Genomic DNA, 57,671 nt, shown 5'->3' on the forward strand with positions numbered 1-57,671 from the left:
GCCTTCAAAATACAAAAGCGAAGCTTGTCAGGGGAACGGATATTTCCATCGGTGAAAACTGCGAAATCGGCACGGTTGAGTATACAGGAAGCCTTGATGTTCACCCGAAGGCTGCCGTGCAGGAGTCTGTGAAGGTATAACTTGCTCATCAGCCCGCTTTACTGCATCTGACTGACAGGAAATCATTGCTTGCACGAGCGTTTTGGCTGTTTTATAAAATACAAAAAATCCGGCACACCGATGTGCCGGATTTTTTGGTGTTAAAGAAATTATAAAAGTAATAGGCTGTGGATAACCTCGTCCAGCTCCAGCGCCTAGATCCTCTGTCAGAACAAATCCGTCAAAAAAGTCAAACCCGGACTTTTCCGCCGGATTCTTATCTGCCTATCGGAGCGGGCCTTGGCGCTTCCGCTTTTGTTCTTATGATTGAGCCTGCTCCGCCCATTCTTCTACGTTCCAGACCTTTGTGACCCAGTCTTCATAAAAGTCAGGTTCATGGCAGACAAGGACAACGGTTCCTTTGTATGCTTTAATGGCCCGCTTCAGCTCTTCTTTGGCTGTTACGTCCAAGTGGTTCGTAGGCTCGTCAAACAGCAGCCAGTTAGATTCGTTCTGAAGCAGTTTGCACAGGCGCACCTTTGCCTGTTCGCCTCCGCTCAGCTGATTAAGCGGACGGGAAATGTGTTCATTTTTCAGGCCGACACGTGCTAGCATCGCGCGTACCTGATGCTGGTCAAGGCCCGGGAATGCACTCCATACATCGTCAATCGGCGTAATGTTTTCCGCTTTTACTTCCTGCTCGAAGTAAGAAGGATAGAGGAAGTCTCCAAGCTGGATCGATCCGCCGAGAGGCTTGATTTTACCTAAAATCGTTTTCAGCAGGGTGGATTTTCCGACCCCGTTGCAGCCGACGATTGCGATTTTTTCCCCTCGTTCGATCGTCATCGTCAGTTTTGGCAGCAGAGGCTGCGTATAGCCGATTTCGACGTCTTTTCCTTCAAAAACATACCGGCTGCTTCCGCGAGACTCTTTAAATTCAAATGTCGGTTTCATCGCTGTCTCAGGACGGTCAATCCGCTCCATGCGGTCAAGCTGCTTCTGGCGGCTTTTTGCACGTCCGGTCGTGGAATAGCGCGCTTTGTTTTTAGCGATGAAATCTTCCTGTTTTTTAATGAATTCCTTCTGTTTCTCATACGCGTTAATGTGCTGGTTCTTGTTGATTTCCGCAAGCTCCAGGAATTTTTCATAAGTTGCTGTGTAGCGCGTCAGTTTGGAGAATTCAAGATGGAAAATAACATCAACAATCCCGTTCATAAATTCCGTATCATGCGAAATCAAAAGGAATGCATGCGGATATTCTCTCAAGTAATTGCTGAGCCAGTTAATATGCTCAACATCAAGGTAGTTCGTCGGCTCATCCAGAAGAAGCACTTCAGGCTGTTCAAGCAATAGCTTTGCAAGGAGCACCTTCGTCCGCTGCCCGCCGCTCAGCGCTGATACGTCGCGGTCGAGTCCGATGGCATCAAGGCCAAGCCCGCGTGCTGCTTCCTCCACCTTCATATCAAGCGAGTAAAAGCCTCCGGCGTCCAGGTGATCCTGAATTTCCCCCATCTGTTCAAGAAGATCTTCAAGCTCTTCAGGAGAGGCATCTCCCATCTTCGCGATAACTTCGTTTAGCTCTTCTTCTTTTTTATACAGAGGCAGGAATGCGTCTCTTAATACGTCTCTGATTGTTTTCCCTTTTGACAGGACCGTATGCTGGTCAAGGTATCCGTAGTGAACACCGGGTGTCCACTCCACTTTTCCTGTGTCATGGATCAATTCTTTTGTCAGGATGTTCATCAGCGTCGATTTCCCGACGCCGTTCGCTCCGACAAGGCCTACATGCTCCCCCGGAAGAAGCCTGAAGGATACATCTTTAAATAAAGTACGGTCGCCAAACGTATGGCTTAATTTATCAATTGTAAGTAAACTCATGTTCTTTTTAACCCTCCGCTGCTTTCTAAACGTTTCATTCTACCATCATACTAAATCCCGATTATTTAAGCTATACCGCAGAAGCGGAACATTATGGCACAATGTTGTCTGAAAACGGGAAAAAAACTGCGGTGCCGCAGCTAGGAAAGGTGTTTGCTTCTTACGTCGGCGAGCATGCGGTCAATGCAGTCGAGGATGATGCTCTTAGGCGTATCAGAGTTTTCTTTCAGGATGATGCAGGTTTTTCCCGTGATTCTCGTTGCAAGATCTTCATGATAAGGGGCAACGATTCCGGGGTCCATTAAATAAAACATCAGTCCTTTTTCCCGGCTTGCAAAGCCTGCAGCCGGTTCGCCCGAGAGCGAATAGACAGGGAATCCGTATTGAAAGCCCTCCTCCGCAGACGGAAGGGCGGCAAGGATTTTCTTGCGCAGCAGAACCATATCTGCCAGGTGGTTAATATTTGCTCTTGAAAAGTAATTCTGTACTTCAGCGTGCATGACTGATCCTCACTTTCAGTGTTCGTGCTAAACAGCCTCCTGTCTTTGAATATGGTAACATATGAGAGAAATCTTGTTTTTTTCAGGACAGGGGGATGGGTATGGAACTGGAATTAGAACGCTGTTTTGACAGCTTCAAGGCCATTCATAAAATAGAAAAAGGATTCTCATACGATAAAAAGTATCTAGCGGTGGACGAAGACGGAAAAAAATATGTCATTCGCACGGCAGATCTGAATCAGCAGGCTTCTAAGCTAAAAGAATATGACATGCTGAAAGAAGCTGAAAAACGGGGTATTCAGTCGTCAGTCCCTGTTGATTTCGGAATCATTGAACCTTTGAATATCTGCTATATGATCGTCCGGTATATTGAGGGTGAGGAAGCTTTGGGCGTTCTTCCTATTCTTACAGTCAGGGAGCAGTACGAGATAGGCTTTGAGGCCGGCCTTGAGCTGCGTGCGCTGCATACGATTCCCGCGCCGCCTGCGCCTCACACATGGTATGAGGCCGCCTGCGCCTCACACATGGTATGAGGCCGCCTGCGCCTCACACATGGTATGAGGCCGCCTTTGCCAAGCATCAGCGATATTCGGACGCATATAAAAGGCTTAACATCCAGCTTGAGTATGGCGGCTGTGCCGGTCAATTTATTGATGAACATCTTCACTTGCTCAAAGGCCGTCCGCGCACTTTTCAGCACGATGATTTCCATCCCGCAAATCTTATTGTGAAAAACAGGAAATATGCGGGCTGTATTGACTTTAACCGCCATGATTTTGGTGATCCTTATCATGATTTTTATAAAGTGGCCCTGTTCAGCCGGGAAGTAAGTGTTCCCTTTTCAGCAGGACAGATTGACGGGTACTTTAAAGACGGCATTCCGAATGATTTTTGGACGCTTTACAGCCTCTATGCGGCAATGAGCATCTTTTCCGCCGTTGTCTGGACGAAAAGAGAAACACCGCATCTGATGGATCAGATGATCTCAAGGCTCAATATGATTGCAGCAGACCATTCAGATTTTGACCAGTGCGAGCCCGAGTGGTACAAAACCTTCAGTGTGAAGATGTGATACGATATACTATCGAATGAAAGTGAGGAATGTGACTATGGGAAAAATTGCAGTACTTGCAGAAAAGCCTTCTGTCGGAAGGGACCTTGCAAGAGTGTTACAGTGCGGAAAAAAAGGCAACGGGTATTTTGAAGGCAGCAATTACATTGTGACATGGGCTCTTGGCCATCTTGTTACACACGCGGATCCTGAAGCTTACAGTGATTCCTACAAGACGTGGAAGATGGAAGATTTGCCGATGCTTCCAAACGAGCTGAAACTCGTTGTGATAAAAAAGACAAGCAAGCAGTTTCACGCGGTAAAAGCCGTTTTAAACCGCAAGGACGTGACAGAAATCGTCATCGCGACAGACGCCGGACGGGAAGGCGAGCTTGTTGCGCGGTGGATTATTGAAAAAGCGCATGTCCATAAACCGATTAAGCGGCTGTGGATTTCATCTGTTACGGATAAAGCCATTAAAGAAGGGTTCAAAAAGCTGAAAAACGGAAAAGACTATGAGCCTCTTTTTCATTCAGCTGAAGCGAGGGCGGAGGCGGACTGGATCGTCGGGATGAATGCAACGCGCGCGCTCACGACGAAGCACAATGCCCAGCTGTCATCAGGCCGTGTTCAGACACCGACGCTTGCCATTATTGCAGCGCGCGAAGAAGAAATCAGGCAGTTTCAGCCGAAAACGTACTACGGCCTGAAAGCCCAGACAAAAGAGGGGCTGCATCTCGTCTGGCAGGATGCAAAAACGAAGGATATCAAATCCTTTCAACAGGAGAAAGTGGCCGCTTTAGCAAAAGGGCTTTCCGGGAAGGATGCTGTCATTGTGTCGGCGGACAAAGCCCGCAAAAAGACGTTTTCTCCTGGTCTTTATGATCTGACGGAGCTTCAAAGAGATGCGAATAAACGGTTCGGATACTCGGCGAAAGAAACACTGTCCATCATGCAAAAGCTTTACGAACAGCATAAAGTGCTGACCTATCCAAGAACAGATTCGCGCTTTTTAAGTACAGATCTTGTCGAAACACTTGCAGAACGCGTAAAAGCCTGCGGAGTAAAGCCTTATGCAAAGGCAGCGATGAAGATTCTGCAAAAACCGATAAAGGCCAACTCATCATTTGTGGATGACAGCAAAGTGTCAGATCACCATGCCATCATTCCAACGGAAGAAACGGTAATTCCTTCTGCATTCAGCGACAAAGAGAGAAAAATTTACGATTTAGTCGTCAAGCGATTCCTGGCGGTTCTCTCTCCGGCATTTGAATACGAGCAAACATCCCTCACTTGCAGGATTGGAGATGAGACCTTCCTTGCAAAAGGAAAAGCGGTCCTCTCTCAAGGGTGGAAAGAAGTGTATGAGTATGAGGAGGAAGACGAGAAGGACGGCCTTTCAGAGCAGCAGCTTCCGATTCTGAACAAAGGTGACGTGCTGAGCGTTAAGTCACTTGTACAGACGAAAGGAGAAACAAAGCCTCCGTCCCGCTTCAATGAAGCTTCCCTGCTTTCAGCGATGGAAAATCCGGCAAAATATATGTCAGGAAATGCAGATTTAAAGAAAGTCATCGGCGAAACCGGCGGCCTTGGCACCGTGGCAACCCGGGCGGATATTATTGAAAAACTGTTCAACAGCTTCTTAGTTGAGAAAAAAGGAAAAGAACTTTTCGTCACATCCAAGGGGAAACAGCTTCTCGACCTTGTGCCTGAAGACTTAAAATCACCTGCCCTCACAGCGGAGTGGGAACAAAAGCTTACACAAATCGCCAAAGGCAAGCTTGCAAAGCAGGCATTCGTCCAGGAGATGAGGGGCTATGCAAAAGCGGTTGTCCACGAAGTGAAAAACAGCAGCAAAACCTTTAAGCACGATAACCTCGTCGGCAAAAAATGCCCTGAGTGCGGCAAGCTTCTTCTTGAAGTGAACGGCAAAAAAGGAAAAATGCACGTATGTCAGGACAGGGAGTGCGGCTACAGAAAAGGAATTGCGCGCACAACCAATGCCAGATGCCCTGTATGCCATAAAAAGCTCGAGCTTCGGGGCGAGGGAGACGGACAGTTCTTCCTGTGCAAATGCGGTCACCGCGAAAAGCTCTCCGCCTTTACCGAACGCAAAAAGAAAACCCAGAACACAAAAGTGTCCAAAAAAGAAGTCGCAAACTACATGAAAAAACAGAATGATGATTTATCAAACCCGGCTTTGGCAGATGCCCTGTCCAAGCTGAAGTTTGACTGACATGCAGCAGTCCCGGATTCGGGGCTGTTTTTTTTGCGGGGAGGGTTTGTAAGCGGTGATTTCCGTACCCTCTAAAACTGAAAAACGATATGGTAGGGTAAGCAACGGTTTGAATCGTACCCTGCCAAACTGAAAAACGATGTGCGAGGGTAAGCAAACGCCGGAATCGAACCCTGCCAAACCGAAAAACGGTATGGGAGGGTAAGGAAACGCCGGAATCGTACCCCGCCAAACCGTAAAACGGTATGCAAGGGTAAGGAAACGTCAGAATCGTACCCTCTAATCGACCAATGCTCTCGCTTAAAAAGACCTCTCCCAAACTAGATACAAAGACTGAGAGTTTGAACATATTACAGAGTTTACCCCTTCTGCAGCAAGGGTAAAAGGAGGTTTGATGCTCTCTTTACTTATTTATCCTTAAAAAGCAAAATTTTAATAAAAACACTTTCAATTCCATTAAAAGAAAGGACTGGAATAAATATGACTAAAGTATGATGAAAATGTGACATTTGTTTGAACGACTGATGAAATGTTCGTGACATTTAATGAAGGGTACTCACATGATGAAGCCTGCTCTGCTAGCATATAGAGGAAAAGAAAACGAAAACATCGTTTTTCTGCCATAATTTAAACGTGCTTTTTTTGCAAAAAGCATGCATAATAGTCATGCCATTAATTAGGAAGGAAGGTGAACCTGGTGTTCAAGCTGTTTAAACCGTTTTATGCGTTAGGTCTATTACTCTCTGTCTTTTTTCTGGGCGGATGCAGCAACTATGTGATCCTGGATCCGAAAGGGCCAGTTGCAGCTGCACAAAGTGACCTTATTCTTTTGTCGATAGGTTTTATGCTTTTCATTATAGCTGTTGTGTTTGTTCTGTTTACCCTCATTGTTATTAAATACCGTGAGCGCAAAGACAACCTTGAATATGAGCCGCCTGAAATGGAAGGCAGCAAATTTCTTGAGATTGTCTGGACAGTTATTCCGATTCTGATCGTAATTGCGCTGTCTGTTCCGACCGTTCAAACTATTTATGCACTTGAAAAGCCGCCTGAATCATCTAAACATAAGGAGCCTCTGGTTATACATGCAACATCGGTTGACTGGAAATGGATTTTCTCTTATGAAGAAGAGGGAATTGAGACTGTTAACTACTTAAACATTCCTGAAGACCGTGCTGTACTGTTCAAGCTTACTTCGGCCGACACAATGACAGCTTTCTGGATTCCGCAGCTTGGAGGACAGAAATATGCGATGTCCGGCATGCAGACTAAGCTTTATCTGCAGGCAGATGAGCCTGGAACGTATGCAGGCCGCAACGCGAACTTCACGGGTAAAGGCTTTGAAAGACATACATTCGATGTAGAAGCCATGCCTGAAGAAGAGTTTGAGAAGTGGGCAGAAGAAACAAAAGGTTCTGCACCTGAGCTAACGCAGGATCAGTACGATCAGCTTATGATTCCTGGCACAACTGGAGAAATGACATTCTCCAATACTCACCTTGAGTGGGTGGATCATTCTAAAGACTCTGAATATGCAGTGAGAGTCCGCGAACAGACTGATTATGAGCTTCACAAGCACGATGAAGTTGAACACTTGGAAAAAATCGATCCAAATAAAGAAATGAACATTGATCATACACAAAAATCAGAAGGTCATTCAGGACATGGTTCAGAACATTCTGAAGACGGGTCAGACCACTCTGAGCATGAATCAGACGAAAAGACTGAAGAAGAACATTCTCACTGAGAAGGGAGGAAACATCAACTATGAAATGGGATGAATTTATTGTTATGGGCGATCCGCTGATACTCGGCGCCCAAATCTCAATACTGCTTACATCCATCGCCGTTGTGGCAGGCCTTACCTATTTTAAAAAGTGGAAATGGCTCTGGACAGACTGGATTACGACTGTCGACCATAAGAAGCTTGGAATCATGTATATCATTGCTGCCATTCTTATGCTGTTCCGCGGGGGAGTAGATGCGCTCTTAATGCGCGCCCAGCTGACATTGCCAGATTCAGAGTTTCTGAATTCGCAGCATTACAATGAAATTTTCACGACTCACGGAACGATCATGATTATCTTCATGGCGATGCCGTTTTTGATTGGTCTAATGAACGTTGTTGTTCCTCTGCAAATTGGAGCGCGCGACGTTGCATATCCGTACCTTAACTCATTAAGTTTCTGGACATTCTTTGTCGGTGCGATGCTGTTTAACATTTCGTTTGTTATCGGCGGATCACCTGATGCAGGCTGGACGAGCTACACGCCTCTCGCAGGCAACGAGGCAAGTCCCGGACCTGGACAGAACTACTACCTTCTTGGCCTGCAGGTTGCCGGTATCGGTACCCTCCTGACAGGTATTAACTTCATGGTCACGATCTTAAAGATGCGTGCGCCTGGTATGACGCTAATGCGCATGCCAATGTTTACTTGGACATCTCTAATCACTTGTTTGATTATCGTGTTCGCTTTCCCTGTACTGACAGTTGCGCTTGCGCTCATGTCATTTGACAGGCTGTTCGGAACAGCTTTCTTCACCCTTGAGAACGGCGGTATGCCGATGTTATGGGCGAACTTGTTCTGGATTTGGGGTCATCCTGAGGTTTACATCGTTATCTTGCCTGCGTTCGGGATTTTCTCAGAAATCATCTCAACGTTTGCACGAAAAACATTGTTCGGCTATAAAGCGATGGTTGTTTCCATCGTTGCAATTTCTGGCCTAAGTTTCGTCGTTTGGGTTCACCATTTCTTCACGATGGGTTCAGGAGCACTTGTTAACTCGTTCTTCTCCATCACAACAATGGCGATCGCCATACCGACGGGTGTTAAAATATTCAACTGGCTCTTCACGCTTTACAAAGGAAGAATCAGATTTACTGTACCAATGCTCTGGTCACTTGCGTTTATTCCAAACTTCGTCATCGGCGGTGTAACAGGAGTTATGCTTGCGATGGCAGCAGCAGACTATCAGTACCACAATACGTACTTCCTGATTGCTCACTTCCATTACGTATTGATTGCCGGAACCGTCTTCGCATGTTTCGCAGGTCTGATTTTCTGGTATCCGAAGATGTTCGGACACAAACTGAACGAAAAAATCGGGAAAGTCAGCTTCTGGCTGTTCACGATTGGTTTTAACATCTGTTTCTTCCCAATGTACTTCCTTGGGCTTGCAGGTATGCCACGCCGTATTTCGACGTATGGCGCTGCAGACGGATGGACGGGGCTTAACGTGGTAGCATCCATCGGTGCAATCGGAATGGCACTTGGATTCGTTGTTCTCGTATACAACATCTACTACAGCTTCCGCTACTCTCCTCGCGAGCAAACTGGAGATGCATGGGACGGCCGTACGCTTGAATGGTCTACAACAACAATGATTCCGCCTCACTACAACTTCGCGGTTACACCTGAGGTAAAGGGTCTTGATGCATTCTGGCAAATGAAAATGGAAGAAAAAGAAACAGGCAAGAAAAAAGAAGTGGAATACAAGCCGATTCACATGCCTAACTACTCAGGCAGACCGTTCATCATGTCCGTGTTCTTCGGAATCAGCGGTTTCGCTCTTGTATTTGAATGGTGGATTCCTGCCATTGCCGGTTTAATCGGAATCTTTGCCTGCATGATCCTCCGTTCGTTCGAAGAAGATCATGGCTACTATGTAAGTGTTGAAGAAATTAAAGAAACAGAACAAAAAATATCTGTGTAAAGGAGGCGTGAATGATGGAACATGCACATCATCATGAAGAACATGATCCGAGTGTGCCTCTTGAATATCAATCTGAAATAGGCCGATTGAATATTCTTGGCTTCTGGATCTTCCTTGGTGCTGAAATTGCCCTGTTTGCAACGCTATTTGCGACTTACTTCGTTCTTGCGCCGATGACAGCAGACGGCCCGCTGCCGACTGATCTGTTTAAGATTGAAGGCGTCTTGATCATGACGTTTCTGTTGCTTACGAGCAGTTTCACATGTGGCCTTGCAATTCACGAATTGCGCCGCCACAACCAAAAAGGCGTCATCATGTGGACAATCATCACATTGGCCCTTGGACTGGGATTTGTCGGTTACGAAATATATGAGTTTGTAGAGTATGTTCACCATGGTGCTACATTGCAGTCAAGTGCAATGTGGTCAGCATTCTTTGTTCTTGCAGGAACCCATGGACTTCACGTCACCATCGGGATATTCTGGATCAGTTTCATCTTAATGCAAGTAAAGAAAAGAGGATTAACTCCTCAAACATCAGCTAAGCTGTTCATCTCAAGTCTTTACTGGCATTTCCTTGATGTTGTCTGGATTTTCATCTTTTCGGGAGTATACCTGCTCCTTATGATGGGAGGATTAAGTCCGCATGGCTAATAATCAGCAAAACACAGCAGGAGATCACAACCACTTTCCGTGGAGTCACGTGATAGGGTTTATCTCCTCGATTGTACTGACAATCGTCGCACTTTGGATTGGTTTATATACTGATTTTTCATTATCAATTAAAATAGCCGTTGTTTTCACTCTGGCATTCCTTCAAGCTGGCATTCAGCTCTTCATGTTCATGCACATGACGGAATCAGAAAGCGGAAACGTACAGGTTGTCAATACAGCATTCGCGATCTTTGTTGCCGTTGTAACAGTTCTTGGATCTGTATGGGTCATGAACGATCACTAATAAACAGAAAAAATCCCGGACTTTGGTGTCCGGGATTTTTTTATTTGATGATATCCAAATTGCTTTTAGGATCAGCTTTGCGTTTTAAGATCGGCTTCGCGTAAATCAGATAGGCTGCAACATGGGCGAACACCAGGTTAACAAGGAATAGTGACCCCCCGATAATGTGCAGCGGCATGGCAAGCTCCATTGTGGCAAACATTCCGAAGTACACCCACAGCATTAAGATGAACGGTATATGAAGGAGCGCCAGGCTTTTTCGCTGATCCCACAAGAAGAGCGGCGTAGCACTTACAATGAGCAAATAGACGAAGAATACATCCATGTTTAACAACTCCCGTTTAAAATTATTGTCAACGCTTACATAAATAAAAATGTGACAAACAAGAAAATATTTTGTGAACGTTTTGTTACAATTAGTATATCACATCAGGGTTAAAATTCCAGTGTTTCTAACTATTTCTTTTAATTAAATTTTCAAAAAATAAAACATCATACATTCTCTTATTCTTATTCTATTTTTAACTGCCCGCATAAGAACACATTCTTTGTCCATGCCACTAACTGACAGAACCTTATAAATTGACAGATAATTGATGGGTATAGTAGGATTAGGCTAATTTATGTACAACAGGATGGGGGATATATGAAATGAGCAAAGTGTATATTATTCATGAAAATAAAGAGTGGACAGACCATCTGACGAAAAGACTGGACGAACTGAATGTTCCATATGAGGAATGGCATCTCGATCAGGGGCTTGTGAATCTGTCTGAAGCACCGCCTGAGGGAATCTTCTATAATCGCATGAGCGCTTCTTCACATACGAGAGGCCACCGGTATGCACCGGAACTTGCAGCGTCTGTGCTGTACTGGCTTGAACGCCATAACCGCAAAGTCTATAACGGCAGCAGGGCTATTCAGCTTGAAGTGAGCAAGGTTGCTCAGTATATGACCTTAAATGAGCACGGCATTCAAACTCCGAAAACAACAGCTGCTGTTGGAAAAGAGGCTGTATTAAACGCAGCAGCCCAATTTGAAGGAAAACCTTTCATTACAAAGCATAACCGTGCAGGAAAAGGACTTGGTGTTCAGCTTTTCCATTCCATTGAAGGACTGAAGCAGTATGTGGAAGGTCCGGATTTTGAGGAGCCGGTAGACGGCATTACTCTTATACAGGAATACATTCAGGCGCCTGAGCCGTATATCACGCGCTGCGAATTTGTAAACGGCAAATTCCTGTATGCTGTGCGTGTAGACACGTCAGAAGGATTTGAGCTTTGCCCGGCTGACGCCTGCCAGATAGGCGATCTTTTCTGCCCGGTTGGAGAGGAAGCTCCTGTGAAACCAAAGTTTCAGATTGTTGATGACGTGAATGAAGAAATCATTTCAAGATATGAAACGATGCTGAAAGCAAATGACGTTAAAGTGGCAGGTATTGAATTCATCCGCGATGCAAACGGCGAGATTTACACATATGATATCAATACCAACACAAATTACAATGGAGACGCTGAGGCAGCTGCTGGCAAATACGGCATGCTTGAAATTGCGAAGGTGCTGAAAGCAGAGCTTGAGAAAATGGCGCTGACTGTATAAGAATATAGACTGATAAACAGCAAAAGACCGTCTGGGGAAGCCAGACGGTCTTTTAACGATTTTAAAACAATATATGAGCAATACCGACAATCACCGGCAGTGTAATCAGTGTACGGAGCAGGAAGATAATCACGAGATCTTTAAAGGAAACCGGGATTTTAGATCCTAACAGCAGTCCGCCCACTTCAGACATATAGATAAGCTGTGTGACAGATACACAGGCGATAATGAACCGGGTCATCTCACTTGTAATATCAGCAGCGAGAACAGTTGGAAGGAACATGTCGGCAAATCCGACAACAAGTGTTTTTGATGCTTCCTGTGCTTCTGGTATCTGCATCAGTTCAAGCAGCGGAATAAACGGCATGCCAAGCCAGTCAAAAACAGGCGTGAATTCAGCAACGACCAGCGCAATGGTTCCAAGAGCCATAACAATCGGGGCTACACCCATCCACATATCAAGAATGTTTTTCGCGCCGTCCTGGAAAAAGGCTGCTGTGCTTTTATTTTCCTCTGCTTTTTTAAGCGCCTGTTTATACCCCCAGCTGAATGGCGTATAGCCCTCAGGCACTGCTTCTGAAATTTGTTCCTCTTGTCCGTTGTAATACGTATCTGCTTTTACAGAAAGCGGAGGTATTCTCGGAAGTACAAGAGCTGCAATGATTCCTGCAAATGTGACTGTCAGATAAAAAGGCACAAACATATGACCCAGGTTAACCTGAGAAATCACGACAAGGCTGAATGTAATGGAAACCACAGAAAAGCTTGTTCCGATTATGGCAGCTTCCCTCTTCGTATAAAAGCCCTCTTCATACTGTTTGCTTGTCAGCAGCACGCCGATGGTTCCGTCTCCGAGCCAGGAAGCGACACAATCGACAGAAGATCTGCCGGGAAGTTTAAAAACAGGTCTCATAAATTTAGCAAGCAGTGAACCGAAAAGTTCAAGCAGTCCGAAGTTTAAAAGCAGAGGCAGAAGCAGCCCTGCAAAAAAGAAAACGGAAAACAAAATCGGAAGCAGATCATTAAGCAGAAGTCCTCCGGTGTTTTCAGACCAGATCCATTCCGGTCCTGCTTTAAAAAGCGTAAGCACGGCGAAAATGGCGCCAAGTACACGTGCAATTACCCAGATAACCGGAACATCAAACAAGGTTGTAAAGAACGGGCTCTTTGCAACGAAGTCCGGTTTCATCCATTTGGCTGCAAGTGTCCCGATAAGTGTCAGGATAATGATAACAGTCATGACCGCCGGAAGCGACGGGCCAAGAGCCTTCTGCAGCATTCCGGAGAAGATGGCGATTGGAATGGTCACTTCGCCTTTATAGCTGATCGGAACCATAAATAAAAGAATTCCCAGCAGGGAAGGGAAAATAAATTTTAGTTTGTTTTTCGTCTGTGAAGTCAATTCAGATGCTCCTTACGTAAAAGTACATATTTATGTAACCTGTGTTATTTTAATGCAAACAGGGAGAAAAGCCAATGCCTTTAAGCAAATTTCCTGTATTTTCTCCTTTTTTTACCCTGTAAAAGTGTTCCCTAAGCCTAGTATCTGCAAAAAAGGTGAAACTTAGGTAAGATAAGAAAAACGAACAAAAAGGAGAGGGATCCTATGAACCAGACCATTGAAACCATGCTGTCACACAGGTCAATCAGAAAATTCGAAGACAGGGCGCTGAGTACTGAACAAATCCTGACGATCGTCGAAAGCGCCCAGGCTGCATCCACATCAAGCTTCATACAGGCTTATTCTATTATTGGAGTCAAGAATCCGGAAATGAAGAAGAGGCTTGCGGAGCTTGCCGGCAATCAGCCGTATGTGGAAGAGAACGGTCACTTCTTTGTTTTTTGCGCGGATTTGCACCGGCATGATGTGCTTGCGGAAATGGAAGGTGTCAGTCTTGACGAATCGCTAGAAAGCACGGAAAAGTTCATGGTCGCCGTCATTGATGCAGCTCTTGCTGCCCAAAATGCCGTCATTGCTGCTGAGTCCATGGGGCTTGGAGCCGTCTACATCGGAGGCTTGAGAAACAGCCTTAAAGAAGTGTCAGAGCTCCTCAAAACCCCTGAAAGAGTGCTGCCGCTATTTGGACTCGCTGTCGGATATCCGGCTCAAAACCCGGATAAAAAACCGAGAATTCACTTTGAGCATGTTTATCACGAAGATGTGTATGAAACGGATGAGGCTGTCTATAAAAAACAGCTCGAAGATTATAACAAGCTTATCTCGGAGTATTACCACGAGCGGACTTCGGGCAAGCGCAGCGATACATGGACAGGTCAAATGGCCTCCATGCTTTCAAAACCGACGAGAATGTACATGAAAGAGTTTACGGAAACAAAAGGGTTTAATAAAAGATAAGCCGGGAAAACTTACTGCGAATGACATTTTTAAAAGGAGCGGTAAACATGGCAAAAAAAATTCTTACAGTCGTGACAACAGCAGATAAAATAACCGATGAGCATAAAACAGGACTTTGGCTTTCTGAATTTGCAGAGCCGTATGAAGAGTTCACTTCAAACGGATATGAAGTGACAGCGGCGAGTCCGAAAGGCGGGAATGTTCCGCTGGATCCAAACAGTTTAGAAGGCGTTGAAGAAAATCAGTGGCAGGAAGCAAGACGTGTTCTGCAGCAAACGGTTCATCTTGATGAAGTAAACGGTGAAGAGTATGACGGAATTTTCCTTCCAGGCGGCCACGGGACGATGTTTGATTTTCCGGACAACAAAAAACTTCAGGAGCTCCTGGTGCATTTCGCCGAGAGCGATAAAGTCATCGGTGCAGTATGCCACGGACCAGCCGGACTTGTGGGTCCCGTTCTTTCAAACGGAAAGCCTTTAGTAGAAGGAAAGCGCCTGACAGGATTTACTGACGAAGAAGAAGTAGATACAAAGCTCGATCAGTATATGCCGTTTTTGCTTGAATCAAAATTAGTCGATCTTGGAGCCGAATTTATCAGAGCCCCTAAATTCACAGACCATACAGAAGTAGACGGCAAGCTTGTGACCGGACAAAATCCGCAGTCAAGCGTAAACACAGCGAAAGAATTTGTAAAAGTTTTATCGAAATAACCGGATCCGGCAGATTTCTGCCGGATTTTTCTGTAATAAAAAGAATCATTTTGCTGAAGATTGTTTCACGTGAAACGCAGAAAATGAAACTTAAAATCGATTTATAGCGGATGATACTGAAAGGCTTAATAGATTGAATATTTAACGTTTTCAGATATACTTTAGAGAAACGACATAATATGCGTTGTCAAATAAGGAGGTTACTTATGAAGTTTGATTATCTGTACCATCCATACCCGTCTGAAAGGCAAACGGTCTTTTCAAAAAAAGGCATGGTTGCCACTTCGCAGCCTCTGGCTGCACAGGCAGGGCTCGATATATTGAAAAAAGGAGGGAATGCCATTGACGCGGCTATTGCGACAGCGGCAGCACTTACTGTCCTTGAACCGACCTCAAACGGGATTGGCGGAGATGCATTCGCTCTCGTATGGACGAATGGCAGTCTGTACGGATTAAACGCAAGCGGTCCTGCGCCGTCTTCTCTGTCCATCGAAGCCGTTAAAGCAAAAGGGCATACTGAAATGCCTGTCTATGGAGTGACCCCGATCACCGTTCCCGGTGCGCCGTCTGCCTGGGCGAAGCTGTCAAAGAGATTCGGGAGACTGCCCCTGCAGGAAGTGCTGGCCCCTGCAATCAGCTATGCCGAAGAAGGATATCCGCTCACGCCAATCCTCGGGAAATACTGGTCACTGGCGTATGATAAATTTAAGCGTACTCTTTCCGGTCCTGAATTTGAAGCGTGGTTCGAGACGTTTGCACCTGATCACCGTGCTCCGAAAATCGGAGAAGTATGGCGCTCGCCTGGACATGCTGCCACCCTTAAGGAAATAGCCGAAACAGAAGGAGAAAGTTTTTACCGGGGAAACCTGGCGGAAAAAATCAGTTCATTTATTCAGGAACAGGGCGGCTACTTGTCGAAAAAGGATCTCGCTTCCTATGAAGCTGAGTGGGTGGACCCGATTTCCGTCCGCTACAAGGGCTATGATGTCTGGGAAATCCCGCCTAATGGACAGGGTCTGGTCGCATTGCTTGGTTTAAATATTGTAAAAGGGTTTGATATCCGTGAAAAAGACAGTCTGGAAACCTATCATAAACAAATAGAAGCCATGAAGCTTGCATTTACAGATGGAAAAGCATACATAACAGACCCGAAAGAGATGAAAATCACCACAGAAGAACTGCTGAGTGATGCTTACGGAGAGCAGCGCCGCGCAGAGATCAAAGAGCATGCTGTGGAGCCTTCCGCCTATGAACCTGCTAAAGGCGGAACAGTCTATTTAGCCACTGCAGACGGGGAAGGAAACATGGTTTCGTTTATTCAGAGCAATTATATGGGGTTTGGTTCAGGTGTGGTCATTCCGGGTACCGGCATTTCCATGCAGAACCGCGGGCATGATTTTTCCCTTGATGAAACGCACCCTAATGCCCTGAAGCCCGGCAAAAAGACGTATCATACGATTATTCCGGGATTTTTGACGAAAGGGAATGAGGCGGTTGGGCCCTTTGGTGTTATGGGGGGCTATATGCAGCCGCAGGGGCATATGCAGGTTGTCATGAATACTATTGACTTTGGTCTTCATCCGCAGGCTGCACTCGATGCACCGCGCTGGCAGTGGATGGAGGGAAAAAAGGTGCTTGTAGAGCCGCATTTTCCTTCCCATCTTGCGCAGGCTCTCACGAGAAAAGGCCACCAGATTCAGGTTGCTGTTGATAAGGGAGCTTTTGGGCGCGGACAGATCATTTGGAGAGATCCTGAAACGGGTGTGCTGTCCGGCGGAACAGAATCCAGAGCAGACGGGGTCGTTGCATCGTGGTAAAAGAGACACCGCTGATCGTGCAGCGGAATTTGTTTATCGCCTTCTTCAGGTCCGGCATGCTCGGATTTGGCGGCGGACCATCCACAATTCCGCTTGTCCACAAGGAAGTGGTCACGACATTTAAATGGATGGATGACGACGAATTTTCCGATGTTCTGGCCCTCGGAAACACACTTCCCGGGCCGATTGCCACGAAAATGGCCGGTTATATCGGGTACCGTGTCGGAGGGGTGGCCGGCATGCTGAATGCAGTCCTTGCCACGGCCTTGCCGACAGTCGTTCTGATGATTCTGCTTCTTACAACACTGAATGCGTATAAAGATGAAGCGTGGGTCAAAGGAATGTCACAGGCCGTTTTGCCGGTTGTAGCTGTGATGCTGCTGACACTTACATGGGATTTTTCAAAAAAATCCTCCCAGTCATACGGTGTGATTAAGACGGTTCTTTTAATGGGCTCAGCATTGGTTCTGATGGAGGTTTTTCATCTTCACCCGGGCATCTTGATCGGTGTCCTCCTATTGTGGGCTGTTCTATATAAACCCCGGCGAAAATCAGATCAAAAGGGGATGCCATCATGATTTATATTCACATCTTTCTTGCCTTCTTCCTGCCCGGCATCCTCGGATACGGCGGGGGACCGGCTTCCATTCCGTTAATTGAAAAAGAAGTGGTCGACCGCTACGAATGGCAATCGGTGAATGAATTCAGTGAAACACTTGCGATTGGGAATGCGCTGCCTGGTCCCATTGCCACCAAAATGGCCGGCCTGATCGGCTATCAGCAGGGAGGATGGCTTGGAGCCGCAGTCGGGCTTTTTGCCACCATTGCCCCTTCGCTGATTCTCATGCTGGTCCTTTTAAACATCTTGATGAAATACAAGGAATCTCCTCAGGTGAAGCGTCTTTCGGCGGTTGTAAGGCCTGTCATCGCTGTGATGCTCGGTGTGATGACGTATCAGTTTTTGGATAACTCCGCGAAAGGATCAGGCATTTGGCACACGCTTTTCCTGTTTATCATCAGTCTGCTGCTTTTGGAGAAATGGAAGGTGCATCCTGCTTACGTGATTGCGGGTGCACTTGTGTACGGAGGGGTGTTCCTGTCATAGGAGCCCCTTTTTTGTGCCTTTTTGGATTTTGAGAGAAGTGCAAAAAGAGCTCTGATTTGCATCAATTTTAAATCATTCACAATAGCAATTTGGGTTATCAACACCCCTGTGAATAAAGTTCGGGACTCTATATATATAGTGGCGAACAGTTGTACCCACACAAAATGTGGATAGAAATTGTGGATATGTTGATAACTTCTGTTGATAACTTGTGTCGAAGTGTGGAAAATCGTGTGAATATCTTATAATTTGACAAAAAATTTAAAAACGTTTACAAGATATTTACACAGAATGATGAAATTTGAGATTTTTCGTCATTTTTGTCATGATAAAGAGACTATTAGCAGGAGAGGGTCGAGTCACGTGAGAATTTATAAAGTTTTGAACAATAATGCTGCTGTCGTCCGGGACGGGGATCAGGAGAAAATTGTCATGGGACCGGGAATAGCTTTTCAAAAGAAGAAAAATGACATCATCCCAAAAAGCAAAGTGGAGAAGATCTTTGTGATGAAGGAAGAAAATGAAAAGTTCCAGCAGCTGCTGCAGATGGTTCCGGAAGAGCATATAGAGCTTGCCGAAGAAATCATCAGCTACGCAGAAGGCCGATTGATGTCTCCGCTGAGCAATCATATCCACATTGCCTTGACGGACCACTTATCGTTTGCTGTCGAACGGATTCAAAACGGCTACACCATCCACAATAAGCTGCTCAGTGAAATTAAAGTGCTCTATAAAAATGAATTTGAAATCGGACAGTGGGCGATTAAACGGGCAGAAGAAAAGCTTGGAATCTCTCTGCCAGAAGATGAGGCAGGCCACATTGCTCTTCACATTCATACAGCGAAACTCGACGCTGCAGACATGAAAGAGACAATCAGGCACACGGCCATTATCCAGGAATCAATCGATATCATTGAGGGTCACTTCAATGTGAGCTTAAGCAAGGATTCCATATCTTATCAGCGCCTGCTGACTCATTTGAGATTTGCTTTAAACCGTCTTGAGCAGAACGAAGATTTCCACGTGATGGACAGGGAGATGCTGCAGATGATTCAGAAAACCTACAGCTTCGCCTATGCTTGTTCTGAGAAAATAGCGGACTACTTGAAAAAGGAATACGGTATGCAGTTTCCAGAATCTGAAATGGGATATATTACTCTCCATATTCAGAGGCTGAGCGAATAGTTTTTTCTTGACCCAAGCGTCATCATCCCCTACAATGAAAGCGTATTACTCAACTTTATATCCGGGATTGTGACTGGTTATGCAGGCAAGACCTAGAATTTGTAAAGAGATCATTGGAGACACTCTGTCTATGATACCTTTATAAGTTTTAGGTCTTTTTCTATTTAAAAAAAGGAGGAGAAAAGTATGAATTACAAAGATACAGCTGACAAATTGGTTCCGCTGCTTGGCGGGAAAGACAATATTATCAGTGCAACACACTGTGCGACACGTCTTCGGCTTGTCCTGCAGGATGACAGCAAGGCGGATAAAGGGGAAATTGAAGAGCTTGAAGGAGTAAAAGGAGCATTTGCAAGCTCCGGACAGTTTCAGATCATCTTCGGAACAGGCAATGTCAACAAGGTGTATGAACAGCTTCAGCCTCATCTCGGAGTTCAGGAAACAGAGAATGTCTCGCATTCCGATGCTGTTAAACAGAAAATGAATCCTTTTGCCCGGTTTGCCAAAACTCTTTCAAATATCTTCGTGCCGATTATTCCGGCGATTGTCGCAAGCGGTCTGTTAATGGGGCTTCTGGGCATGATGAAAGCGTTCGAATGGGTGAGCGCTGACAGTGCCTTCATTGTGCTTCTTGATATGTTCTCGAGTGCAGCCTTTATTATTCTGCCGATCCTGATCGGCGTAAGTGCTTCAAAAGAGTTTGGGGCAAATCCGTACCTCGGGGCCGTAATCGGAGGAATTTTGACTCACCCCGCACTATTAAATCCGTGGGGTCTTGCAGAAGCTAAACCGGAATACTTGAATTTTGCAGGCATGGACATTGCGATGCTCGGGTATCAGGGGACTGTTATTCCTATCCTGCTCGCTGTTTACGTTATGAGCAAAATTGAAAAAGGACTGCGGAAAGTGGTGCCAAACTCAATTGACCTGCTTGTCACGCCGTTCCTTACCATCATATCGACAGGTTTTATCGCACTGATTGCCATCGGTCCGCTTGGACGCGGTTTGGGATCAGGAATTACAACAGCTCTCACATATGTGTATGATACGGCAGGATTCCTTGCCGGACTGATTTTTGGAGGAACGTATTCTCTAATCGTTCTGACAGGCGTTCATCACAGCTTCCATGCTATAGAAGCAGGTTTGCTTGCTGACATCGGCAAAAACTACCTGCTTCCGATCTGGTCAATGGCGAACGTAGCGCAGGGAGGAGCGGGACTTGCCGTTTTCTTCATGACGAAAAGAGCCAAAACAAAAGAAATTGCGCTTCCAGGTGCCTTTTCTTCCTTCCTTGGCATAACAGAACCTGTTATATTCGGGGTAAACCTCCGCTACCGCAATCCATTCATCGGCGGGATGATCGGAGGAGCTCTTGGCGGTGCTTATGTTGTTTTCACAAATGTGGCAGCGAATGCTTACGGACTCACAGGAATCCCGATGATTGCCATTGTGGCTCCGTTTGGAACGGCTGCCGTAGTGAACTACCTCATCGGTTTTGCCATTGCGGTTGCAGGTGCCTTTATTGCCACGATGCTACTTGGCATAAAAGAGGAAGAGAAGAAGTAGGATTTTTGGTTTAAAAGAAGAATGAGTAAGGTAAAGAAAATCAGGCAGGGTCCGTAACCTTGCCTGTTTTTCCTTTCAAAACAGAAAGGTATGAGTGCGATGAAAAAAGGAATTATCAGTCTTGGAGAAGCGCTGATTGATTTTATACCGGCCGATTCTGAGAACCTTGTGTATCAGAAAAGCCCTGGAGGTGCCCCGGCAAATGTAGCAGTCGGACTTGCAAGACTCGGTGCGCCTTCCTCTTTCCTCGGCAAAGTCGGGGATGATGTGCTTGGAACTTTTTTGAAGGAAACGCTTCGGTCGTATGGCGTGAATACAGACCATATGCTGCTGACAAAAGAAGCAAAGACGGGGGCGGTCTTCATCACTCTCGCAGAAGATGGTGAGCGGTCCTTCGACTTTTACATCGATCCGAGCGCAGACCGTTTTTTGCATGAAGAGAATTTGGATGTGTCCCTGTTTGAAGAAAAGAAAATCCTTCATTACGGATCCATTTCTATGATCAGTGAACCCTCAAAAAGTGCGACAGTTAAGGCGGTCGAACTTGCACGGGAGAACGGAATGATTGTTTCCTACGATCCCAATTTGAGGCTCGGTCTTTGGGAAAACGAAGAGACAGCCAAGGAAACGATTTTATCTATGTTCGACAAGGCCGATCTGATTAAAATTTCAGAGGAAGAACTTGAATTTCTGACAGGAGAATCCGACATTGAAAAGGGTGTGGGCAAACTATCTGTTTATAACATTCCGCTGCTGTTTATCACTATGGGAAGCGAAGGCAGCTATGCATTTACAAAGAATGGGGCTGTCAAAATCGACGCGATGAGGGTGAATGCTGTTGATACGACAGGTGCAGGAGACGCATTCGTATCGGGCATCCTTTATCAGCTGCACGAGCTTGAAACGCATCCGGGTGAGCTGGCTGCGGATGAACTGAAGCGAATCGGCCGATTTGCCAGTGTATCGGGCGGCCTTGCTGCATCTGTAAAAGGGGCTATGACCGCTTTGCCGACTCTTGGCGAAGTGGAAGACATTCTGAAAAAGAGATAAGGAGCTGAAGCGATATGACAAAGCGGGACGCTGAACTGAAAGAAGCCGCCTATTTGGAAGCGGAAATGAATAAAGAAGTGGTTGAAAGCGATCCATATCGCCTTAAGCACCACATTATGCCGCCGGTCGGTCTGCTGAATGATCCGAACGGCTTCATTCAGTGGAAGGGTGTCTATCATCTTTTTTATCAGTGGATGCCGTTTAAGACAGGGCATGGTGCTAAATTCTGGGGGCATTACACATCTCAGGATCTTGTGAACTGGAAGCACGAACCGATTGCGCTCGCACCGAGTGAATGGTATGAAAAGAACGGCTGCTATTCAGGCAGTGCAGTGGACGCTTTCGGTAAAATGCATCTCTTCTATACAGGAAATGTAAAGGATGAGAACGGGGAGCGAGAGACCTATCAATGTCTGGCCGTATCTGAGGATGGCCTTCATTTTGAGAAACAAGGTGTTGTAGCTGAGCTTCCGGAAGGCTATACCGCTCATTTCCGCGATCCGAAAGTTTGGGAGCATGATGGAAAGTGGTACATGGTTGTAGGTGCCCAGACAAATGACCTCAAAGGCCGTACAGCCATCTTCTCTTCTGAGGATCTTATGAAGTGGACCTATTTAGGCGACGTGGCGGGTTCTCATACAGAGCAGCTTGGTGAATTCGGCTATATGTGGGAATGCCCGGATCTGTTTCATCTTGACGGCAAAGACATTCTGATCGTCTCGCCTCAGGGCCTTGAGCCGAAGGGAATGCTGTATCAGAATGTCTACCAGTCCGGCTACTTCTCAGGGGAAATGGATTATGAATCGGCAAAACTGACGCACGGCGACTTCACTGAGCTTGACAGAGGCTTTGACTTCTATGCACCGCAAACAACAGAAGACGAGAAAGGCAGACGCCTGCTGTTCGCCTGGATGAGCGTGCCGGATCAAGCGGAAGACAAACATCCAACTATCCCGCATAAGTGGATACACACCATGACATTTCCGAGGAAATTGTCGATGCGTGGAGAGAAACTTGTTCAGCAGCCGGTCGAAGAGCTGGAAGCATTGAGGAAAACAGAAGAGTCAGTGCCTGGCATCAGGCTGCAGGCGGGAGAGAAGCACCAGACGGATGGGGCCGTTTTTGAACTGAAGCTTGAGAACCTGGAAGTCAGTTCCGGCCTTTCCGTTTCCATTAAGAACAATGCTATTCTTCACTATTCCAGTGAGGAGAAAGTCTTTACGCTGACTCGCACAAGTTATGCTGACGGACAGCCGGAATCAAGACAGTGCCGGCTGGAGCACCTATCTAACATTCATGTATTCGTTGACACCTCATCCATTGAAGTCTTTATCAATGACGGAGAAGAAGTGTTCACAGCAAGATTTTTCCCGGAACCGGATGAAAAAAGCATCGTGGTCTCTGCAGAGGGAGAGGCGGCTTTTGATTTGAAGAAGTGGGAGCTGTGATGAACTCGGGTGACAGGTGTTTGATGGAATTAGAGTCCTGTAATCAGGTGCGGCTGAAATATGGGGCAGCAAAAGGTGAAAATGGTGCCCTATGAAGTGATGCAGCTGAAATATGGGGCAAAAAAAGGTGAAAATGGAACCCTATAAAGTGGTGCGGCTGAAATATGGGGCAGCAAAAAGTGAAAATGGTGCCCCATAAAGTGGTAGGGCTGAAATATGGGGCAGCAAAAAGTGAAAATGGAACCCTATAATAAAGCACGGCTGAGATAAAGGGCATTACAAAGTCGCGCTGGCGGCACAGAGGACAGTACAACATCCAAAACAAAATCACCCGGCATCCGCCGGGTGATTTTTTCATAAATTACTTATCTCCATGCAAACGCAATGCAGCATGATTTGTCGGTCCAACGTATTCATTAAGCGGGAAGGAATGGCGGATTGCTGCCGTGATGAACTCTTTTGCTGTGTAGATGGCTTCTTTTACGGAAGCTCCTTTTGCAAGTTCAGCCGCAATCGCTGCAGAGTATGTGCATCCTGCGCCATGCGTGTAAGATGTGTCAATGCGCTCGCCTTCAAGAATCTGAAATTCTTTTCCGTCATAGAGCACGTCCACTGCTTTCTCATGATCCAGTTTGCCGCCGCCTTTTACAAGGACGAATTTTGGGCCCAGGTCAAAAATCTTTACAGCTGCTTCTTTCATTTGTTCAACAGTTGTAATTGTACCAATTCCGCTCAGCTGTCCTGCTTCAAATAGATTTGGCGTGACAACTGTCGCAAGCGGAGTCAGAATCTCCCTGAGGGCATCCGCCAGGTCAGGATAAAGGACTTCGTCTGCACCTTTGCAGACCATAACAGGATCTACTACTACGTTTTGGACATTGTGTTTCTTTATCGTTTCAGCCGCAAGCTTGATAATATCAACTGTAGGGAGCATACCGGTTTTCATTGCATCAACGCCGATGCCTTCCACAATGGTGGCTGCCTGAGCTTTAATTGTCTCAAGCTCCACAGGGAATACCTGGTGATGCCACTCGTTTGCAGGGTCCATCGCGACTACTACGGTCAACGCTGTCATTCCGTAAACCCCGCGCTCCTGAAAGGTTTTCAAATCTGCCTGAATGCCGGCACCGCCGCTGCTGTCTGATCCGGCGAACGTTAAGGCTTTTTTCATTGTCATAAGTATTTGTACCTCCATCCGGGTGATTAAGCGTATCTTCTCTCCTATTATAACAATTTCAAAAAAGGTTAGCCATGATGGAGGAATTCCTGTAAGCCAGTCTGTTTTCTCCACGCAAAAAGCCGGCAATTAAAACCCGCCGGCTTGCGTAGTACATGATACATCCATTTTCACATGAATGTCAGGGAAGTATATGCGGCCCTGCAGCTTGCTTTTGATGCATGAGAGAGGGTCCTCAGGAGCAGGCTCGGGTTTTGGTTCCGGTTTTGGCTTCGGAGCAGGCTTCGGTTTTGGCACAGGTTTTTCAGCCGGCGGTTTTTCATCAACCGCAGGAGGTGAATCTGCAGGCAGGGAATGTGGATAGTTGTTTGCTGCGGCAATTGCTTCAAAGGAGTGAGTGGAGTGCAGAATAATAACAGATGTGCCGGTTTGAACCTGATCAAAGAGATAACGGATTTCTTCATTGTGCATGCGGATGCAGCCTGCACTGGCGTAGGTTCCGATGGAATTTGCGTTGTTATTGCCGTGAATGGCGTAAGTGGTGCCCTCCGTCCCAAGTGCCCTGAGGCCGAGCCATCTGTCGCCTAAAGGATTGCGGCTGTCTCCTCCGGGAATGTTCTCTTTGTAGTAGGGCCGGTTTTTGATTTTATTGACAATTGGAAACGTCCCTTCCGGCGTAAAGGAATTGTCTCTGCCGGTTGCGACATGAAAGACGCGCATGAGCTTTCCATTGTCAAAAAAGGCCAGTTTATTGGTACTTTTGTTGATGATGATAAGCTGCGGAATGCCGTCGGCTTTTGCCGGAAATGAAGCTTGAGAAAACAGGAAGAAAGCCGTGATTAACGCGAACAGCCATTTTTTCATTTCTCTCTAGTCCCCTTTTAAATGAATACAAGAAAAGATTACCAGACTGGATATGAGGAATGTGTAGAATCTTCTTGTCGAATGCTGATAAAGTAAGTCTTTCTTTACCGTTCATTCTATTCGTGAGACGCAGCGGAGCGCATAATTGTTCCGTGAGAAATAAAAAATAGGCGTGCCTCGTATGGACGAGACACGCCTCACATCTATATTGAGTAGGGGGGAATATAGATTGCGTGATTACTGCTGTGCGATAATGACAACTTTGCCTTTATCGAGTTCTTCTTCCATGTGTGCTGCTTCATTTTCCGTCAGGCCAAGTGAGGCCATTTTGGAGCGCAGCTCATCTCCGCGTGAACGGAATACGTTTTTCATAGACGAGAAGACGCCTTGTTCTGAAACGCCTACGCTTTCTGTATCTGTTCCCGATGTAAGATGCTTCGAGCGGTTCGGGTCATGGGCAAATAGATAAATATCATCCTTTGTGAACCCTTCAACTTCAAGGTGATTGATTTTTTCGGTGGCTTGTACGCCGTTTTCAACAACGAATGTCTTCATAATCGATCTCTCCTTTTGTGCTGATGATTTATATTTACCCCGTGTCTTCGTTTTTAAAACAAACTTTCTAAAAGGCTGTTTTATTGTTGATTGCTATTCGTATACGTTTCTTTCCGCTCCAGTCACTTGCTTTCCGCGGGGAGGCAGTGGAGCCTCCTCAGCTTCGCTTGCGGGGTCTCCACCTCCCTCTTCATCCCTTAGAAAAGCGGAAGCGCCCGTTTTGCTCCGGCAGTCAGATAAGAAATCACCCGAAAAGTCCGGGTCCCGCCTTTTTGGGGGATTTTGTTCTGACAGAGGAGCCTGAGCGCTGCAGCTGGACAAGGAGTCAAGTGCCTTCCGCTCCAATACACTTGGTTTGAACGTGTCCCCTTAAAGCAAAAATTGCAATAAGATGGCCTGCTAAATTCAACTGCCAATAAGCATCCCATGCCCGTTTATGATTTAATGGATAAAAGAACCCAACAGAAATGAGGGATATTCACGTGCGAATATCGATTGTTATTGTGACGTACAACCGGTTATATGCACTGGCGGATCTGCTTGAATCCATTGCCGGCCAGACCCGCATGCCGGAAGAAATTATTATTGTGAATGATGGCGGGGAGTCTGTTGCCTCCCTAAAGGAGATTTATCATGAATTACCTTTAAAAGTGGTTGATCTGAGAGAGAACTGCGGGCATGTCCACGCGAGGAATGCCGGTATTGAGGCGGCTTCAGGTGATGCCATCTTGCTCAGTGATGACGATGATTATTTCACTCCAGGGCATATTGAGAGGATGGCCCGGGAACTTTCAGACGGTGCTCAGTTTGTCTATTCAGATGTGGAAATTGTCACGTTTAAAGAAGAGAATCATGTCCGTCTGCCTGTAAGCAGGAGGCTGTTTGCCTATACATATGATCCGGTAGAGATGAGGCGCTTTTCAACCTATGTCCCGTCCGGCAGTCTTTATTTAAAAAGCATCCATAGTGAAATTGGCTATTTCGATCCGGAGGTCCACAATTATTGGGACTGGGATTTTTTCCTGAGAGTGTCTGAAGCATTTTCCGTGAAGCGGGTTCCGGTGGCCAGTGTCATCTATGCTTTTTCTGCAGGCGGCAGCCATCAGTCTTTTTCCCTTAATGAAAAAAGACAGTCGTTCCTTGAAGTCCTTTGTGAAAAACACGGGCTTGGAAAGCTTCCGCAAAAAAACTTCTTTGTGCTCCTCGAAGAGCCTGAGCTGAAAAAGAGAGAGGCCGAGAGCCGGATTGTCTGGGACGGCAGGCCGATTCGGTCAAAACTGGTTTAACTCCTGCGATGCGGGAGTTTTTTTCTTTATGTTTGACATTTTTGTACGCTCAATATATTATATGTTTAAACATTTAAACAAACAAACAGAAGGAGACCTTAATAAATGAAAACAGTATTGATTACAGGAGCATCAGACGGCATCGGGAAAGAACTTGCTTATAAATATGCGCAGGATGGATACCGCTTAGTCCTGGCTGCGCGCAGCGAGGGGAAATTGCAGAAGCTTTCAGAAGAACTTAAGCCTGCACCTGTCATCGTTAAAAGAAAAGATTTAAGCAATATGAGTCAAGTCCGAGAACTATACGAAGAACTGAAGGCAGAAAGTGTACAGATAGATGTGCTCGTCAACAACGCAGGGTTTGGCCTCTACGGAGAATTTGTCCGCACATCTGCTGAAGAAGAGCTCAATATGATTGACCTTAATATTAAATCTATTACGCTGCTTGCCAAACTGTTCGCACCTGATATGGCCGCCAGAGGTTCCGGCCATATACTCAATGTTGCATCAACAGCTGCCTTTCAGCCGGGTCCGCTTATGGCTGTGTATTACGCCACAAAAGCATATGTGTTATCATTTAGTGAAGCCATAGAAAATGAACTTAAAGGGACAGGGGTCAGCGTTTCCGTGCTTTGCCCCGGACCGACTAAAACCGGTTTCAGCGACCGTGCCAACCTGGGCCAGTCCAAGCTTTTCAAAAGCGGGGTCATGGATGTCAAAGAGGTGGCGGACGCGGCTTATAAAGGGCTGCAAAAGAAGCAAACCGTTATTATCCCTGGACTAAAAAATAAAATACTCGCAGCAGCCGTACGGTTTATGCCCCGCAAAACGGTAACATGGGTTGTGAGAAAAACACAGGAACGTGCGTAAGAAAGGTGTGAAGTGAATGGGAGATCAGGCAATTGATACATTTCGATCTTGCATCCCATTATTCCATGCTCTCGGAGATCCGGCGAGACAGGATATTATTTTATTACTGGCAGAAACAGAGCGGCTGACCGTCAACGAAATTGCGGATCAGTCCAGACTTTCAAGACCGGCTATTTCTCATCATCTGAAAATCTTAAAAGATCAGGGACTGGTTGTCACTGAACAGCAGGGAACAAAGCGCTTCTATTCTTTAACACTTGAAGATTCAGTTTCCATGCTGAAAAAATTGATCTCGTTAGTAGAAGAAACCTGTATGTGATGGGGGGAAACACAATTGAAACAGCTTCTTCATGACGGCTGGTGGCAGTGGCTTAAACCTGAATTCGAAAAATCCTATTATGCAAAACTAAGAGAATTCCTGAAAGAGGAATACGCGTCTGAAACTGTCTATCCTCCCATGAATGATATCTTTCATGCACTGGATGCAACAAACTACGAGAATGTGAAAGCCGTTATCCTCGGTCAGGACCCTTACCACGGGCCGAACCAGGCACACGGGCTGAGTTTTTCTGTGCAAAAAGGAGTGAAGCAGCCTCCTTCACTGCGCAACATTTTTCTGGAACTGAAGGATGACCTCGGTTACGAGCCTCCTGATCACGGCTGCCTCGAAAAATGGGCAGACCAAGGTGTTCTCCTTTTGAATACGGTCCTCACCGTGCGGAAGGGACAGGCTGCCTCGCATAAAGGTCAGGGGTGGGAGACTTTCACCGACCGGATCATTGAGCTTTTGAACGAACGGGAACATCCGGTTGTCTTTATTCTATGGGGAAAGCATGCAGCGGCCAAAAAAGAGCTGATTGATGAAAACAGGCATGTCATCATTGAGTCGCCTCACCCAAGTCCTTTTTCTGCACGCAGAGGGTTCTTCGGAAGCAAACCGTTTTCGAAGACAAATGAAGCACTGCGGAAAATGGGAAGAGAAGAAATAGACTGGGAAATCAAATAAGCGCCTTGCCCGCCGAAGCATAAAAAACTGAAAAGAAAAGGAGGTGCCTCTGCACCTCCTTTTTGTCAGCCATTAAATTCCGCCGGTTACGCGGTCATGATTTGTCACCATCAGCAGAATTTTACCCTCATCAAGCTTTTCTTCATATCGCTCAGCTTCATCCTTGCTGAATCCGATTTCTTCAAGCTTTGTGCGGAGCTCGTCTCCTTTTTTGCTGAAAATGTTGCCGACTGCGCTGCCAAGACCCATTTCAGAAAGACCGATTGTGTTGGCGTCCGCATTGCCTGCTACACGGTTGGTGCGCTCGTCATCGTGTGAAAGAATATAAATGTCCTGCTTATCAATACCCTGATTTTTCAGCTCAGTTACATCCTGCTTCAACATTTCATCATTTGTGTATTCTTTAACTGTCGGTTTCATATTCAATCACTCTCCTGTTTAGTAATACTGGTTATTTATCACCCGGGCACGGTAAGTAAACCTCTTTTTTGCAGGCGGTGTGCAAAAACACCTGCTATAATAGGGAGCAAGGAATAAGAAAAAGGCAGGATATCAGATGAACGTTCAGCAGATCAACTGTTTAAAATGTGCACATTACTACGTGACCTGGGATAGACAATTTCCAAACGGATGCAGGGCTTTCGGCTTTAAATCAGCTGCAAGGCCATCTGCTGAGGTGAAAAGATCTTCAGGTGAAAACTGCTTAAAATATACGCTTAAAAAATCATAATGGAGGAACGAAGAATGGATATTCATATTTCAAAGCTGCTCGCAAAAATGGAAAGAGAGGTACGCATGGCAATGAATGAATCAAGCGAGTCAGAGGTAAGAGAGCGTCTGCTTGCTGTTAAGACTCTGTGCGACCTTGTCCTTGAAGAGAGAAGCGGGGAGTCTCACGAACCGGTCAAATCGAAACTGCAGGCATCACAGCCTTTAGAAGTGGATGCTCTTCAGCTGCAGAAAATGATGGGCGCCTCCTCCTTCAATAAGAAAAAAGAAGAGGAAGACAGCGGCGACTCCCTTTTCGATTTCTAATTTGAACATCTGTTGACGAATACGCTTCCTGCCTTTGCATTGCAGGTGCGTTAAGGTAAGATGAAAGCAGAGCTTAGATTTCAAAACCGGGGAGAAGATAATTGTGAAACTATTTTTAATTCTTGCTGCAGCAAATGCGTTTCTTTCAGTGGCGCTCGGTGCATTCGGCGCACACGGACTTGAAGGTAAAATACCTGAAAGATACTTGAACATCTGGGAAAAAGCCGTCACCTATCAGATGTTCCACGCAGGCGGCCTGTTCGTCATCGCGTTTCTCATGGACAAGCTTCCGCAGGCAGGCATGCTGAACTGGGCGGGGTGGCTGATGTTTATCGGCATTCTGCTGTTTTCCGGAAGCCTGTACGTTCTTGCTGTTACACAAATCAGTGTTCTTGGAGCCATCACTCCGCTTGGAGGACTTTCTTTCCTTATTGCCTGGGTAATGATCATCATTGCAGCCGTGAAGTTCCTATAATTAGTGTTAAAGAGCTCCGCCTGAGGCGGGGCTTTTTTCATGAGGCCGGCCTAATCAGCAGGAAAAGTTCTGTCCGCCTTTTTGCTACCCTTAAAATTCTGCTGCATGGTAAAATAAAGAAAAAGGAAGGCGGGAGAAGAGTGAAGAAAATACTGACGGTTATTGCGGGTATCATGATTATTGGAGGGCTTGGAGGAGGGTTAAGCTCCATATCAACTATCTATAAAATGCTGACAGAAGAGAATCAGCAGTATTACGAGCCGTACGGTCTTTTTTATATTCAGATGCTTCCCGGCCTGTCTATTTTTGTTTACCTGATGATCGGCGGCAGCCTGCTTCTAGCCGTATCGGCTTTTTTAAAGCGATATGAGGACAGGACAAGCATCATGGAGAGCTATGTCCATACACTTGTGAAAGAAGAGCCCAAACCAGTGCAGAGTACGGTTTCACAGGCAGAACAGGAAACAATTGCCCTTTTTAAGCAGGAAAAGCAAAAGGACGTATCGCTTGACGATACGGGTGAAGACGATCGCTATTATTGGAAAGGCTAAAAAAGAGCATACACGGTATATGCTCCAAAGATCAGACCTTATCTAGGCGAATAGGACGCCATGTCGTATGGATAATAATAGGCGATCTCTTCATCAAACGTAATGTAATCAAGGTAAATGGTCAAAAGCAGGTACCTTTTGGACGTTTTCGGATCACTCAGAATGATATGATCGCGGCCGGCTGCTTCAATCACGCCTTTAAAGATTTTTGAGTTCCACTCTTTGCTGTTTTCAAATGTCATGTAAATCGTCGCAACTTTACCGCGGTTAAGCCTAAGAATGTTTTCCACATATGATTCTTCAAGCGGCAGCATCCCGCCCTGTGCCTGAGTCGGGGTCTGCTGCTGCCCGCCCTGCATACCCTGCTGTCCGCCGCCCTGCTGCTGTCCAAATTGCTGCTGCTGTCCAAACTGCGGCTGCTGCTGACGGTAATCATATCCATAAGGATTGAAGCCTGCTCCAAACTGATTGAAACCTGAATTCATAATAACCCTCCTTAATCAGTAAGAAATGAATAAACACCAGAATCATTTGCCCCGGGTGGCGCAAAGAAGCAGTGTGACCGGATGAAAGATCAATCTCACTCATTTATAGGTATGAACGGAGAATAAGCGTTATGACACAAAAAAAGCCCCTGCCTGATCCGGCAAGAGCTTGTGAACGTTAAATATGGAAGTAGCTGTACAATTTATCTTCAGGCAGAATATTTCCGACAAAGAATGTGCCAAACTCGCCGTAGCGCGCGCTCACTTCATCGAATCTCATCTCATATACAAGCTTTTTGAATTGAAGCACATCATCTGAAAAAAGCGTTACGCCCCATTCAAAATCATCAAATCCGACAGATCCTGTAATGATCTGCTTTACTTTGCCGGCATACTGGCGGCCAATCATGCCGTGGCTGCGCATCAGGCTTTTTCGTTCTTCCATCGGAAGCATGTACCAGTTGTCTTCGCCGTTTCGGCGCTTATCCATCGGATAGAAGCAGACGTGCTTCGCTTCAGGAAGGGAAGGATACAGACGGGCAAGAACCTGCGGATTCTGATATGGATCTTCTCCTGCAGGAAGATAGTTGCTGAGTTCCACAACTGACACGTAAGAGAAGGTTGGAAGGGTGTAATCAGCAAGCTTTGATTTATTAAACTCTGTTTCAATGACATTCAGTTCTTCCATCGTAGGGCGCAGAATCATCAGCATAAAGTCGGCTTTTTGTCCGACGATCGAGTACAGTGCCTGACTTCCCTGCTTCTGCTCATCTGCAAGTCCCCATTTTTCAAGCAAACCCTGAAACTCATAAATGGCTGACTGGCGTTCATCGCTGCTTGCCGTCTTCCAGAGCGCCCAGTTCATTGCGCGGAAATCATGCAGGCAATACCAGCCGTCAAGTGTTTGTGCAGCTTCACTCATGTACGTTCACTCCGTTTCATCATACTTATTTACGCTATTTACTATACCACAGTTTGTCCATCGAATAATGAAATCAGACTCTGCTGCACATATTAAATAGGGATGTTTAAGTATAAAATTGTTTGTCTATTTAGAAAATAAAGAATTTATCTTGTAAGCGCTGCATTGGTCCGGGCTTGTTTGAATTTGCCTGAAAGTGGAGTATCCTTGTCTGTAGAGTGTTTGTTTTTAACAAATTAGGAGGTTTTGGAATGTCTGATTTATTTAGTCTTTTAAAAGAAAAAGTATCAGGAAAAGAGCTGAAACTTGTTTTCCCTGAAGGTACGGATGAGCGTATTCTTACAGCTGCAAACCGTCTTGCCGGAGAAGGCATTCTGGTCCCGATTCTTGTCGGAAGCAAAGATGAGATCACGAAAAAAGCGAATGAACTGAATCTTACGCTTGAAGGTGTTGAGATCTATGACCCTCAAACGTTTGAAGGCATGAATGAGCTTGTGGCATCTTTTGTAGAGCGCCGCAAAGGAAAAGCGACAGAAGAACAGGCTCAAAAGATTCTTTTGGATGAAAACTACTTCGGCACAATGCTTGTTTACACAGGACAGGCACACGGCCTTGTAAGCGGAGCGGCTCATTCAACAGCAGATACTGTTCGCCCGGCTCTTCAGATTATTAAAACAAAAGAAGGCATTAAAAAAACATCAGGCGTGTTCATCATGGTGCGCGGCGATGAGAAATATGTCTTTGCAGACTGCGCAATCAACATTTCTCCAGACAGCCAGGATCTTGCTGAAATTGCCATCGAAAGCGCAAAAACAGCTGACATGTTCAACATCGAGCCGAGAGTGGCGATGCTCAGCTTTTCAACAAAAGGCTCAGCTAAATCACCGGAAACAGAGCGTGTAGCGGAAGCTGTGAAAATTGCGAAAGAAATGGACCCGACGCTTGTGCTTGACGGCGAATTCCAATTTGACGCTGCGTTCGTACCGTCCGTAGCAGCTTCTAAAGCTCCGGATTCTGTACTGAAAGGCGACGCTAACGTATTTGTTTTCCCAAGCCTTGAAGCAGGCAACATCGGCTACAAAATTGCTCAGCGCCTGGGCAACTTTGAAGCGGTAGGCCCAATTCTGCAGGGACTGAATGCACCGGTAAACGACTTGTCTCGCGGATGCAACGCAGAAGATGTATACAAACTTGCATTGATTACTGCCGGACAGGCAATCTAATCGTAGGAGAAGAGACAGCGGCCGCTGTCTCTTTTTTCTTGAGCTCATGCTATAATATACATGTTTATAAACGCTAAGGAGTCTACGAAGATGTCTTTTGAAACACTGCTGAAACAGGATGAATGGAAAATTGTCGACCAGTCCAGTCTCGGGCCTCATTTTGATGCGAGGCAGTCCTTTGCCATGGATGACACCTTGTGCACGGCTGTCGGAAACGGCACATCGCCTGCAACGGCGAGAACATGGGTACACCACAAAACGATTGTACTCGGCATTCAGGACACAAAACTTCCTTATCTGCAGGATGGAATTGCTTTTTTAAAGGAACAGGGCTACCGCGTCATTGTCCGGAACTCCGGCGGTCTTGCCGTTGTGCTGGATGAGGGGGTCCTCAACATTTCGCTAATTTTTCCTGAGACAGATAAAGGAATTGATATAAACCGCGGCTATGACACGATGTGGGATCTGATCAAACGGATGCTGAAGCCTTATAATGCGGAGATTGAAGCCCGTGAAATAACCGGTTCGTACTGCCCAGGCAGCTATGACCTCAGCATCGGCGGGAAAAAGTTCGCAGGAATCTCACAGCGCAGGCTGCGCGGGGGAATAGCCGTCCAGATCTATCTGTGTGCAGATGGAAGCGGCTCAGAGCGTGCTGAGCTCATCCGCAGATTTTATGAGCTAGCCAAAAAAGGGGAGCAGACAAAATTTGCGTATCCGGAAATTGTTCCGGAAACAATGGCATCGCTGAGCGAGCTGCTTCACGATGAGATCAGCGTACAGTCGCTGATGCTTTCTTTTCTGAAGACACTGAAGGAGCTGAGCGGAAGAATCTATTCAGCATCCCTCTCTGTTGATGAGCAGGTGCTGTTTGAAAAAAACCTGCTTCGGATGTATGACCGGAATGAGAAGGTATTTGGGACCGTTCAATAGATGGAAAAAAGCAGGCGGGAGGGGAGTTCCTTGCCTGTTTTTTTGTACTCGTTTTCACTGTACATAGTTTGTGCTGCTAGCAAGGTTTAAGAACACTAACGCCCCACCACGATCCTCCGTTAGCGCTCCAAAACTCTTTTTCAAGCACTTTCTCCTCACGAAACAAGAGCATTCAGCCTTTCAATCTTCAACTAAAAAAGATGCCCCATCAGGACATCTTTTTTATCACTCCGCCAGCTTCTCCAAATTGCCGTTCCGGTCCATTTTGAACTTTGTGGCCGGACGCTCTTCTTCTTCAAATAAGACAAGCTTTCTTGCACGGTTCATGATTTTCATGAGTGTTTCGTAATCTTCCTGCACCATGACGGTATCCTGCTCGAGCTGTGATACTTTTACGGCAAGATCCTGGTTTCGCATGGAAAGCTCGTAGTTCTCTCGCTTTAATCTCTCATTCTCAAGTTTGAGCGCATTTACGTGCTCGTTTGACTGAGAATATGATTCTAGAAATGAAATGACCTGGCTCATGGTCAGTTCGGCTGATGGTGAAGGCACCGAAGGCACAGAAGGTCTGCGGGCTGTAAATGGAATCTCATAAGTTTCTTCCATGTGCACATCTTCCTGGTAGGCAGGGTGTGTCACAGCAGGCAGTTCTTCTTGATCATAGACAGCCGTATGAATTTCTTCAGATACAGGTACATTCTCAGTTTCAGGCGGAGAGTAGAGCAGCTGCTTTTTGGCGGGCTGTCCTTTTCCGGCTGCGCGCATTTTTTGCTTGCGCTGTTTTTTGGCAAGCTGAAGCGCTTTTTCATAGTTATGGCGGACAACGGCGTTCCAGCGGAATCCGCAGGCGGCCGACGTGCGGTTAAGCTTGTCTCCTACTTCTTCAAAGGCATTCAGCTGAGTGCTTCCTTCACGCACATGGCGGAGGACGGTTTCAGCCAATAACAGATCATCTTCTTCTGACCAGGCGTCTTGTCGCTGTTTCATGTGTTCCAACTCCCTTAATAAAAGTGTAGATAGAATAATTTCTTAAGATGCGAAGCAGATAAAATGTGCATCCGCTTTTCATTAGATAAATAGTTGTGTATTTTCTTGTTACCATTCTGGCCAGATTGGGCGGGTTTTATACAAAAACTTTACAAGGATAGTAGATTTTCTAAAAAGGAATTCTTTCTAGAAGTTATTTCCCCCGGCTTGCATTGGCGTTCAAATAGCTGTAAAATACCAAATAGTGTTTGAACGTGATTCACAGAAGGAAAGGGTTGTAAGACAGTGGCAAATGAATTCAGAATATGCGACGATTGCCAGGCAACCAACATGAAGACGTTGCTGCCGCGCCTGAAAAAAGTGGATCCTGATGCGAAAATTGACATCGGGTGCCAGTCATACTGCGGTCCAGGCAGAAAAAAATCGTTTGCGTTTGTTAATAACCGTCCGCTATCAGCTCCGAATGAGGACGAGCTGATCGTTAAAATTGAAACAAAACTGAAGAAATAATATCACCATTGGCACATCCTGCAGTGGTGATTTTTTTATCGGATTCATTTTGAAAATAATGGTTGAAGCCATCATTTCCAAATCGATATAATGGATACAAGTCAAGATGGAAGAGGGAACTTTAAGTGGCCATTAGCGGAAAGCTTTCTGAGGAAAAAGTGTTTAAAGATCCGGTACACAGATACATCCATGTAAGGGACAAGCTGATTTGGGATCTGATCGGAACGAAAGAGTTTCAAAGGCTCCGCAGGATCAGACAGCTCGGAACGACTTATCTTGTCTTCCACGGAGCAGAACACAGCCGGTTTAATCATTCTTTGGGAGTCTATGAAATTGTGCGGAGAATCGTAGATGACGTGTTTAAAGGACGTCCTGAGTGGAATGATGACGACAGGCTTCTTTCGCTTTGCGCAGCCCTTCTGCACGATTTAGGGCACGGTCCGTTTTCGCACTCATTTGAAAAAGTGTTTCACATGGATCACGAAGTCTTTACACGGGAGATCCTGACGGGTGATACGGAAGTGAATGCCGTCCTGCGCCAGATGGGAGACGATTTTCCGAAAAAGGTTGCCGAGGTTATCGGCAAAACGTATGAGAATAAGCAGGTTGTCAGCCTTATTTCAAGCCAGATTGACGCCGACCGGATGGATTACCTGCAGCGGGATGCTTATTTTACGGGAGTCAGCTACGGACATTTTGATATGGAGCGGATTCTCAGAGTCATGAGGCCGCGCGAAGATCAGGTGGTCATCAAGCAAAGCGGGATGCATGCTGTAGAAGATTACATTATGAGCAGGTACCAAATGTACTGGCAGGTGTATTTTCATCCTGTCACACGGAGTGCAGAGGTTATCCTGACAAAAATTCTCCACCGTGCGAAGCAGCTTCACAAAGACTACTACACATTCAGGCAGGACCCGGTTCACTTTTATTCGATTTTTGAAGAGGAAGTCACCACAGAGGATTACCTGAAGCTTGATGAGTCCGTTGTGATGTACTATTTTCAGCAGTGGCAGGAGGAAGCAGATCCGATCCTGAGCGACCTTTGCAGAAGGTTCATGAATCGGAACCTGTTTCAATATGCCGAGTTTAATCCTGCTGCAACAGTGGAAATGAAGAAGCTGATGGAGCTTACAGCTTTGTTTAAAAAAGCAGGCATCGACCCTGACTATTATCTTGTAGTGGATTCATCGTCTGACCTTCCTTACGATTTTTACCGTCCGGGAGAGGAAGAGGAGCGTCTTCCGATTCATCTGCAGCTGCCAAACGGAGATTTGCGGGAGCTTTCCCGCCAGTCGGAGATTGTAGATGCGATATCAGGGAAGCGCAGGACCGACCACAAGCTGTATTTTCCATTAGATCTCATAAAGGATATGTCATCAAAACGAACAGCGAAGAAACGGATTATGGAATTGCTGAATGTTTAGGCCGGGAGCGGACCGCTTCAGTACACAATAAAAAGAGAGAGATACTGTGAAAATACAAGGTTAGGAGTGTTGGGGTTTGCTGAATGAACACGCAAAGCTGATGAAGGTCTTTTCTTCTTCGGGTGAGATTACCGGGCGGAAAAAGCTGCAGAAGATGATCTACATAGCCAAAAAGATCAATCTTCCTTTTTATGAAAAATATGATTTTCACTTTTACGGACCATATTCAGAGGAACTGACACTAAGAATTGAAGAGCTCTGCAATCTTGGGTTTTTAAATGAAATGCACGAGAAAAAGGGCGGGTATTTTCAGTACCGCTACTCCCTGACAGAGTCGGGCGAAGAGTTTCTTGCCAATTATGAGCCGGACATGCCGCCGATGCAGGAATGCATGCAGGATTTAAACAGCCAGTCCGCTAGATTCCTCGAGCTTGTCTCGACTGTTCTGTACTTCGATTCCCTTGAAAAAGAGGAAGTAAAAGAAAAGGTCTTTACACTGAAGAGCAAGCAGAAATATACAGAAGAAGAAATCAGCCAGGCGTATGAGTACATAGAGGCAATTCGTACGAAGGCTTTTCAATAGAAAATCCCCCGGGCTCTGCCGGGGGATTTTTGCTTACTGATCACTAAGGCGCTTTCCGCCAACACCATAATGATTTTTGCTCATTTCTTCAATAAATACAGTGACTTTCTCGGCAGGAGCGCCTGTTGTTTCGGATACAGCTGCAGTTACCTTTTCGACTAATGCCTTTTTCTGGTCTTCTGTGCGGCCTTCAAGCATTTTTACAGTTACGTATGGCATGTTACACTCTCCTTTTTGTATTCTAGCTGGATTCTTCTATAGTATACTTGAAGGAGAATAGAATGTTTAGCGAGGAGAATGATTGGTGGAATTTTTGGCGTTTGAATTGGAGCTCATTCCGTACGTTGTGATTGTGCTTGCGATTGCGTTTTCGGTGCATGAGTTTGCCCATGCGTATGTGGCCTTTAAATTTGGAGATCCTACTGCAAAGAATCAGGGAAGGCTGACCCTGTCGCCGCTGAAGCATCTTGATCCGATCGGGACGATCCTGATTTTTATTGCCGGCTTCGGATGGGCGAGGCCGGTTCCGGTCAACCGGTTTTATTTTAAAAAGCCGCGGCTTGCCGGAATACTCGTATCGGCTGCCGGGCCCCTCAGTAATTTGCTCGTCGCTTTTATTGGCCTGGCGTTATGGTATATACTTTTAAGTACAGGGGGTTTTGACCGGTCTGTCATCAGGTATGGCAGAAAGTCTGGAGCAGTTTTTTAACATCCTTGTGGGATTAAATATTACCCTGTTCATTTTCAATCTGTTTCCGTTTCCGCCCCTTGACGGCTACCGGATCATTGAAGATCTGGCGCCTTCGCGCATCCGGGCGAAAATGACGCAGTTTGAAAACTACGGGATTGTTGTCTTTTTGATTCTGGTTCTGACACCGCTTGGCGAGTACACGATTTATCCTGCTTTTGATTACGGCAAAGAAGCTGTTCTGACTGTCTTTTATACAATACTCACCCCGTTTTTCTAGGAGGTTATCTAAATGGAGCAAGATAAGAAAAAGAAAAAGGTCGCGTTTAATATTATTAAGAACGATCCCACTGACGGCCACGGCGGCTACGGGGTCGGTGCACTGAGCCTTGAGAATATTTCGCCTGTCTTTATAGATGTAAATGAAGGGGAAGCTTTTGTCGACATCGGTGCGATGCATGCGAGAAGCACGGTTGAAAAGGGCATTAAGTTTCTTCCGAACAAGGAGGATGTGCCGAACGGGAAGCCGTTCTGGCTGGTCTGGGTGACCATTGACCGCAAAGCGGAAGGGCCGTACTACGCTGGTGTAACGGCTTGTGAAATGACGGTCGACCGTGAAATCAGAAGAGGCTATAAGTCGCTGCCTGAACACGTAAACAAGATGGATAAATCCCTTAAGCGCCATATTATGGTTGATCACATGGATGCACCTTCTAAAGGGGTTTTGATGAACTTTTTGAAAAACCATAACGCAGACATGTGGAACAACTCCGGTGCGGAGCTGAAAACAGGGCTCGGAGAATCGTGACAATCCTGTGACGTTCCTGTGAACAAATTGTCAAATTCTTTCGATTTTAGTAAACTGAAGATAGCTTATAAAGCTAGGACACGAAAAACCCCGGACCATGGGCGGTCCGGGGTTTTTCATCTTTTAGGGGCGGCTGCTGCCTAGTCCCACCATTTCCATACTTTTTTGTACCACGTTTCTTCCTGCTTTTCTTCACCTTTTTGAGGACTGCTGTTCCCGTCTTCTAAGTGATCAGTGCAATATTCCGTCGGCTCTGTGCCTTTTACGAAATAAGCGAATCTCTTAGTAGGACAGTTGTCAGATGCGAGCTTGCCTGTCTTCGGATTGATGTAGACGCCGATGACGCCTTTTGGAGGGGAGAAAGCCTTCACGGACTCATCCTTCAGCGCTTCTTCCATAAACCCGGCCCAAATATCCTTGGCATAGCTGCGTTCTGCTACTGCATCGATTGTCTGGTCTTTATCGTAGCCTGTCCAGACACCTGCAACAAGCTGCGGGGCATAGCCGATCATCCAGCTGTCGGTCTTTGTCGTACCGGATTTTCCTGCATATTCCCGCGAAAGCTTCGGGATGATGGCATGGCCGGTAACGGATGTATAATCATTCAGCTGCTCATCAAACATTCCAGTCATCAAATGGGATGTGACAAAGGCTGCTTCTGCGTTCAGTACTTGTTCACCTGTTTTTTCCTTCTGGTAAATAACGTTTCCTTCTGCATCTTCCACTCTTTTAATGAAAGAAGGCTCGATTTGCTTGCCGCCGTTTGCAAGCATCCCGTATCCGCCGACCATTTCAGAAAGTTTTACGGGAGACGTGCCTAATGCAAGGGACGGCACCTTCTGCAGCCTGCTTGTAATGCCCAGTGCTTTTGATGTATCAATCAGTTCATTCATGCCAAGGAAAAGGTGTGTTTTCACAGCATAGATGTTGTCTGAAAGTGCAATGGCCTGTGCAAGCGTAATATCGCCGTCTGCATAATAGCCATTATAGTTGCTTGGCTTGTAAACCGATTTGCCGTCCTCAAATTTGAACGTATACGGTTCGCTTTTCAGCAGGGTAGAAGGGGTGAACCCTTTGTTCACTGCGGCATAATAGAGAAACGGCTTCATAGTAGAACCAGGCTGTCTCTTAGCCTGTGTAGCCCTGTTGAAGGGGCTTGCTGCATAATCTCTTCCGCCGATCAGCGCCTTTACCTGCCCTGTTTTCGGGTCCATGGCCATAAAACCTGCCTGAATCGCCGAGTCTTCATCAATGATGTCCGCCATCTTCTGCTCCGCCATTTTTTGCATCTCAAGATCAAGGGTCGTAAAAATCCGCAATCCCCGCGTTTCAATTGTGACTCTGTCAAGGTTGAGCTTTTCAGACAGCTCCTTCATGACAGCATCCTGGAAATATGGTGCTGCTTCGGGTGCTTTGACAGCTTCGATTGCTCTGTATTTTAATGGCTCATTATAGGCTTTATCTGCTTCTGCCTGAGAGATCAGCTCTTGGTTCACCATCGTTTTCAGGATCAGTTCCTGTCTGCTTTTGGCTCGTTCCTGATTGTCAAAAGGAGAATAAGAGCCTGGGGCTTTAGGGATTCCTGCAAGCATTGATGCTTCAGCCAGGGATAATTCTGCGGCAGTCTTGTCAAAATAATACCTGGCGGCAGCTTCAGCTCCGTATGCCCCGTGTCCGTAGTAAATCGTATTTAAATAGCCTTCCAGAATTTCTTCTTTGCTGTAATTCAGCTCAAGGCGTATGGTGTAAAACGCTTCTGCCAGTTTTCGCTTCCAAGTTTTATCATGGCCAAGATAAAGGTTCCGTGCGTATTGCTGGGTAATCGTGCTCGCCCCTTGAACCTTCGCCATTGCTTTTAAGTCTGCTATCGCAGCACCGGCAATCCGTTTATAGTCAAACCCGTGATGACTGTAAAAGTGCCTGTCCTCGACGGCCACTGTCGCTGCCAGCAGGGAAGGGGACATTTCTTCGAGATTCACCCAGTACCGTTTGCCGCCGTGGTGGGTCCTTGCAATCTCAGAACCGTCACCCGCATACATAATGGAAGACTGCTGAACGGCCAGGGAAGGAGCACCCTGCCATTTAGCTGTAAGCATGATGGTGCCGAGCAAGACTGACCCTGTAAAAATGGCAATAAGACTGATAAAAAAAGCAGCTCGTACGGCTTTGATAGTTATGCGCATTCTCCGCGGCGTCATAACCTCCATGTTCCCCACCTCATTTCTGCATCTTTTCGGAATACGTGAAACCCGCATCCTTTCCTGTTAATCAGTATGAGAAAATCTCAGTCTTTTTAAACCTTTTCTATTAAAATTCTTCTTGCAATTTTGCTAGATTCATCTATACTTTTCCGTGAGGTTTTGAACTCGAAATTTGGCGAATCAGAATGACCGATTAGGGAATAATCGTTACTGTAGCTTTAAAAGAAACTATATATAGAAAGGAAGTTTTAAAATGGGAGGACATTGGTTTACAGAAAAACAAACCGAAAACTTCGGTATTACAATTAAAATTAACCGCACTTTACATACAGAGCAGACAGAATTCCAGAAGCTTGACATGGTCGAAACAGAAGAGTGGGGCAACATGCTTCTTTTGGACGGCATGGTTATGACGTCACAGGTAGATGAGTTCGTCTACCATGAAATGGTTGCTCACGTACCGCTGTTCACTCATCCAAATCCTGAAAACGTTCTTGTTGTAGGCGGAGGAGACGGCGGGGTTATCCGTGAAATCATGAAGCACCCAGGCGTGAAAAAAGCGACGCTTGTTGATATCGACGGAAAAGTGATCGAGTACTCTAAAAAGTACCTGCCTGAAATTGCCGGAGAGCTTGAAAATGAGCGCGTAGAGGTTAAAGTAGGCGACGGATTTATGCACATCGCAGAGAGCAATAACGAATACGACGTGATCATGGTTGATTCTACAGAGCCTGTAGGGCCTGCTGTGAACCTTTTCTCTAAAGGCTTCTATGCTGGAATTTCAAAAGCGCTTAAAGAAGACGGCATCTTTGTTGCACAGTCAGACAACCCTTGGTTCACGCCTGACCTGATCCGCAACGTGCAGCGTGACGTTAAGGAAATTTTCCCGATTACGCGTCTTTACACAGCAAACATCCCGACATACCCAAGCGGACTTTGGACGTTCACACTTGGATCGAAAAAAATATGATCCGCTTGAAGTAAGCGAAGACCGCTTCCATGAGATCGAAACGAAGTATTACACAAAAGAGCTTCATAAAGCAGCGTTTGTCCTGCCGAAATTTGTAGCAGATCTTATCAAATAATCAGGAGGAAACACAAATGCGATTTGATGAAGCCTATTCAGGCAACGTTTTTATTAAAAGCCACCCGACATTCGAAGACAGCGAAGCCGTTCTGTACGGCATGCCGATGGACTGGACGGTCAGCTACCGTCCAGGCTCCAGGTTCGGTCCGACGCGCATCCGCGAAGTGTCTATCGGTCTTGAAGAATACAGCGCGTATTTAGACCGCGAGCTTGAGGAAGTAAAATACTTTGATGCAGGTGACATTCCGCTTCCGTTTGGAAATGCACAGCGCAGCCTTGATATCATTGAAGACTTCATTGATAAACTACTGGCGGAGGATAAGTTCCCGCTTGGCATGGGCGGAGAACATCTCGTTTCCTGGCCGGTCATTAAAGCAATGTATAAAAAATATCCGGACCTTGCGATCATCCATATGGATGCCCATACAGATCTTCGTGAAGAGTACGAAGGAGAGCCTCTTTCCCACTCAACGCCGATCCGCAAAGCAGCCAATCTGATCGGACCGTCAAATGTGTATTCATTCGGGATCCGTTCAGGCATGAAGGAAGAATTTCAGTGGGCAAAGGAAAACGGCATGCACATCTCGAAATTCGAAGTGCTGGAGCCGCTGAAGGAAATCCTTCCGACTCTTTCCGGACGTCCGGTTTATGTCACAATCGACATCGATGTTCTTGATCCGGCACATGCACCTGGAACGGGAACTGTTGATGCCGGCGGGATTACATCAAGAGAACTGCTTGCTTCCATTCATGCGATTGCAGGCTCGGACATTCATGTTGTCGGTGCAGACCTCGTAGAAGTCGCGCCTATCTATGACAACTCTGAACAGACGGCCAATACAGCAAGCAAACTGATCCGTGAAATGATTTTAGCGCTGGGTGCAAAAGCGCCCGTAATGAGAAAAGCTCCAGTTCAAAACTGGAGCTTTTTCATTTTTGGGTATAAATGACCCCAGAACGTCAACGATGATAACTACTACTTGCCTTCTATTGAATTTTCTGCCCGAAATCTTTATACTGGATAAGTTAATAGCGGATACTTTTATAAGGATGTGTGACAATGACGGCAAGCAAACCAGTTCAAGTGATCGTAAAAACGGAGATCAATCAGGGTGGGGACACAGAAAACCTGGAGCTTTTTACTTCCGGCGAACACTATGTAAAAAACAACGCCTCCTATTTAAGCTATCACGAGGAACACGAGTACGGAAAAGTAAAAACGGTCGTCAAATTCAGGGATGATGAAGTGTTTATTATGAGGTCCGGGGCCGTCTCCATGAAGCAGCGCTTTGTAAAAGATGTGGACACCATGACAAACTACAGGACGCAGTTCGGGGAACTCAGGCTTGAAACGTGGACAAAAACCATTTCTGTCAGGATGACTGACGGGAACGCAGGCGGCATCATCCGTGTTCAATATGAACTTCAAATCGGCGAAGAAGATTCGCATTCACATATGTTAACGATCATGTTTAGGGAGGAAAAAGGATGAACATCGTTGAGCAGGTTAAAGAACGGTTAAAGGACGAAATTAAAGCATCAGTACTTAAGGCTGGACTTGCAGAAGAAAGTCAGATTCCTGACGTGATCTTAGAGCTTCCGAAAGAAAAAGCCCATGGAGACTATTCAACAAACATGGCGATGCAGCTTGCGCGTGTTGCAAAAAAAGCACCGCGAGCAATCGCAGAAGATATTGTAGCTTCTTTTGATAAAGGAAAGGCGTCAATTGAAAAAATTGAAATTGCCGGACCCGGTTTCATCAATTTTTACATGAATAATTCATACCTCACAGATCTTATTCCGTCTATTCTTGACGCAGGAGAGGCATACGGCGAAGTGAACATCGGCAACAATGAAAAGCTTCAGGTTGAGTTTGTATCAGCCAACCCGACAGGCACGCTTCACTTGGGCCACGCCCGCGGTGCAGCGGTCGGCGATTCCCTGTGCAACATTCTTGATAAAGCAGGCTACGATGTTTCCCGCGAATATTACATCAACGATGCAGGCAATCAGATCAACAACCTCGCTCTGTCAGTTGAAGCGCGCTACCTTCAGGCTCTCGGACAGGACGCAGCGATGCCTGAAGACGGCTACCACGGCAAGGACATCATTGACATCGGCAAAAAGCTTGCTGATGAATATGGCGACCGGTTTGTGTCAGAAAGCAAAGAAGAGCGCCTTGCGTTTTTCCGTGAGTACGGCCTGAAATTCGAAATGGATAAATTGAAGAAGGATCTGGATGCTTTCCGCGTGCCGTTTGACGTCTGGTATTCAGAAACATCTCTTTATCAGAACGGGAAAATTGACGATGCTCTTGCCGTTCTCCGCGAAAAGGGACATATTTTCGAGGAAGACGGAGCGACATGGTTCCGTTCAACTGCTTACGGCGATGATAAAGACCGCGTGCTTATTAAAAACGACGGCTCTTACACGTACTTAACGCCGGATATCGCTTATCACAAAGATAAGCTTGACCGCGGTTTTACAAAGCTGATCAACATCTGGGGCGCTGACCACCACGGCTACATTCCGCGTATGAAAGCGGCAATTGAAGCCCTAGGATACGAAAAAGACACGCTGGAAGTTGAAATCATTCAGCTCGTTCACTTATATAAAAACGGCGAAAAGATGAAAATGAGCAAACGGACAGGCAAAGCTGTGACGATGCGCGATCTGATGGAAGAAGTAGGACTTGATGCTGTACGCTATTTCTTCGCAATGAGAAGCGCTGATACCCACATGGACTTTGACATGGACCTTGCGGCATCACAGTCGAACGAAAACCCGGTATTCTATGCCCAATATGCACATGCCCGCATCGAAAGCATGCTGCGCCAGGGGGCAGAACAGGGACTTTCATACGAAGGTGTTCAGGACTTTAAAGATATAGCGTCTGAAAAAGAAGTCGAGCTTCTGAAAAAACTCGGCGAATTCCCGCAGGCAGTAGCAGAAGCAGCTGTAAAGCGGATCCCGCACAGAATCACAAACTACATTTATGATCTGTCTTCTGCGCTTCACAGCTTCTACAACGCAGAAAAAGTGCTTGACCCTGAAAACGAAGCGAAAAGCAAAGCGCGTCTCGCTTTAATGAGAGCAACACAAATTACATTGAAAAACTCGCTTACACTAATTGGAGTATCTGCTCCTGAAAAGATGTAAGGAAGAAAGAACGGCTGATGGCCGTTCTTTTTTTTGTAGGAAATGGCAGGAATCGTATGTTAAAAACGGCCGGCGCCAGGAAATAGCATATGAAAAAGGCAGAATCGTACGTTATAAGTGGCTGTCGCTAGGAAGATAGCATAAGAAAACAGGAGAATCGTACGTTATAAGTGGCTGTCGCACGGAAGATAGCATAAGAAAACAGGAGAATCGTACGTTATAAGTGGCTGTCGCACGGAAGATAGCATAAGAAAACAGGAGAATCGTACGTTATAAGTGGCTGTCGCATGGAAGATAGCATAAGAAAACAGGAGAAACGTACGTTATAAGTGGCCGGCGCCAGGAAATAGTATAAGCAAAAAGCAGAATCGTACGTTATAAGTGGCTAACGCACGGAAGATAGCATAAGAAAACAGGAGAATCGTACGTTATAAGTGGCTGTCGCACGGAAGATAGCATAAGAAAACAGGAGAACCGTACGTTAAAAATGGCTGGTACCGAAAAGATAGCATACAAAAACAGCAAAGACCTCAAATTCAGTACCATCCACCCATAAAATTTCCTTAAAAAGGGTTTAATCGGTATGAGGGTGAGGTATGAAATCAACAGTATACATAAAGGAGGTCATGAAGATGGGATGTCTTTCTTCCATGATGAAAATTCCGGGCACAATCCTTATCCTTTTTCTTGGATGGGTTGCAGTGGACGGCTTGTTTAAAAATCTTTCGGCGGGAGCAATGGGGTATGCAGCGGCGTGCGTGGTTTTCCTTGCGGTGTTTGCTGGGATTCTGTACATGATGTGGGGGAAAAACCGACTTAGAGTCAGATCCAGAGTGGGGGATTATATGATGATGGTCCTGATGCCGCTCGGTACTTTCCTTGCGGGGTATGGAGCTTATGAAGGATTTAAGGAAGGTGAATATATTCTGTCAATAGTCGCTGCTTTTTTCAGTATTGTTTTAGCCTTCCTGTCATGGGCCTCATTCTTAGCATTATTTGATAACGAAACAGAGGATCAGGGGGCTTAAGCCAACTGATCCTACCACACAACAGATCCTCCGCTGATCCGCTTTACACCCCGGATGGCGGAAATCTCCTCTACAAGCTTCAATACGGCACGGTCCTTCTGTTTCGCTTCAATCATAAAATCACTGTCCAAATCCATCTCTTTCAGCTTTTTCAAAAGAGGCATAATAAAATCCAGGTCCACATAATCGGCATGGGCTCTGAGTTCCTTCTCTGATTTTGGGGAGGAAATATGGATTTTCGGCTTTTTCCCGGTGCCGTCCCACGTCCGGGCAAACCTGATCAGCAGCTCCTCAAGATCATCCTCATCTGTTTTATTGGCAAAGTAGTGATGATAATCAAACATGAGCGGGATGTTTTCCTTCTCGCAGATTGCCAGTGTTTCTGATGTTGTATACGTTTTATCATCATTTTCAAGGGTCATCCGTGCTTTAATTTCATCCGGAAGCTTTTTTATATTGCGGTGGAAGCGTTCTGTCGCCGTTTCTTTGTTCCCGTATGCCCCGCCGACATGAATGTTGATAAACCCTTCATCTTCAAGCCCCATTCCTTTCAGCAGGTCATAGTGATACTGCATATCAGCTACGGCATTTTCTGTAATATGGGGCTTATCGCTCGTGAACAAAGTGAACTGGTTTGGATGAAAGCTCACCCGGAGCCTGTTTTTTTTCACTAAGCTGCCGATTTCCCGCAGAAGACCGCCAAACGGCGTCAGAAAATCCCACTTTACTTCAGGGTGGGTAGCAAGGGGAATGAGAGAAGATGAGAAACGGTAGAGCGGAATTTCATGGGCCACGCTGTAATGCAGAATGCGCAGCGTATGCTCAAGATTCTGCTTTGCAACAGCGTGAAGCGCTTGTTCGGCTTCTTCACGGTCAAGCTTGGAATAGCGGGCAAAAGTCATCGTTTTTGCAGGAGAACAGTCCCACAAGTTGAGAGCATTTGATACATAGCCGAACCGGATCTCCATGATATTCTCCTTTCGTTCATAAGAAATAAGATACGATGGAAGCGGTCATCTCCATCACCCTCTGACGGAAAGATCTGCTGTTATAGTGGTCGAGGGTAAGCTTAGCTGAACTCTTCATATCTTTTATAACCGCGAGTTTCAGCTGTTTAATAAACACTTCGTCATAAATCAGGCAGTTGAATTCATCATTTAAGAACAGGCTGCGCTTATCAAAATTGGCTGTCCCGATATCACAGAAGACGTCATCAACGACAATGACTTTCGCATGATAAAATCCATAATAATATTGATATATGTCACAGCCTGCCTTCAGAAGAGGGCCGAAATAAGGGAAAGACGCCTCTTTCACAAGCGGATGATCCGCCTTCATCGGCACCATGATTTTGACTGAAACTCCCCGGTTCCTTGCGTTCAAAAGCTCTTTCATCAGTTTCTTTCCGGGAATGAAATAAGGAGAACAAATCAGAAGCTCGGTTTTTGCTTCTTTAATGAACGTGAGAAAATTCTTCTCAAGATCTTTGCCGGGAGTTGTAAGAAACCTGTGGCTGAATTTGCCTTGAGACAGGGAAGGAAAAAGCCCGGTTTCTTCTTCAGAATGCTCATCAGACGCAGCGTTCCAGTCTGTCAGAAACTGCCGCTGCAAATCCTGTACACCTTCCCCTGTAACACGCAGGTGATAATCTCTCCAGAAGCCAAACTTTGGATCTTTGCCAAGGTATTCTTTTCCGATATTAAACCCGCCTGTGTAGCCCGTCCTGCCGTCAATGACAGTAATTTTTCTGTGATTTCTTGTCTGTGAGCTGTAAAAAAAGAACGGCCATTTCGGTTTATGGGCAAAAGCAAAGGAAATGCCGCTTTCTTTCAGCTGTTGGATTTTCTTTTTTTCAAGCTTATGGCTGCCGACATAGTCAGCGAGCAGCCGCACGCTGATTCCCTGCTTCGCTTTTTTCTGCAGGAGAGAAAGAAAGGACTCGCTGTCGGCATCATTTTTTATAATATAAAATAACACATGAACGGAATGGGTGCTATTTTCAATATCTTCAAACAGCCGTTCATAAAAGTGCTGGCCTACAGTGAACAGCTCCAAATCACTTTTTCTTGGAGGAAAGCCAGTTGCTGCAGCCGTTTTTATGTGCTGTCTGCGACCAAAATAAAAGTCCATAGAGAGAAAGACAGCAAAAATAATCATAACCGCTGTGATAAAAAGAATGCCGTTCATTCTAAACCCTCCATGAATTCATCTATCTTTTATCTTTTACGTCCGGATGAAAAATTATCAGGGGAAGATTGAGTGAAAATCATTGACTGAATGCTCATTCATTATTATCATGTAAGTATAGGTTGAATTCTGAAAATTAAATGGATTTAAAGTATTTAAAATCATGGGGAAACGGGAAATTTCATCACAGAAACGGGGGAGAGACAGTGGACGCACTGCTATGGGTCAACTTTTTGGCATTCATACTTGTAACCGCTTACGGAGTCAGTTTGTTTGTATACCTGATCCGTTCACGCATGGCTTATATCAAGCTCGGACGTAAACAGGAGTTTGATCAGCGATTAAATGAGCGGCTGAAAAACATTATGGTGAATGTTTTCGGCCAGAAAAAGCTTTTAAAGGACAAAAAGAGCGGAATCATGCACGTCATGTTCTTTTACGGATTTATCCTTGTCCAGTTTGGGGCGCTTGATTTTATTATTAAAGGGTTAATTCCGGATGCTCACCTGCCGCTTGGGCCGCTGTATCCAGGTTTTACATTCTTCCAGGAAATCGTCACGCTGATGATTCTTGTTGCGGTTGTCTGGGCTTTTCACCGCAGATACATAGAAAAGCTCGTTCGCCTCAAAAAGAATTTTAAAGCCGGTCTTGTTCTGATTTTCATCGGCGGGCTGATGCTTTCTGTTCTTCTTGGAAACGGAATGAACCTCATCTGGCACAATCATGAGCTGACGTGGACTGAACCGATCGCATCGAGCTTTGCTTATCTGCTTAGCTTTGTCGGTGAAACGGGAGCTGCTGTCATCTTTTACATTTCATGGTGGGTTCATTTATTGATCCTTTTAACATTCCTTGTCTATGTGCCGCAGTCAAAACACGCACATTTGCTTGCAGGACCGGCCAACGTCTATTTCGGACGTCTTTCGAATCCTGGAAAGCTTGAGAAAATTGATTTTGAAGATGAGAGTCAGGAGACTTTCGGGGTAGGTAAAATTGAAGATTTCAAACAGACGCAGCTGATTGACTTATATGCCTGCGTGGAATGCGGACGCTGTACGAATATGTGTCCTGCAACTGGTACAGGCAAAATGCTGTCGCCGATGGACCTGATCTTAAGGCTTCGCGACCATTTAACGGAAAAAGGGGCTGCCATCACATCTATGTCCCCATGGGTTCCTGCCTATGCGTTTGCAGATACGAAAGGAAACCAGCTTGCTGCGATGGCCCAGGGACAGGGTTCACAGGAAGCTGCAGCATCGCTTGCCTATAACCCGAGCCTGATCGGCGAAATCATCACAGAAGAGGAAATCTGGGCATGTACAACGTGCCGCAACTGTGAGGATCAGTGTCCGGTAATGAATGAGCACGTCGATAAAATTATTGATATGCGCCGTTATCTTGTTCTTACAGAAGGAAAAATGGACGCAGATGCCCAGCGCGCCATGACGAACATTGAGCGCCAGGGAAATCCGTGGGGTCTTAACCGCAAAGAGCGTGAAGACTGGCGCGAGGCGCGCGAAGATGTTCATGTTCCGACGGTGAAAGAAATGAACAAGGCAGGCGAAGAGTTTGAGTACCTGTTCTGGGTCGGCTCTATGGGATCTTATGACAACCGAAGCCAAAAGATCGCCCTTTCGTTTGCAAAGCTTCTGAACGAAGCGGGAGTGAAGTTTGCCATTCTCGGCAACAAGGAAAAGAACTCGGGAGACACGCCTCGCCGTCTTGGAAATGAATTTTTGTTCCAGGAGCTTGCGACGAAAAACATTGATGAATTCCAGAAAAATGAGATCAAAAAGATTGTCACAATTGATCCGCATGCTTATAACATTTTCAAAAATGAATATCCTGACTTTGGGCTTGAAGCAGAGGTATACCATCATACAGAGCTGCTTGCAGCGCTTGTGAAGGAAGGAAGGCTTGTTCCAAAGCATGAAGTGAAGGAAACGATTACGTTCCACGATTCCTGTTACCTTGGCCGCTACAACGAAGTGTATGAGCCGCCTCGCGAAATCTTGAAAGCCATTCCGGGCGTGAAGCTTGTCGAGATGAACAGGAACCGCGAAACAGGCATGTGCTGCGGTGCCGGTGGAGGTCTGATGTGGATGGAAGAGGATGCCGGTTCGCGTGTTAACGTGGCGAGAACGAACCAGGCGCTTGAAGTGAATCCGACGGTCATCAGTTCAGGATGTCCTTACTGCCTGACCATGCTAAGCGACGGTACGAAGGCAAAAGAAGTAGAAGAAACAGTCAGCACGTATGATGTGGCAGAGCTGCTTGAAAAAGCAGTGATTGGTGAAGGAAAAGAAAGTGCCGCTTAAAGTGTGAACAGCCAATAGTCTGAATAGGAAGGTGAGACGGATTTCGTTTCACCTTCTTGGCTGGACGCATACTGAGCGAGCGTTCAATCGACAGTTTTGTAACCGCTTTCTATAGGGTTTTTATAAAAATACGGAGGGATGATGAACGATGAACCGGACAGTCATTGTAAGCGGAGTGCGCACACCTTTTGGGAAATTTGGCGGAGGGCTCAGCACGCTGACAGCATCGCAGCTTGGCGGCATCGCCATTAAAGAAGCGTTAGAGCGTGCAGGCGTGAAAGCAGAGGAAGTAGATGAAGTCATCATGGGTTCTGTTCTGCAGGGCGGACAGGGGCAGATTCCTTCCCGCCAGGCAGCAAGACACGCCGGCATGCCATGGGAAGTTAAAACCGAAACAATTAATAAAGTCTGTGCTTCCGGTCTTCGAAGCGTGACGCTAGCAGACCAGATTATCCGTGCAGGCGACGAGGAAGTCATTGTTGCAGGCGGAATGGAGTCGATGAGCAATGCGCCGTACATGATGCCAAAAGCAAGATGGGGCCTTCGCATGGGAGATGCAAAGGTTCAGGACATGATGGTTCATGACGGACTGACGTGCACATTTACAGGCGTGCATATGGGAACCTACGGAAATGAAACGGCATCGGAGCTTGAAATTTCAAGAGAAGCACAGGATGCATGGGCGCTCAGAAGCCATGAGCGGTCCGTCGCAGCCATTGAGTCAGGAAAACTGGGAGAAGAAATTGTTCCTGTCCCTGTACCGCAGAGAAAAGGAGATCCTATCATCGTTCAGCACGACGAAGCACCAAGAAAAGATACTTCAATCGAAAGGCTTTCAAAGCTGTCTCCCGTTTTTAATCAGGCAGGGACGATTACAGCCGGCAATGCCCCTGGAGTGAATGACGGTGCAGGCGCCCTTGTTCTCATGAGCGAGGAACGTGCGCAAAAAGAAGGAAAGCAGCCTCTGGCAACAATCCTTGGCCACACGGCCATTGCGCTTGAAGCAAAGGATTTTCCAAAAACGCCGGGTCTTGTCATTCTTGAACTTTTAAAGAAAACGGGCAGAAAGCTTGAAGAAATCGATCTGTTTGAAATTAACGAGGCCTTCTCGGCGGTTGCCCTTGCAAGCAATCAGCTGGCAGGTCTTGATCCTGAAAAAGTGAACGTAAACGGAGGAGCTGTTGCACTGGGCCATCCGATCGGGGCAAGCGGAGCGCGGATTATCATCACATTGATTCACGAGCTGAAACGGCGCGGCGGCGGCATCGGTATTGCAGCCATCTGCAGCGGCGGCGGCCAGGGCGACGCGATTATGGTGGAAGTTTAATAGCAGGGGGGATAATAATGAGTATTCAAAACGTAATGGTAATTGGCGCAGGACAGATGGGATCAGGCATCGCACAGGTGTGCGCAATGGCAGGGTACAGCGTATTAGTGAATGACCTGAAAGAGGAATTTGTTTTAAAGGGACTCGCATCAATTGAAAAAAACCTGCAGCGCCAGGTTGATAAGCAGAAGCTCACGGCAGATCAAAAGCAGGAGATATTAAGCAGGCTTTCTCCATCAACGGATCTTCAGGATGCAGCCGGGACGGACCTGGTCATTGAAGCAGCTGTTGAGAACATGGCGATCAAAACAGACATTTTTGCAAAGCTTGATAAAATCACGCCGGAAAGCACCATACTTGCCACAAACACTTCGTCCCTGCCGATCACGGAAATTGCGGCAGCAACAAACCGTCCGGAAAAAGTAATCGGCATGCACTTTATGAATCCTGTTCCTGTCATGAAGCTGGTTGAGATTATACGGGGCCTTGCAACGGCAGATGACGTGTATCAGTCGATAGAAGACATGACAAAGACGCTGAATAAAATCCCGGTTGAGGTCAATGACTTTCCCGGATTTGTTTCAAACCGCATCCTGATGCCGATGATCAATGAAGCGATCTATACGCTGTATGAAGGGGTAGCAGAGAAGGAAGCAATTGATGAAGTGATGAAGCTTGGCATGAACCATCCGATGGGGCCGCTTACGCTTGCTGATTTTATCGGGCTTGATACATGTCTGTACATTATGGAAACGCTGCACGAGGGCTTTGGCGACGACAAATACCGCCCGTGTCCGCTTCTCAGAAAATATGTAAAAGCAGGCTGGCTTGGACGCAAGACAGGCAGAGGGTTTTATTCATACGAAGGGTAATCGGACATCACAGGGGGACGGGATATGAATATTCGCTTTACGGAAGAACAGGAAATGATGAGGAAAATGGTTCGGGATTTTGCCCAGGCTGAAATTGAACCGTTTGTCGAACGGATGGAAAAGGGGGAATTCCCCCGGGACATCCTCCGGAAAATGGGATCACTCGGCCTGATGGGTATCCCTGTGCCGGAGCAGTACGGAGGAGCGGGAATGGACTTTACGTCCTACATTATCGCCATTCATGAACTTTCAAAGGTCAGCGCGACAGTCGGAGTCATCCTGAGCGTTCATACATCGGTAGGAACAAATCCAATCCTCTATTTCGGGACAGAAGAGCAGAAAAACAAGTACATTCCAAAGCTTGCAAGCGGGGAGTACCTCGGCGCATTCTGCCTGACGGAACCGGGATCAGGATCGGATGCAGGCAGCCTGAAAACAAAAGCAGTCAAAAAAGACGGCACCTACATTCTGAACGGCTCAAAGGTGTTTATTACAAACGGCGGAGAAGCAGATACGTACATTGTTTTCGCTTCTACGAACGCTGAGGCGGGCATAAAAGGAATTTCTGCTTTTATCGTCGAGAAAAACACAAAGGGCCTTGTTATTGGAAAAGACGAACATAAAATGGGCCTGTACGGTTCAAGAACGGTTCAGCTTTCGTTTGAAGATGCAGAAGTGCCTGCTGAAAATCTGCTTGGCGAAGAGGGAGAAGGGTTTAAAATCGCGATGGCCAACCTTGACGTCGGGCGCATCGGAATTGCTGCCCAGTCTCTCGGTATTGCCCAGGCAGCCCTTGAAAAATCGGTTGAATACGCAAAAGAGCGCGTCCAGTTTGGAAGGCCGATCTCATCCCAGCAGGGAATCGGCTTCAAGCTTGCCGACATGGCGACAGCCGTCGAGGCATCAGAACTGCTGACCTACAGAGCGGCATTCATGAGGGAAAACGGCACGCCGTGCGGCAAAGAAGCCTCCATGGCAAAGCTTTTCGCCTCCAAAACGGCTATGGAAACAGCAACAGAGGCCATCCAGGTCTTCGGCGGCTACGGCTACACAAAGGACTACCCGGTCGAACGCTACTTCCGCGATGCCAAAGTGTGTGAAATCTACGAAGGCACAAGCGAGATTCAGAGAATCGTCATCAGCAAGCATTTAACTAAGGGATAAAGCAGCAAAAGGTTTTTTTCATACGTCTTAATGAGCTAAAACACCAGTGGACTGCAGCGGAAGGCACTTGACTCCTTGTCCAGCTGCAGCGCCCAACTCCTCTGTCAGAACAAAATCCCCCAAAAAGTCAAACCCGGACTTTTCGGGTGATTTCTTATCTGACTGCCGGAGCAAAACGGGCGCTTCCGCTTTTCTAAGGGATGAAGAGGGCACTGAAGATCCCGCAAGCGCAGCGAGGAAGCTTCAGGCACTCCCCGCGGAAAGCAAGGGACTGGAGCGAAAGGGAACGGGTACAAAACAGCACTCCATTGAAACAGCCAAATAATAATAGAACACGGGAGATGAACGCAATGTTTTTCAAACTGTCAGATGAACATGAAATGATCCGCAAAATGGTAAGAGATTTCGCAAAAAATGAAGTTGAGCCCACAGCTGCAGAGCGCGACGAAGAAGAGCGCTTTGACCGTGAGCTGTTCGACAAAATGGCTGAGCTTGGACTGACAGGAATTCCATGGCCGGAAGAGTACGGCGGCATCGGCAGCGACTATCTGGCATACGTCATAGCCGTAGAAGAGCTTTCAAGAGTGTGCGCTTCCATCGGAGTGACCCTTTCTGCCCACACATCGCTTGCAGGCTGGCCGGTTTACAAATTTGGTACAGAAGAGCAAAAGCAAAAGTACTTAAAACCAATGGCCCAGGGCGAGAAAATCGGTGCTTACGGACTGACAGAACCGGGCTCGGGTTCAGACGCCGGCGGCATGAGAACAACTGCCAAACTGAACGGCGATCATTATGTCCTTAACGGATCCAAGATTTTCATCACAAACGGCGGCATTGCCGATACGTATATTGTTTTTGCCGTCACAGACCCTTCAAGTAAGCATAAAGGAACGAGTGCATTCATCGTCGAGAAGGACTTTAAAGGCTTCTCCGTCGGCAAAAAAGAAAGCAAGCTCGGCATCCGCTCATCGCCTACAACCGAAATCATGTTTGAAGACTGCATGGTTCCGAAAGAAAACCTTCTCGGTCAAGAAGGCGAAGGCTTTAAAATTGCCATGATGACTCTTGACGGCGGCCGCAACGGCATCGCAGCCCAGGCTGTAGGAATCGCACAGGGAGCCCTTGATGCATCTGTTGCCTATGCGAAAGAGCGCCAGCAGTTCGGCAAGCCGATTGCACAGCAGCAGGGAATCGGCTTTAAGCTTGCTGATATGGCGACAACGATTGAAGCATCGCGTCTATTAACCTACCAGGCTGCATGGCTTGAGTCTGAGGGCCTTCCGTACGGAAAAGAATCGGCCATGTCCAAACTGTTTGCCGGAGATACGGCTATGAAAGTCACGACAGAAGCGGTGCAGGTGTTCGGCGGCTATGGCTATACGAAGGATTATCCGGTTGAACGCTACATGAGAGATGCGAAGATTACCCAGATTTACGAAGGCACTCAGGAGATTCAGAGACTTGTCATTTCGCGCATGCTGACAAAATAAAGGGTCTAAACAGGGAGGCGGTGGAACATGTCTAAACGGGAAGTGCATGCCTCTGTCAAAGATGAGAGGCTTGTGGAAAAGCGGCGTGACCAGATGATTAAAGGGGCGGTTCATCTTTTTAAACAAAAGGGATTCCACCGCACAACCACAAGGGAAATTGCCAAAGCGGCAGGCTTCAGCATCGGCACGCTCTATGAATATATCAGGCAGAAGGAAGACGTCCTCTACCTGGTCTGCGACACGATCTATGATCAGGTGCGCGACCGGCTGGAGAAAAACATCGACATGAAGCTTGGAACGATTGAGAGTCTCAAGCTTGCCATCGCAAACTACTTCAGAGTGGTGGATGAGATGCAGGATGAGGTTCTCGTCATGTACCAGGAAGCGAAGTCACTGTCACGTGACGCGCTTCCTTATGTGCTTCAAAAAGAAATTGAAATGGTCGGGATGTTTGAAAAGGTGATAGCAGGCTGTGCGGATAAAGGGGAAATCTCGCTTACAGCAACGGAAAGACAGCTGCTTGCCCATAACATCTTCGTTCAGGGACAGATGTGGGGCTTCAGAAGATGGGCCCTTCAGCGGAACTATACGCTTGAGGAATACATTGAAGTTCAGACCAAGCTGATTTTGCGGGGGATACAAAAAAGCGGAAATCAGCCGGAATAACGACAATAAAGGGGATACGGCCAGCATGCATACAAAGGAAACCTATAAACCGAAACATGCCGTTCGTTTTGTAACGGCATCCAGTTTGTTTGACGGACATGATGCATCGATCAATATTATGCGGAGAATTCTTCAGGCGAGCGGCGCAGAAGTCATTCACCTCGGCCATAACCGATCGGTTGAAGAGATTGTCAATGCAGCGATTCAGGAAGACGCGCAGGGAATTGCCATTTCTTCTTATCAGGGCGGGCACGTGGAGTTTTTCAAATACATGTATGATCTTTTAAAAGAAAGAGGAGCTTCGCATATCAGGCTCTACGGCGGAGGAGGCGGGGTCATCCTTCCGCGTGAAATCAAAGAGCTTCATGAATACGGGATTGCCCGCATCTTTTCTCCTGAGGACGGGAGAGAGCTCGGTCTTCAGGGCATGATTGAACTTATGATGAAAGAGTGCGATTTCCAGACAGCCGCAAAGCTTGAAGAAGAGATGGAGAAGCTGAAAACAGGCGATGCCGG

The 57,671-nt window shown here is 46.4% G+C and carries 56 protein-coding genes and 4 pseudogenes (2 of these 60 cut by a window edge); 45 read left to right on the top strand and 15 right to left on the bottom strand.

Features of this window, described 5'->3' with window-relative positions:
* Positions 1–140, top strand: the final stretch of a protein-coding gene (locus tag RKD52_RS01140) for a polymer-forming cytoskeletal protein (RefSeq protein WP_454098331.1). It extends 643 nt beyond the left edge of the window; 140 of the gene's 783 nt are visible here — the last part of the coding sequence; its start codon lies beyond the left edge, outside the window; it ends in the stop codon at positions 138–140.
* Positions 141–420: 280 nt separating this feature from the next.
* On the opposite strand, the gene RKD52_RS01145 is transcribed toward RKD52_RS01140, so the two are convergent.
* Both RKD52_RS01145 and RKD52_RS01150 read right to left on the bottom strand, forming a co-directional pair.
* Positions 421–1,977 carry an ABC-F family ATP-binding cassette domain-containing protein gene (locus RKD52_RS01145; protein ID WP_454098332.1) on the bottom strand — a complete coding sequence of 519 codons (1,557 nt, stop codon included), beginning with the start codon at positions 1,975–1,977 and terminating at the stop codon, positions 421–423.
* Positions 1,978–2,117: 140 nt separating this feature from the next.
* Positions 2,118–2,477 (bottom strand): DUF1801 domain-containing protein, encoded by a 360-nt coding sequence (locus RKD52_RS01150; protein WP_454098333.1) that lies wholly within the window; start codon positions 2,475–2,477, stop codon positions 2,118–2,120.
* Positions 2,478–2,578: 101 nt separating this feature from the next.
* Between RKD52_RS01150 and RKD52_RS01155 the strand changes: the two genes are divergently transcribed.
* The 7 genes from RKD52_RS01155 to qoxD all read left to right on the top strand — a co-directional run bounded on the left by RKD52_RS01155 (position 2,579) and on the right by qoxD (position 10,435).
* Positions 2,579–3,010, top strand: a complete 432-nt coding sequence (locus RKD52_RS01155) for a phosphotransferase (protein ID WP_454098334.1) — start codon at positions 2,579–2,581, stop codon at positions 3,008–3,010.
* Positions 3,007–3,549 (top strand): aminoglycoside phosphotransferase family protein, encoded by a 543-nt coding sequence (locus RKD52_RS01160; RefSeq protein ID WP_454098335.1) that lies wholly within the window; start codon positions 3,007–3,009, stop codon positions 3,547–3,549. The genes RKD52_RS01155 and RKD52_RS01160 overlap by 4 nt, the downstream gene beginning before the upstream one ends.
* A gap of 37 nt (positions 3,550–3,586) precedes the next feature.
* A complete protein-coding gene (locus RKD52_RS01165) occupies positions 3,587–5,764 on the top strand; it encodes a DNA topoisomerase III (protein ID WP_454098336.1) in 2,178 nt (725 codons plus the stop codon).
* Between the two features lie 697 nt (positions 5,765–6,461).
* Complete coding sequence (gene qoxA / locus RKD52_RS01170) at positions 6,462–7,511, top strand: cytochrome aa3 quinol oxidase subunit II (protein WP_454098337.1); 1,050 nt, start codon at positions 6,462–6,464, stop codon at positions 7,509–7,511.
* Positions 7,512–7,531: 20 nt separating this feature from the next.
* On the top strand, positions 7,532–9,478 hold the full coding sequence (qoxB, locus tag RKD52_RS01175) for a cytochrome aa3 quinol oxidase subunit I (RefSeq protein WP_454098338.1): 1,947 nt from the start codon (positions 7,532–7,534) through the stop codon (positions 9,476–9,478).
* Positions 9,479–9,492: 14 nt separating this feature from the next.
* Entirely contained in the window at positions 9,493–10,131 is a 639-nt protein-coding gene (gene qoxC / locus RKD52_RS01180; protein WP_320155429.1) for a cytochrome aa3 quinol oxidase subunit III, read from the top strand.
* Positions 10,124–10,435, top strand: a complete 312-nt coding sequence (gene qoxD, locus RKD52_RS01185) for a cytochrome aa3 quinol oxidase subunit IV (RefSeq protein WP_320155349.1) — start codon at positions 10,124–10,126, stop codon at positions 10,433–10,435. The genes qoxC and qoxD overlap by 8 nt, the downstream gene beginning before the upstream one ends.
* Positions 10,436–10,475: 40 nt before the next feature.
* Here the strand turns inward: qoxD and RKD52_RS01190 are convergent, their stop codons facing one another.
* Positions 10,476–10,760 carry a spore morphogenesis/germination protein YwcE gene (locus RKD52_RS01190; protein ID WP_029283175.1) on the bottom strand — a complete coding sequence of 95 codons (285 nt, stop codon included), beginning with the start codon at positions 10,758–10,760 and terminating at the stop codon, positions 10,476–10,478.
* Between the two features lie 326 nt (positions 10,761–11,086).
* On the opposite strand from RKD52_RS01190, the gene RKD52_RS01195 reads away from it, so the two are divergent.
* Positions 11,087–12,034 carry an ATP-grasp domain-containing protein gene (locus RKD52_RS01195; RefSeq protein ID WP_454098339.1) on the top strand — a complete coding sequence of 316 codons (948 nt, stop codon included), beginning with the start codon at positions 11,087–11,089 and terminating at the stop codon, positions 12,032–12,034.
* Between the two features lie 61 nt (positions 12,035–12,095).
* Here the strand turns inward: RKD52_RS01195 and RKD52_RS01200 are convergent, their stop codons facing one another.
* Positions 12,096–13,370 (bottom strand): YjiH family protein, encoded by a 1,275-nt coding sequence (locus RKD52_RS01200; RefSeq protein ID WP_369735138.1) that lies wholly within the window; start codon positions 13,368–13,370, stop codon positions 12,096–12,098.
* A gap of 270 nt (positions 13,371–13,640) precedes the next feature.
* Between RKD52_RS01200 and nfsA the strand changes: the two genes are divergently transcribed.
* From nfsA to RKD52_RS01245, 9 genes are all read left to right on the top strand, one after another.
* A complete protein-coding gene (gene nfsA / locus RKD52_RS01205; protein ID WP_454098340.1) occupies positions 13,641–14,390 on the top strand; it encodes an oxygen-insensitive NADPH nitroreductase in 750 nt (249 codons plus the stop codon).
* 47 nt (positions 14,391–14,437) lie between these two features.
* The gene (locus RKD52_RS01210) at positions 14,438–15,100 is read left to right on the top strand and encodes a type 1 glutamine amidotransferase domain-containing protein (RefSeq protein ID WP_454098341.1); all 663 of its coding nucleotides are present in this window, start codon (positions 14,438–14,440) and stop codon (positions 15,098–15,100) included.
* A gap of 206 nt (positions 15,101–15,306) precedes the next feature.
* Entirely contained in the window at positions 15,307–16,917 is a 1,611-nt protein-coding gene (gene ggt, locus RKD52_RS01215; RefSeq protein ID WP_454098342.1) for a gamma-glutamyltransferase, read from the top strand.
* 14 nt (positions 16,918–16,931) lie between these two features.
* The gene (locus RKD52_RS01220; RefSeq protein ID WP_454101114.1) at positions 16,932–17,495 is read left to right on the top strand and encodes a chromate transporter; all 564 of its coding nucleotides are present in this window, start codon (positions 16,932–16,934) and stop codon (positions 17,493–17,495) included.
* Positions 17,492–18,022 (top strand): chromate transporter, encoded by a 531-nt coding sequence (locus tag RKD52_RS01225; RefSeq protein WP_369735007.1) that lies wholly within the window; start codon positions 17,492–17,494, stop codon positions 18,020–18,022. The genes RKD52_RS01220 and RKD52_RS01225 overlap by 4 nt, the downstream gene beginning before the upstream one ends.
* Before the next feature lie 363 nt (positions 18,023–18,385).
* Positions 18,386–19,207: a PRD domain-containing protein gene (locus RKD52_RS01230; protein ID WP_454098343.1), complete on the top strand. Its 822-nt coding sequence runs from the start codon at positions 18,386–18,388 to the stop codon at positions 19,205–19,207.
* Positions 19,208–19,393: 186 nt separating this feature from the next.
* Entirely contained in the window at positions 19,394–20,773 is a 1,380-nt protein-coding gene (locus RKD52_RS01235) for a sucrose-specific PTS transporter subunit IIBC (RefSeq protein ID WP_454098344.1), read from the top strand.
* Between the two features lie 99 nt (positions 20,774–20,872).
* Positions 20,873–21,823 carry an aminoimidazole riboside kinase gene (locus RKD52_RS01240; RefSeq protein WP_454098345.1) on the top strand — a complete coding sequence of 317 codons (951 nt, stop codon included), beginning with the start codon at positions 20,873–20,875 and terminating at the stop codon, positions 21,821–21,823.
* 14 nt (positions 21,824–21,837) lie between these two features.
* Positions 21,838–23,271 (top strand): glycoside hydrolase family 32 protein, encoded by a 1,434-nt coding sequence (locus tag RKD52_RS01245; RefSeq protein ID WP_454098346.1) that lies wholly within the window; start codon positions 21,838–21,840, stop codon positions 23,269–23,271.
* 361 nt (positions 23,272–23,632) lie between these two features.
* Here the strand turns inward: RKD52_RS01245 and RKD52_RS01250 are convergent, their stop codons facing one another.
* From RKD52_RS01250 to RKD52_RS01260, 3 genes are all read right to left on the bottom strand, one after another.
* Positions 23,633–24,448 (bottom strand): bifunctional hydroxymethylpyrimidine kinase/phosphomethylpyrimidine kinase, encoded by an 816-nt coding sequence (locus RKD52_RS01250; protein ID WP_454098347.1) that lies wholly within the window; start codon positions 24,446–24,448, stop codon positions 23,633–23,635.
* A gap of 129 nt (positions 24,449–24,577) precedes the next feature.
* On the bottom strand, positions 24,578–25,312 hold the full coding sequence (locus RKD52_RS01255; protein ID WP_454098348.1) for a L,D-transpeptidase: 735 nt from the start codon (positions 25,310–25,312) through the stop codon (positions 24,578–24,580).
* A 237-nt stretch (positions 25,313–25,549) separates the two neighbouring features.
* Entirely contained in the window at positions 25,550–25,867 is a 318-nt protein-coding gene (locus tag RKD52_RS01260; RefSeq protein WP_035207519.1) for a general stress protein, read from the bottom strand.
* A gap of 482 nt (positions 25,868–26,349) precedes the next feature.
* On the opposite strand from RKD52_RS01260, the gene RKD52_RS01265 reads away from it, so the two are divergent.
* The 4 genes from RKD52_RS01265 (at position 26,350) to RKD52_RS01280 (ending at position 29,029) form a co-directional block, all read left to right on the top strand.
* Positions 26,350–27,153, top strand: coding sequence for a glycosyltransferase family 2 protein (locus tag RKD52_RS01265; RefSeq protein WP_454098349.1), 804 nt, complete (start codon positions 26,350–26,352; stop codon positions 27,151–27,153).
* Between the two features lie 105 nt (positions 27,154–27,258).
* Complete coding sequence (locus tag RKD52_RS01270; RefSeq protein WP_454098350.1) at positions 27,259–28,023, top strand: SDR family NAD(P)-dependent oxidoreductase; 765 nt, start codon at positions 27,259–27,261, stop codon at positions 28,021–28,023.
* Positions 28,024–28,039: 16 nt separating this feature from the next.
* Positions 28,040–28,342 (top strand): ArsR/SmtB family transcription factor, encoded by a 303-nt coding sequence (locus RKD52_RS01275; protein WP_029283208.1) that lies wholly within the window; start codon positions 28,040–28,042, stop codon positions 28,340–28,342.
* 15 nt (positions 28,343–28,357) lie between these two features.
* On the top strand, positions 28,358–29,029 hold the full coding sequence (locus RKD52_RS01280; RefSeq protein WP_454098351.1) for a uracil-DNA glycosylase: 672 nt from the start codon (positions 28,358–28,360) through the stop codon (positions 29,027–29,029).
* Positions 29,030–29,101: 72 nt separating this feature from the next.
* Here RKD52_RS01280 and RKD52_RS01285 read toward each other — a convergent pair whose 3' ends face one another.
* On the bottom strand, positions 29,102–29,449 hold the full coding sequence (locus tag RKD52_RS01285) for a general stress protein (RefSeq protein WP_369735026.1): 348 nt from the start codon (positions 29,447–29,449) through the stop codon (positions 29,102–29,104).
* A gap of 136 nt (positions 29,450–29,585) precedes the next feature.
* Here RKD52_RS01285 and RKD52_RS01290 point away from each other — a divergent pair, with 136 nt between their 5' ends.
* From RKD52_RS01290 to RKD52_RS01305, 4 genes are all read left to right on the top strand, one after another.
* The gene (locus tag RKD52_RS01290) at positions 29,586–29,759 is read left to right on the top strand and encodes a uracil-DNA glycosylase (protein ID WP_369735027.1); all 174 of its coding nucleotides are present in this window, start codon (positions 29,586–29,588) and stop codon (positions 29,757–29,759) included.
* Positions 29,760–29,773: 14 nt separating this feature from the next.
* Positions 29,774–30,064, top strand: a complete 291-nt coding sequence (locus RKD52_RS01295) for a YwdI family protein (protein ID WP_454098352.1) — start codon at positions 29,774–29,776, stop codon at positions 30,062–30,064.
* Positions 30,065–30,167: 103 nt separating this feature from the next.
* Positions 30,168–30,539: a DUF423 domain-containing protein gene (locus RKD52_RS01300; protein WP_029283218.1), complete on the top strand. Its 372-nt coding sequence runs from the start codon at positions 30,168–30,170 to the stop codon at positions 30,537–30,539.
* Between the two features lie 140 nt (positions 30,540–30,679).
* Positions 30,680–31,090: a hypothetical protein gene (locus RKD52_RS01305; RefSeq protein WP_454098353.1), complete on the top strand. Its 411-nt coding sequence runs from the start codon at positions 30,680–30,682 to the stop codon at positions 31,088–31,090.
* Positions 31,091–31,128: 38 nt separating this feature from the next.
* Here the strand turns inward: RKD52_RS01305 and gerQ are convergent, their stop codons facing one another.
* A complete protein-coding gene (gene gerQ / locus RKD52_RS01310; RefSeq protein WP_369735031.1) occupies positions 31,129–31,575 on the bottom strand; it encodes a spore coat protein GerQ in 447 nt (148 codons plus the stop codon).
* Positions 31,576–31,753: 178 nt separating this feature from the next.
* Complete coding sequence (gene hemQ / locus RKD52_RS01315) at positions 31,754–32,497, bottom strand: hydrogen peroxide-dependent heme synthase (RefSeq protein ID WP_029283224.1); 744 nt, start codon at positions 32,495–32,497, stop codon at positions 31,754–31,756.
* Positions 32,498–32,748: 251 nt separating this feature from the next.
* Here hemQ and pta point away from each other — a divergent pair, with 251 nt between their 5' ends.
* Together pta and RKD52_RS01325 are read left to right on the top strand one after the other, a co-directional pair.
* Positions 32,749–33,720, top strand: a complete 972-nt coding sequence (gene pta, locus RKD52_RS01320; RefSeq protein WP_369735032.1) for a phosphate acetyltransferase — start codon at positions 32,749–32,751, stop codon at positions 33,718–33,720.
* Positions 33,721–33,810: 90 nt separating this feature from the next.
* Positions 33,811–34,653 (top strand): lipoate--protein ligase family protein, encoded by an 843-nt coding sequence (locus RKD52_RS01325; protein ID WP_369735034.1) that lies wholly within the window; start codon positions 33,811–33,813, stop codon positions 34,651–34,653.
* Positions 34,654–34,878: 225 nt separating this feature from the next.
* On the opposite strand, the gene RKD52_RS01330 is transcribed toward RKD52_RS01325, so the two are convergent.
* Positions 34,879–35,640, bottom strand: coding sequence for an RsfA family transcriptional regulator (locus tag RKD52_RS01330; protein ID WP_454098354.1), 762 nt, complete (start codon positions 35,638–35,640; stop codon positions 34,879–34,881).
* 285 nt (positions 35,641–35,925) lie between these two features.
* Here RKD52_RS01330 and RKD52_RS01335 point away from each other — a divergent pair, with 285 nt between their 5' ends.
* From RKD52_RS01335 to RKD52_RS01345, 3 genes are all read left to right on the top strand, one after another.
* Positions 35,926–36,150, top strand: a complete 225-nt coding sequence (locus RKD52_RS01335) for a DUF1450 domain-containing protein (protein WP_029283232.1) — start codon at positions 35,926–35,928, stop codon at positions 36,148–36,150.
* A gap of 125 nt (positions 36,151–36,275) precedes the next feature.
* On the top strand, positions 36,276–37,577 hold the full coding sequence (locus RKD52_RS01340; protein WP_454098355.1) for an HD domain-containing protein: 1,302 nt from the start codon (positions 36,276–36,278) through the stop codon (positions 37,575–37,577).
* 76 nt (positions 37,578–37,653) lie between these two features.
* On the top strand, positions 37,654–38,160 hold the full coding sequence (locus tag RKD52_RS01345) for a YwgA family protein (protein WP_454098356.1): 507 nt from the start codon (positions 37,654–37,656) through the stop codon (positions 38,158–38,160).
* 33 nt (positions 38,161–38,193) lie between these two features.
* Here the strand turns inward: RKD52_RS01345 and RKD52_RS01350 are convergent, their stop codons facing one another.
* A complete protein-coding gene (locus RKD52_RS01350; RefSeq protein ID WP_454098357.1) occupies positions 38,194–38,379 on the bottom strand; it encodes a 2-hydroxymuconate tautomerase in 186 nt (61 codons plus the stop codon).
* Between the two features lie 82 nt (positions 38,380–38,461).
* On the opposite strand from RKD52_RS01350, the pseudogene RKD52_RS01355 reads away from it, so the two are divergent.
* Positions 38,462–39,128: pseudogene (locus tag RKD52_RS01355) on the top strand (site-2 protease family protein).
* Between the two features lie 12 nt (positions 39,129–39,140).
* Positions 39,141–39,656 carry a YwhD family protein gene (locus tag RKD52_RS01360; RefSeq protein WP_454098358.1) on the top strand — a complete coding sequence of 172 codons (516 nt, stop codon included), beginning with the start codon at positions 39,141–39,143 and terminating at the stop codon, positions 39,654–39,656.
* Positions 39,657–39,796: 140 nt separating this feature from the next.
* Here RKD52_RS01360 and RKD52_RS01365 read toward each other — a convergent pair whose 3' ends face one another.
* On the bottom strand, positions 39,797–41,863 hold the full coding sequence (locus tag RKD52_RS01365; protein WP_454098359.1) for a transglycosylase domain-containing protein: 2,067 nt from the start codon (positions 41,861–41,863) through the stop codon (positions 39,797–39,799).
* Between the two features lie 247 nt (positions 41,864–42,110).
* Between RKD52_RS01365 and speE the strand changes: the two are divergent.
* The 5 genes and pseudogenes from speE to RKD52_RS01390 all read left to right on the top strand — a co-directional run bounded on the left by speE (position 42,111) and on the right by RKD52_RS01390 (position 47,131).
* Positions 42,111–42,942: pseudogene (speE, locus tag RKD52_RS01370) on the top strand (spermidine synthase).
* A 16-nt stretch (positions 42,943–42,958) separates the two neighbouring features.
* Positions 42,959–43,841: pseudogene (gene speB / locus RKD52_RS01375) on the top strand (agmatinase).
* Positions 43,842–44,004: 163 nt separating this feature from the next.
* Positions 44,005–44,436, top strand: coding sequence for a DUF1934 domain-containing protein (locus RKD52_RS01380; RefSeq protein ID WP_454098360.1), 432 nt, complete (start codon positions 44,005–44,007; stop codon positions 44,434–44,436).
* The gene (argS, locus tag RKD52_RS01385; protein WP_454098361.1) at positions 44,433–46,103 is read left to right on the top strand and encodes an arginine--tRNA ligase; all 1,671 of its coding nucleotides are present in this window, start codon (positions 44,433–44,435) and stop codon (positions 46,101–46,103) included. The genes RKD52_RS01380 and argS overlap by 4 nt, the downstream gene beginning before the upstream one ends.
* Before the next feature lie 596 nt (positions 46,104–46,699).
* The gene (locus RKD52_RS01390) at positions 46,700–47,131 is read left to right on the top strand and encodes a hypothetical protein (RefSeq protein WP_454098362.1); all 432 of its coding nucleotides are present in this window, start codon (positions 46,700–46,702) and stop codon (positions 47,129–47,131) included.
* An 11-nt stretch (positions 47,132–47,142) separates the two neighbouring features.
* On the opposite strand, the gene uvsE is transcribed toward RKD52_RS01390, so the two are convergent.
* Together uvsE and cls are read right to left on the bottom strand one after the other, a co-directional pair.
* Positions 47,143–48,099: a UV DNA damage repair endonuclease UvsE gene (gene uvsE / locus RKD52_RS01395; protein WP_454098363.1), complete on the bottom strand. Its 957-nt coding sequence runs from the start codon at positions 48,097–48,099 to the stop codon at positions 47,143–47,145.
* A 16-nt stretch (positions 48,100–48,115) separates the two neighbouring features.
* Positions 48,116–49,309, bottom strand: coding sequence for a cardiolipin synthase (gene cls, locus RKD52_RS01400; protein WP_454101115.1), 1,194 nt, complete (start codon positions 49,307–49,309; stop codon positions 48,116–48,118).
* Positions 49,310–49,524: 215 nt separating this feature from the next.
* On the opposite strand from cls, the gene RKD52_RS01405 reads away from it, so the two are divergent.
* The 7 genes and pseudogenes from RKD52_RS01405 to icmF all read left to right on the top strand — a co-directional run.
* A complete protein-coding gene (locus RKD52_RS01405) occupies positions 49,525–51,636 on the top strand; it encodes a (Fe-S)-binding protein (protein ID WP_454098364.1) in 2,112 nt (703 codons plus the stop codon).
* 148 nt (positions 51,637–51,784) lie between these two features.
* Positions 51,785–52,963 carry an acetyl-CoA C-acetyltransferase gene (locus RKD52_RS01410; protein ID WP_454098365.1) on the top strand — a complete coding sequence of 393 codons (1,179 nt, stop codon included), beginning with the start codon at positions 51,785–51,787 and terminating at the stop codon, positions 52,961–52,963.
* Positions 52,964–52,980: 17 nt separating this feature from the next.
* Positions 52,981–53,835, top strand: coding sequence for a 3-hydroxybutyryl-CoA dehydrogenase (locus RKD52_RS01415; RefSeq protein ID WP_454098366.1), 855 nt, complete (start codon positions 52,981–52,983; stop codon positions 53,833–53,835).
* Between the two features lie 24 nt (positions 53,836–53,859).
* Positions 53,860–54,999, top strand: a complete 1,140-nt coding sequence (locus RKD52_RS01420) for an acyl-CoA dehydrogenase (RefSeq protein ID WP_454098367.1) — start codon at positions 53,860–53,862, stop codon at positions 54,997–54,999.
* 350 nt (positions 55,000–55,349) lie between these two features.
* Positions 55,350–56,489, top strand: a complete 1,140-nt coding sequence (locus RKD52_RS01425) for an acyl-CoA dehydrogenase (protein WP_454098368.1) — start codon at positions 55,350–55,352, stop codon at positions 56,487–56,489.
* Positions 56,490–56,516: 27 nt separating this feature from the next.
* Positions 56,517–57,155, top strand: a complete 639-nt coding sequence (locus tag RKD52_RS01430; RefSeq protein WP_029283270.1) for a TetR/AcrR family transcriptional regulator — start codon at positions 56,517–56,519, stop codon at positions 57,153–57,155.
* Between the two features lie 25 nt (positions 57,156–57,180).
* Positions 57,181–57,671, top strand: a pseudogene (icmF, locus tag RKD52_RS01435) (fused isobutyryl-CoA mutase/GTPase IcmF); it runs 2,774 nt beyond the window's last position.

The organism is Metabacillus sp. SLBN-84 (assembly GCF_053629595.1).

Bases quoted from the DNA above. Each gene is read 5' to 3' on its own strand.
- RKD52_RS01145 (WP_454098332.1), bottom strand. From the start codon at position 1,977: ATGAGTTTACTTACAATTGATAAATTAAGCCATACGTTTGGCGACCGT.
- RKD52_RS01150 (WP_454098333.1), bottom strand. From the start codon at position 2,477: ATGCACGCTGAAGTACAGAATTACTTTTCAAGAGCAAATATTAACCAC.
- RKD52_RS01155 (WP_454098334.1), top strand. From the start codon at position 2,579: ATGGAACTGGAATTAGAACGCTGTTTTGACAGCTTCAAGGCCATTCAT.
- RKD52_RS01160 (WP_454098335.1), top strand. From the start codon at position 3,007: ATGAGGCCGCCTGCGCCTCACACATGGTATGAGGCCGCCTTTGCCAAG.
- RKD52_RS01165 (WP_454098336.1), top strand. From the start codon at position 3,587: ATGGGAAAAATTGCAGTACTTGCAGAAAAGCCTTCTGTCGGAAGGGAC.
- qoxB (WP_454098338.1), top strand. From the start codon at position 7,532: ATGAAATGGGATGAATTTATTGTTATGGGCGATCCGCTGATACTCGGC.
- qoxC (WP_320155429.1), top strand. From the start codon at position 9,493: ATGGAACATGCACATCATCATGAAGAACATGATCCGAGTGTGCCTCTT.
- qoxD (WP_320155349.1), top strand. From the start codon at position 10,124: ATGGCTAATAATCAGCAAAACACAGCAGGAGATCACAACCACTTTCCG.
- RKD52_RS01190 (WP_029283175.1), bottom strand. From the start codon at position 10,760: ATGGATGTATTCTTCGTCTATTTGCTCATTGTAAGTGCTACGCCGCTC.
- RKD52_RS01195 (WP_454098339.1), top strand. From the start codon at position 11,087: ATGAGCAAAGTGTATATTATTCATGAAAATAAAGAGTGGACAGACCAT.
- RKD52_RS01200 (WP_369735138.1), bottom strand. From the start codon at position 13,370: ATGGTTCCGATCAGCTATAAAGGCGAAGTGACCATTCCAATCGCCATC.
- nfsA (WP_454098340.1), top strand. From the start codon at position 13,641: ATGAACCAGACCATTGAAACCATGCTGTCACACAGGTCAATCAGAAAA.
- RKD52_RS01210 (WP_454098341.1), top strand. From the start codon at position 14,438: ATGGCAAAAAAAATTCTTACAGTCGTGACAACAGCAGATAAAATAACC.
- ggt (WP_454098342.1), top strand. From the start codon at position 15,307: ATGAAGTTTGATTATCTGTACCATCCATACCCGTCTGAAAGGCAAACG.
- RKD52_RS01225 (WP_369735007.1), top strand. From the start codon at position 17,492: ATGATTTATATTCACATCTTTCTTGCCTTCTTCCTGCCCGGCATCCTC.
- RKD52_RS01235 (WP_454098344.1), top strand. From the start codon at position 19,394: ATGAATTACAAAGATACAGCTGACAAATTGGTTCCGCTGCTTGGCGGG.
- RKD52_RS01240 (WP_454098345.1), top strand. From the start codon at position 20,873: ATGAAAAAAGGAATTATCAGTCTTGGAGAAGCGCTGATTGATTTTATA.
- RKD52_RS01245 (WP_454098346.1), top strand. From the start codon at position 21,838: ATGACAAAGCGGGACGCTGAACTGAAAGAAGCCGCCTATTTGGAAGCG.
- RKD52_RS01250 (WP_454098347.1), bottom strand. From the start codon at position 24,448: ATGACAATGAAAAAAGCCTTAACGTTCGCCGGATCAGACAGCAGCGGC.
- RKD52_RS01255 (WP_454098348.1), bottom strand. From the start codon at position 25,312: ATGAAAAAATGGCTGTTCGCGTTAATCACGGCTTTCTTCCTGTTTTCT.
- RKD52_RS01260 (WP_035207519.1), bottom strand. From the start codon at position 25,867: ATGAAGACATTCGTTGTTGAAAACGGCGTACAAGCCACCGAAAAAATC.
- RKD52_RS01270 (WP_454098350.1), top strand. From the start codon at position 27,259: ATGAAAACAGTATTGATTACAGGAGCATCAGACGGCATCGGGAAAGAA.
- RKD52_RS01275 (WP_029283208.1), top strand. From the start codon at position 28,040: ATGGGAGATCAGGCAATTGATACATTTCGATCTTGCATCCCATTATTC.
- RKD52_RS01285 (WP_369735026.1), bottom strand. From the start codon at position 29,449: ATGAAACCGACAGTTAAAGAATACACAAATGATGAAATGTTGAAGCAG.
- RKD52_RS01290 (WP_369735027.1), top strand. From the start codon at position 29,586: ATGAACGTTCAGCAGATCAACTGTTTAAAATGTGCACATTACTACGTG.
- RKD52_RS01295 (WP_454098352.1), top strand. From the start codon at position 29,774: ATGGATATTCATATTTCAAAGCTGCTCGCAAAAATGGAAAGAGAGGTA.
- gerQ (WP_369735031.1), bottom strand. From the start codon at position 31,575: ATGAATTCAGGTTTCAATCAGTTTGGAGCAGGCTTCAATCCTTATGGA.
- hemQ (WP_029283224.1), bottom strand. From the start codon at position 32,497: ATGAGTGAAGCTGCACAAACACTTGACGGCTGGTATTGCCTGCATGAT.
- pta (WP_369735032.1), top strand. From the start codon at position 32,749: ATGTCTGATTTATTTAGTCTTTTAAAAGAAAAAGTATCAGGAAAAGAG.
- RKD52_RS01325 (WP_369735034.1), top strand. From the start codon at position 33,811: ATGTCTTTTGAAACACTGCTGAAACAGGATGAATGGAAAATTGTCGAC.
- RKD52_RS01330 (WP_454098354.1), bottom strand. From the start codon at position 35,640: ATGAAACAGCGACAAGACGCCTGGTCAGAAGAAGATGATCTGTTATTG.
- RKD52_RS01350 (WP_454098357.1), bottom strand. From the start codon at position 38,379: ATGCCATACGTAACTGTAAAAATGCTTGAAGGCCGCACAGAAGACCAG.
- RKD52_RS01360 (WP_454098358.1), top strand. From the start codon at position 39,141: ATGGAGCAAGATAAGAAAAAGAAAAAGGTCGCGTTTAATATTATTAAG.
- RKD52_RS01365 (WP_454098359.1), bottom strand. From the start codon at position 41,863: ATGGAGGTTATGACGCCGCGGAGAATGCGCATAACTATCAAAGCCGTA.
- RKD52_RS01380 (WP_454098360.1), top strand. From the start codon at position 44,005: ATGACGGCAAGCAAACCAGTTCAAGTGATCGTAAAAACGGAGATCAAT.
- argS (WP_454098361.1), top strand. From the start codon at position 44,433: ATGAACATCGTTGAGCAGGTTAAAGAACGGTTAAAGGACGAAATTAAA.
- RKD52_RS01390 (WP_454098362.1), top strand. From the start codon at position 46,700: ATGAAATCAACAGTATACATAAAGGAGGTCATGAAGATGGGATGTCTT.
- uvsE (WP_454098363.1), bottom strand. From the start codon at position 48,099: ATGGAGATCCGGTTCGGCTATGTATCAAATGCTCTCAACTTGTGGGAC.
- RKD52_RS01410 (WP_454098365.1), top strand. From the start codon at position 51,785: ATGAACCGGACAGTCATTGTAAGCGGAGTGCGCACACCTTTTGGGAAA.
- RKD52_RS01415 (WP_454098366.1), top strand. From the start codon at position 52,981: ATGAGTATTCAAAACGTAATGGTAATTGGCGCAGGACAGATGGGATCA.
- RKD52_RS01420 (WP_454098367.1), top strand. From the start codon at position 53,860: ATGAATATTCGCTTTACGGAAGAACAGGAAATGATGAGGAAAATGGTT.
- RKD52_RS01425 (WP_454098368.1), top strand. From the start codon at position 55,350: ATGTTTTTCAAACTGTCAGATGAACATGAAATGATCCGCAAAATGGTA.
- RKD52_RS01430 (WP_029283270.1), top strand. From the start codon at position 56,517: ATGTCTAAACGGGAAGTGCATGCCTCTGTCAAAGATGAGAGGCTTGTG.